58 protein-coding genes, 5 tRNA genes, 1 rRNA gene and 1 other RNA gene (2 of these 65 running past the window's edge) are annotated in these 56,252 nt (G+C 61.3%); 26 read left to right on the forward strand and 39 right to left on the reverse strand.

Annotated elements, in window-relative coordinates:
* On the forward strand, positions 1-2,757 hold the 3' portion of the coding sequence (locus HY247_04675; GenBank protein QQG48064.1) for a DEAD/DEAH box helicase. Its footprint begins 144 nt before the window's first position; only the last 2,757 of its 2,901 coding nucleotides appear in the window; its start codon lies beyond the left edge, outside the window; its stop codon occupies positions 2,755-2,757.
* Here the strand turns inward: HY247_04675 and HY247_04680 are convergent.
* From HY247_04680 to HY247_04690, 3 genes are read right to left on the reverse strand one after another with little or no spacing between them, the layout of a single operon-like run.
* Positions 2,736-3,236, reverse strand: a complete 501-nt coding sequence (locus HY247_04680) for a hypothetical protein (protein ID QQG48065.1) — start codon at positions 3,234-3,236, stop codon at positions 2,736-2,738. The two genes, HY247_04675 and HY247_04680, sit on opposite strands and share 22 nt — an antisense overlap.
* 53 nt (positions 3,237-3,289) lie before the next feature.
* Positions 3,290-3,994, reverse strand: a complete 705-nt coding sequence (locus tag HY247_04685) for a hypothetical protein (GenBank protein ID QQG48066.1) — start codon at positions 3,992-3,994, stop codon at positions 3,290-3,292.
* 55 nt (positions 3,995-4,049) lie between these two features.
* The gene (locus tag HY247_04690; protein ID QQG48067.1) at positions 4,050-6,056 is read right to left on the reverse strand and encodes an AAA family ATPase; all 2,007 of its coding nucleotides are present in this window, start codon (positions 6,054-6,056) and stop codon (positions 4,050-4,052) included.
* 122 nt (positions 6,057-6,178) lie between these two features.
* Here HY247_04690 and HY247_04695 point away from each other — a divergent pair, with 122 nt between their 5' ends.
* Entirely contained in the window at positions 6,179-9,022 is a 2,844-nt protein-coding gene (locus HY247_04695; GenBank protein QQG48068.1) for a DEAD/DEAH box helicase, read from the forward strand.
* Between the two features lie 5 nt (positions 9,023-9,027).
* On the opposite strand, the gene HY247_04700 is transcribed toward HY247_04695, so the two are convergent.
* The gene (locus HY247_04700) at positions 9,028-9,876 is read right to left on the reverse strand and encodes a class I SAM-dependent methyltransferase (GenBank protein QQG48069.1); all 849 of its coding nucleotides are present in this window, start codon (positions 9,874-9,876) and stop codon (positions 9,028-9,030) included.
* 45 nt (positions 9,877-9,921) lie between these two features.
* Between HY247_04700 and HY247_04705 the strand changes: the two genes are divergently transcribed.
* On the forward strand, positions 9,922-10,605 hold the full coding sequence (locus tag HY247_04705) for a hypothetical protein (GenBank protein QQG48070.1): 684 nt from the start codon (positions 9,922-9,924) through the stop codon (positions 10,603-10,605).
* A gap of 1 nt (position 10,606) precedes the next feature.
* Positions 10,607-11,365, forward strand: coding sequence for a hypothetical protein (locus HY247_04710; protein ID QQG48071.1), 759 nt, complete (start codon positions 10,607-10,609; stop codon positions 11,363-11,365).
* Here HY247_04710 and trxA read toward each other — a convergent pair whose 3' ends face one another.
* Positions 11,366-11,698, reverse strand: a complete 333-nt coding sequence (trxA, locus tag HY247_04715) for a thioredoxin (GenBank protein QQG49562.1) — start codon at positions 11,696-11,698, stop codon at positions 11,366-11,368.
* Positions 11,699-11,799: 101 nt separating this feature from the next.
* Between trxA and HY247_04720 the strand changes: the two genes are divergently transcribed.
* Complete coding sequence (locus HY247_04720; protein ID QQG48072.1) at positions 11,800-12,360, forward strand: CoA pyrophosphatase; 561 nt, start codon at positions 11,800-11,802, stop codon at positions 12,358-12,360.
* Between the two features lie 4 nt (positions 12,361-12,364).
* Here the strand turns inward: HY247_04720 and mntR are convergent, their stop codons facing one another.
* Complete coding sequence (mntR, locus tag HY247_04725; GenBank protein QQG48073.1) at positions 12,365-12,808, reverse strand: transcriptional regulator MntR; 444 nt, start codon at positions 12,806-12,808, stop codon at positions 12,365-12,367.
* A gap of 87 nt (positions 12,809-12,895) precedes the next feature.
* Between mntR and HY247_04730 the strand changes: the two genes are divergently transcribed.
* Positions 12,896-14,140, forward strand: coding sequence for an Nramp family divalent metal transporter (locus HY247_04730; GenBank protein QQG48074.1), 1,245 nt, complete (start codon positions 12,896-12,898; stop codon positions 14,138-14,140).
* A 2-nt stretch (positions 14,141-14,142) separates the two neighbouring features.
* Here HY247_04730 and HY247_04735 read toward each other — a convergent pair whose 3' ends face one another.
* On the reverse strand, positions 14,143-14,619 hold the full coding sequence (locus HY247_04735) for a phosphoribosyltransferase (GenBank protein ID QQG48075.1): 477 nt from the start codon (positions 14,617-14,619) through the stop codon (positions 14,143-14,145).
* A 58-nt stretch (positions 14,620-14,677) separates the two neighbouring features.
* Positions 14,678-14,786 (reverse strand) — tRNA-OTHER (locus HY247_04740).
* Between the two features lie 96 nt (positions 14,787-14,882).
* On the opposite strand from HY247_04740, the gene eno reads away from it, so the two are divergent.
* The gene (eno, locus tag HY247_04745) at positions 14,883-16,160 is read left to right on the forward strand and encodes a phosphopyruvate hydratase (protein QQG49563.1); all 1,278 of its coding nucleotides are present in this window, start codon (positions 14,883-14,885) and stop codon (positions 16,158-16,160) included.
* Positions 16,161-16,166: 6 nt separating this feature from the next.
* On the opposite strand, the gene HY247_04750 is transcribed toward eno, so the two are convergent.
* The 3 genes from HY247_04750 to HY247_04760 form a co-directional block, all read right to left on the reverse strand.
* Positions 16,167-16,334, reverse strand: a tRNA-OTHER gene (locus HY247_04750).
* 39 nt (positions 16,335-16,373) lie between these two features.
* Positions 16,374-16,691: signal recognition particle sRNA (gene ffs, locus HY247_04755), an RNA gene on the reverse strand.
* Between the two features lie 15 nt (positions 16,692-16,706).
* Positions 16,707-17,636, reverse strand: a complete 930-nt coding sequence (locus HY247_04760; protein ID QQG48076.1) for a TIGR00269 family protein — start codon at positions 17,634-17,636, stop codon at positions 16,707-16,709.
* Positions 17,637-17,711: 75 nt separating this feature from the next.
* Between HY247_04760 and HY247_04765 the strand changes: the two genes are divergently transcribed.
* The gene (locus HY247_04765; GenBank protein QQG48077.1) at positions 17,712-18,956 is read left to right on the forward strand and encodes a site-2 protease family protein; all 1,245 of its coding nucleotides are present in this window, start codon (positions 17,712-17,714) and stop codon (positions 18,954-18,956) included.
* A 38-nt stretch (positions 18,957-18,994) separates the two neighbouring features.
* Positions 18,995-19,261 carry a hypothetical protein gene (locus tag HY247_04770; protein QQG48078.1) on the forward strand — a complete coding sequence of 89 codons (267 nt, stop codon included), beginning with the start codon at positions 18,995-18,997 and terminating at the stop codon, positions 19,259-19,261.
* Here the strand turns inward: HY247_04770 and HY247_04775 are convergent.
* The 7 genes from HY247_04775 to HY247_04805 all read right to left on the reverse strand — a co-directional run bounded on the left by HY247_04775 (position 19,248) and on the right by HY247_04805 (position 26,976).
* Entirely contained in the window at positions 19,248-20,306 is a 1,059-nt protein-coding gene (locus tag HY247_04775; protein QQG48079.1) for a pelota family protein, read from the reverse strand. The two genes, HY247_04770 and HY247_04775, sit on opposite strands and share 14 nt — an antisense overlap.
* Positions 20,307-20,315: 9 nt before the next feature.
* Positions 20,316-21,488, reverse strand: a complete 1,173-nt coding sequence (locus HY247_04780) for a DNA primase (protein ID QQG48080.1) — start codon at positions 21,486-21,488, stop codon at positions 20,316-20,318.
* Positions 21,489-21,596: 108 nt separating this feature from the next.
* Complete coding sequence (locus HY247_04785; GenBank protein QQG48081.1) at positions 21,597-21,992, reverse strand: hypothetical protein; 396 nt, start codon at positions 21,990-21,992, stop codon at positions 21,597-21,599.
* A gap of 217 nt (positions 21,993-22,209) precedes the next feature.
* Positions 22,210-23,844, reverse strand: coding sequence for a phenylalanine--tRNA ligase subunit beta (locus HY247_04790; protein QQG48082.1), 1,635 nt, complete (start codon positions 23,842-23,844; stop codon positions 22,210-22,212).
* Complete coding sequence (locus tag HY247_04795; protein QQG48083.1) at positions 23,825-25,309, reverse strand: phenylalanine--tRNA ligase subunit alpha; 1,485 nt, start codon at positions 25,307-25,309, stop codon at positions 23,825-23,827. Before HY247_04795 ends, HY247_04790 begins: the two co-directional genes overlap by 20 nt.
* 5 nt (positions 25,310-25,314) lie before the next feature.
* Positions 25,315-26,448, reverse strand: a complete 1,134-nt coding sequence (trpS, locus tag HY247_04800; protein QQG48084.1) for a tryptophan--tRNA ligase — start codon at positions 26,446-26,448, stop codon at positions 25,315-25,317.
* Positions 26,449-26,496: 48 nt separating this feature from the next.
* Positions 26,497-26,976, reverse strand: a complete 480-nt coding sequence (locus HY247_04805) for a pantetheine-phosphate adenylyltransferase (protein ID QQG48085.1) — start codon at positions 26,974-26,976, stop codon at positions 26,497-26,499.
* Positions 26,977-27,063: 87 nt separating this feature from the next.
* Between HY247_04805 and HY247_04810 the strand changes: the two genes are divergently transcribed.
* Complete coding sequence (locus HY247_04810; GenBank protein QQG48086.1) at positions 27,064-27,951, forward strand: type II methionyl aminopeptidase; 888 nt, start codon at positions 27,064-27,066, stop codon at positions 27,949-27,951.
* Here the strand turns inward: HY247_04810 and HY247_04815 are convergent.
* The 3 genes from HY247_04815 to rrf all read right to left on the reverse strand — a co-directional run bounded on the left by HY247_04815 (position 27,943) and on the right by rrf (position 29,472).
* Positions 27,943-28,146 (reverse strand): hypothetical protein, encoded by a 204-nt coding sequence (locus tag HY247_04815; GenBank protein ID QQG48087.1) that lies wholly within the window; start codon positions 28,144-28,146, stop codon positions 27,943-27,945. The two genes, HY247_04810 and HY247_04815, sit on opposite strands and share 9 nt — an antisense overlap.
* The gene (locus HY247_04820) at positions 28,143-29,261 is read right to left on the reverse strand and encodes a DUF1512 domain-containing protein (protein ID QQG48088.1); all 1,119 of its coding nucleotides are present in this window, start codon (positions 29,259-29,261) and stop codon (positions 28,143-28,145) included. The genes HY247_04815 and HY247_04820 overlap by 4 nt, the downstream gene beginning before the upstream one ends.
* A gap of 91 nt (positions 29,262-29,352) precedes the next feature.
* A 5S ribosomal RNA gene (rrf, locus tag HY247_04825) occupies positions 29,353-29,472 on the reverse strand.
* Positions 29,473-29,556: 84 nt separating this feature from the next.
* On the opposite strand from rrf, the gene HY247_04830 reads away from it, so the two are divergent.
* The gene (locus HY247_04830) at positions 29,557-29,826 is read left to right on the forward strand and encodes a Trm112 family protein (GenBank protein ID QQG48089.1); all 270 of its coding nucleotides are present in this window, start codon (positions 29,557-29,559) and stop codon (positions 29,824-29,826) included.
* Positions 29,827-29,925: 99 nt separating this feature from the next.
* Positions 29,926-30,098, forward strand: a tRNA-Trp gene (locus HY247_04835).
* Positions 30,099-30,176: 78 nt separating this feature from the next.
* Here the strand turns inward: HY247_04835 and HY247_04840 are convergent.
* On the reverse strand, positions 30,177-30,830 hold the full coding sequence (locus HY247_04840) for a hypothetical protein (GenBank protein ID QQG48090.1): 654 nt from the start codon (positions 30,828-30,830) through the stop codon (positions 30,177-30,179).
* A 111-nt stretch (positions 30,831-30,941) separates the two neighbouring features.
* Here HY247_04840 and HY247_04845 point away from each other — a divergent pair, with 111 nt between their 5' ends.
* Positions 30,942-31,340, forward strand: coding sequence for a hypothetical protein (locus HY247_04845; GenBank protein ID QQG48091.1), 399 nt, complete (start codon positions 30,942-30,944; stop codon positions 31,338-31,340).
* Here HY247_04845 and HY247_04850 read toward each other — a convergent pair.
* The gene (locus tag HY247_04850; GenBank protein ID QQG48092.1) at positions 31,285-32,502 is read right to left on the reverse strand and encodes a DNA helicase UvrD; all 1,218 of its coding nucleotides are present in this window, start codon (positions 32,500-32,502) and stop codon (positions 31,285-31,287) included. The genes HY247_04845 and HY247_04850 overlap by 56 nt on opposite strands.
* Before the next feature lie 55 nt (positions 32,503-32,557).
* Here HY247_04850 and HY247_04855 point away from each other — a divergent pair, with 55 nt between their 5' ends.
* The 6 genes from HY247_04855 (at position 32,558) to HY247_04880 (ending at position 39,452) form a co-directional block, all read left to right on the forward strand.
* Entirely contained in the window at positions 32,558-33,799 is a 1,242-nt protein-coding gene (locus tag HY247_04855) for an MFS transporter (GenBank protein QQG48093.1), read from the forward strand.
* A gap of 5 nt (positions 33,800-33,804) precedes the next feature.
* Positions 33,805-34,404, forward strand: a complete 600-nt coding sequence (locus HY247_04860; GenBank protein QQG48094.1) for a DNA-3-methyladenine glycosylase — start codon at positions 33,805-33,807, stop codon at positions 34,402-34,404.
* A gap of 28 nt (positions 34,405-34,432) precedes the next feature.
* A tRNA-Pro gene (locus HY247_04865) sits at positions 34,433-34,561 on the forward strand.
* A 64-nt stretch (positions 34,562-34,625) separates the two neighbouring features.
* Positions 34,626-36,713 carry an ArsR family transcriptional regulator gene (locus HY247_04870; protein ID QQG48095.1) on the forward strand — a complete coding sequence of 696 codons (2,088 nt, stop codon included), beginning with the start codon at positions 34,626-34,628 and terminating at the stop codon, positions 36,711-36,713.
* Positions 36,714-36,865: 152 nt separating this feature from the next.
* Entirely contained in the window at positions 36,866-39,169 is a 2,304-nt protein-coding gene (locus HY247_04875) for an adenosylcobalamin-dependent ribonucleoside-diphosphate reductase (protein QQG48096.1), read from the forward strand.
* 40 nt (positions 39,170-39,209) lie between these two features.
* Positions 39,210-39,452 carry a hypothetical protein gene (locus HY247_04880; protein QQG48097.1) on the forward strand — a complete coding sequence of 81 codons (243 nt, stop codon included), beginning with the start codon at positions 39,210-39,212 and terminating at the stop codon, positions 39,450-39,452.
* Between the two features lie 114 nt (positions 39,453-39,566).
* On the opposite strand, the gene HY247_04885 is transcribed toward HY247_04880, so the two are convergent.
* From HY247_04885 to HY247_04925, 9 genes are all read right to left on the reverse strand, one after another.
* Positions 39,567-40,208 carry a V-type ATP synthase subunit D gene (locus HY247_04885; GenBank protein QQG48098.1) on the reverse strand — a complete coding sequence of 214 codons (642 nt, stop codon included), beginning with the start codon at positions 40,206-40,208 and terminating at the stop codon, positions 39,567-39,569.
* Between the two features lie 12 nt (positions 40,209-40,220).
* Entirely contained in the window at positions 40,221-41,624 is a 1,404-nt protein-coding gene (locus tag HY247_04890) for a V-type ATP synthase subunit B (protein ID QQG48099.1), read from the reverse strand.
* Positions 41,621-43,408 carry a V-type ATP synthase subunit A gene (locus HY247_04895; protein QQG48100.1) on the reverse strand — a complete coding sequence of 596 codons (1,788 nt, stop codon included), beginning with the start codon at positions 43,406-43,408 and terminating at the stop codon, positions 41,621-41,623. The genes HY247_04890 and HY247_04895 overlap by 4 nt, the downstream gene beginning before the upstream one ends.
* A 68-nt stretch (positions 43,409-43,476) precedes the next feature.
* Positions 43,477-44,079 carry a hypothetical protein gene (locus HY247_04900; protein QQG49564.1) on the reverse strand — a complete coding sequence of 201 codons (603 nt, stop codon included), beginning with the start codon at positions 44,077-44,079 and terminating at the stop codon, positions 43,477-43,479.
* Positions 44,076-44,372, reverse strand: coding sequence for a V-type ATP synthase subunit F (locus HY247_04905; protein ID QQG48101.1), 297 nt, complete (start codon positions 44,370-44,372; stop codon positions 44,076-44,078). The genes HY247_04900 and HY247_04905 overlap by 4 nt, the downstream gene beginning before the upstream one ends.
* Entirely contained in the window at positions 44,369-44,698 is a 330-nt protein-coding gene (locus HY247_04910) for a hypothetical protein (GenBank protein ID QQG48102.1), read from the reverse strand. The genes HY247_04905 and HY247_04910 overlap by 4 nt, the downstream gene beginning before the upstream one ends.
* Positions 44,699-44,764: 66 nt before the next feature.
* The gene (locus tag HY247_04915) at positions 44,765-45,253 is read right to left on the reverse strand and encodes a zinc-ribbon domain-containing protein (protein QQG48103.1); all 489 of its coding nucleotides are present in this window, start codon (positions 45,251-45,253) and stop codon (positions 44,765-44,767) included.
* Positions 45,254-45,329: 76 nt separating this feature from the next.
* On the reverse strand, positions 45,330-45,662 hold the full coding sequence (locus HY247_04920; GenBank protein QQG48104.1) for a transcription factor: 333 nt from the start codon (positions 45,660-45,662) through the stop codon (positions 45,330-45,332).
* Positions 45,659-46,138: a hypothetical protein gene (locus tag HY247_04925; GenBank protein ID QQG48105.1), complete on the reverse strand. Its 480-nt coding sequence runs from the start codon at positions 46,136-46,138 to the stop codon at positions 45,659-45,661. The genes HY247_04920 and HY247_04925 overlap by 4 nt, the downstream gene beginning before the upstream one ends.
* Before the next feature lie 52 nt (positions 46,139-46,190).
* On the opposite strand from HY247_04925, the gene HY247_04930 reads away from it, so the two are divergent.
* From HY247_04930 to HY247_04955, 6 genes are all read left to right on the forward strand, one after another.
* Positions 46,191-46,688 (forward strand): hypothetical protein, encoded by a 498-nt coding sequence (locus tag HY247_04930; protein ID QQG48106.1) that lies wholly within the window; start codon positions 46,191-46,193, stop codon positions 46,686-46,688.
* 64 nt (positions 46,689-46,752) lie between these two features.
* Entirely contained in the window at positions 46,753-47,289 is a 537-nt protein-coding gene (locus HY247_04935) for a tRNA (cytidine(56)-2'-O)-methyltransferase (protein ID QQG48107.1), read from the forward strand.
* The gene (locus tag HY247_04940) at positions 47,286-47,795 is read left to right on the forward strand and encodes a transcription factor (GenBank protein QQG48108.1); all 510 of its coding nucleotides are present in this window, start codon (positions 47,286-47,288) and stop codon (positions 47,793-47,795) included. The genes HY247_04935 and HY247_04940 overlap by 4 nt, the downstream gene beginning before the upstream one ends.
* Positions 47,792-48,343 carry an HDIG domain-containing protein gene (locus HY247_04945; GenBank protein ID QQG48109.1) on the forward strand — a complete coding sequence of 184 codons (552 nt, stop codon included), beginning with the start codon at positions 47,792-47,794 and terminating at the stop codon, positions 48,341-48,343. The genes HY247_04940 and HY247_04945 overlap by 4 nt, the downstream gene beginning before the upstream one ends.
* 233 nt (positions 48,344-48,576) lie before the next feature.
* Positions 48,577-48,963, forward strand: coding sequence for a hypothetical protein (locus HY247_04950; GenBank protein ID QQG48110.1), 387 nt, complete (start codon positions 48,577-48,579; stop codon positions 48,961-48,963).
* 9 nt (positions 48,964-48,972) lie between these two features.
* Positions 48,973-49,105 (forward strand) — tRNA-Met (locus HY247_04955).
* A 138-nt stretch (positions 49,106-49,243) separates the two neighbouring features.
* Here HY247_04955 and HY247_04960 read toward each other — a convergent pair.
* From HY247_04960 to HY247_04980, 5 genes are all read right to left on the reverse strand, one after another.
* Positions 49,244-49,744, reverse strand: coding sequence for a hypothetical protein (locus HY247_04960; protein QQG48111.1), 501 nt, complete (start codon positions 49,742-49,744; stop codon positions 49,244-49,246).
* A 1-nt stretch (position 49,745) separates the two neighbouring features.
* A complete protein-coding gene (locus HY247_04965; GenBank protein QQG48112.1) occupies positions 49,746-50,315 on the reverse strand; it encodes a signal peptidase I in 570 nt (189 codons plus the stop codon).
* A complete protein-coding gene (locus tag HY247_04970) occupies positions 50,315-52,015 on the reverse strand; it encodes a hypothetical protein (GenBank protein ID QQG48113.1) in 1,701 nt (566 codons plus the stop codon). The genes HY247_04965 and HY247_04970 overlap by 1 nt, the downstream gene beginning before the upstream one ends.
* Positions 52,016-52,022: 7 nt before the next feature.
* The gene (locus HY247_04975; GenBank protein QQG48114.1) at positions 52,023-52,664 is read right to left on the reverse strand and encodes a hypothetical protein; all 642 of its coding nucleotides are present in this window, start codon (positions 52,662-52,664) and stop codon (positions 52,023-52,025) included.
* 156 nt (positions 52,665-52,820) lie between these two features.
* Complete coding sequence (locus HY247_04980; GenBank protein QQG48115.1) at positions 52,821-53,447, reverse strand: hypothetical protein; 627 nt, start codon at positions 53,445-53,447, stop codon at positions 52,821-52,823.
* A gap of 242 nt (positions 53,448-53,689) precedes the next feature.
* Between HY247_04980 and HY247_04985 the strand changes: the two genes are divergently transcribed.
* Positions 53,690-54,832: an aminotransferase class I/II-fold pyridoxal phosphate-dependent enzyme gene (locus HY247_04985; protein ID QQG49565.1), complete on the forward strand. Its 1,143-nt coding sequence runs from the start codon at positions 53,690-53,692 to the stop codon at positions 54,830-54,832.
* Here HY247_04985 and HY247_04990 read toward each other — a convergent pair.
* Together HY247_04990 and HY247_04995 are read right to left on the reverse strand one after the other, a co-directional pair.
* Positions 54,810-56,003 (reverse strand): DUF1743 domain-containing protein, encoded by a 1,194-nt coding sequence (locus tag HY247_04990; protein ID QQG48116.1) that lies wholly within the window; start codon positions 56,001-56,003, stop codon positions 54,810-54,812. The genes HY247_04985 and HY247_04990 overlap by 23 nt on opposite strands.
* Positions 56,004-56,045: 42 nt before the next feature.
* Positions 56,046-56,252: the 3' portion of an Lrp/AsnC ligand binding domain-containing protein gene (locus HY247_04995; protein QQG49566.1), read on the reverse strand. The gene runs 48 nt beyond the window's last position; 207 of the gene's 255 nt are visible here — the last part of the coding sequence; its start codon lies off the right edge, out of view — the gene reads right to left on this strand; its stop codon occupies positions 56,046-56,048.

Here is a 56,252-nt window from a genome sequence, read left to right on the forward strand (position 1 = left end):
TCCGGCAAGAACGCGCTGCTCATGGCGCCGACGGGGACGGGCAAGACGGAGGCGGCACTCCTGCCTATCCTTGACGCGCTGGTAAGGGACCAGGAGTCACGAGGCAAGGGGACCAAACTGCTCTACATCACGCCGCTGAGGGCCCTGAACAGGGACATGCTCGACCGCATGCAGTGGTGGTGCAAGAGGTTCGACATACGCCTGGGTGTCAGGCACGGCGACAGCTCGCAGGCGGAAAGGACCAACCTGAGCCACGCTCCGCCGGAGATCATGATCACCACGCCCGAGACGCTGCAGATACTCCTCGTGGGGAGGAGGATTCGGCAGAACCTGTCCAAGCTGAGATGGGTGGTCGTCGACGAAGTCCACGAGCTGTCAGAGGACAAGAGAGGAAGCCAACTTAGCGTGGGGCTGGAGAGGCTCAGGGACGTCGTCGAAGGAGGCGAGTTCCAGATGATCGGTCTCTCTGCGACCGTCGGGTCGCCGGAGACGGTGGCCAGGTTCCTCGTGGGGAAGGGGAGGGAGTGTGAAGTGGTGAGGGTCCCGGTCGAGAAGAGCCTGGCGTTGAAGGTCGTAACCCCTCATGCAAGTGAGGAGGACAATCGGCTCGCAGAAGCGATCTACTCGTACCCTGACGTTGCTGCGAGGCTCAGGACCATCCGGGAAGTGGTCGAGAGGTACAGGTCAGTCCTGATCTTCACCAACACGAGGACCGAGGCCGAGGCACTGGCGAGCAGGTTCAGGGTCTGGGACCCGGAGCTTCCGGTCGGGATTCACCACAGCTCCCTCTCAAAGGCGACCAGAGAGGCGGTGGAAAGGAACCTCAAGGACGGGAAGCTCCTCGGAGTCATCTGCACGAGCAGCCTCGAGCTGGGAATCGACATCGGATTCCTGGAGTACGTGGTGCAGTACAACTCGCCGAGGCAGGTGACGAGGCTGATCCAGAGGGTAGGCAGGAGCGGGCACAGGGTGGGCCAGGTCTCCAACGGGATGGTCATCACTCAGGACTCGGACGACACGCTGGAGGCGGCGGTCCTGTGCAGGAAGTCGTCGGCGGGCGAGCTCGAGCCCCTCGAGCCGGTCCTCGCACCCTACGACGTGGCGGTCCATCAGGTCGCAGGCCTCTTGATCGAGCAGAGCAGCTGGAACTACGACGACCTGGAGGCCCTGTTCCGCAGGAGCTACGCATACGGCGACATGGACCCGGGGAAGCTCAAGAGGGCCCTGACCTACATGAGGGAGAGGTACCCCCGGCTGGCCTTCTACAGCGAGTCGGACGGGAAGGTCTTCAGGGCCAGGGACACCAAGCCTCTGTTTTCGTATTACTTCGACAACCTCTCGATGATACCCGACGAGAAGCAGTATCTCGTCCTCGAGGGGGACAGCTTCGTAGGGACCCTGGACGAGGCGTTCGTGTCAGAGTACGGAGAGGTAGGGGTCAAGTTCGTCGAGGCGGGCAGGTGCTGGAAGATTGAGCAGATCTATGGGAACAAGGTCTACGTGAAGGCAGAGGACGACCCCACAGGGGCTGTCCCCAACTGGGTCGGAGACGAGATTCCGGTTCCAAGGCCCGTAGCGGCGGAGGTCGGGAGCCTCAGGAGGAGGTACGCCGAGGAGCTTGAGAAGGGGAGGGGGAAGGAGTACCTCCGGGAACTGAGCAGGACGTACCCGATAGAGGAAGAAGCGATTGCTGAGGCGCTCAAAGAGGTCGAGGAGCAGAGGTCGGCAGGCCTCCCGATTCCGTCGGAGCGAGTCGTGACCGTGGAGAGGTGGGACAGATACCTGGTCGTACAGGCCGCGTTCGGGCACAGGGTCAACAGGCTCCTGGCGAGGGTCCTGGGGCACCAGATTTCGGAAAGGATCGGGCAGTCGGTCGCGGTCCACCAGGACCCTTACAGGATCGTGATTGAGGCGGACGTGACGCCCCCTGTCGTGGTCGGCCTCCTAGAGGAGCTCCGAGGGGCGGACCTCCGAGGGGTCTCTCAGAAGGCTGTGGAGAGGAGTGGGATGTTCAAGCGCAGACTGATCCATGCGGGCAAGAAGTGTGGAGCGATCGCGAAGGACGCTGACTACGCGAGCGTCTCGATATCAGGCCTCATCGAGGCCCTCCGGGACACGCCCGTCTACGAAGAGGCGATGGACATGATCTTCCACGACGACTTCGACCTCGAGGGGGCCGGCGAGGTAATCGAGAAGATGGCGGCCGGCGCGATTGAAGTGAAGGTCTTGGAGTACGAAGCTCTCTCCCCGATCGCCAGGATCGGGGTCGAGGAGATCAGCAGGAGGGGGGAGCTCGTCTCGCCGGAGAGGCTGAGGGCGCTCCTCAGGCAGTCCACTAGGGCTAGGGTCAACGACGCCTTCCTGGTGGCGGTCTGCACCCACTGCTGGAACTTCCTGGAGCTCAGGAGGGTGGGCGACCTGGAGGGCCTCGGTAAGTGCCGGGAGTGCGGGAAGGAGGAGATCGGGCTCTCGGCGGACTCGTACGAGAACGTGTTCTCCCTGGCGATGAAGGCCAGGAGCAGGACCGACCTGAGAGGGAAGAGGCTGGCGCAGGTGGAGAGCCTGCGGAAGTCTGCGGTGCTGCGCAAGGAGTACGGGCACCCGATTGACATGCTCATCGCGGGAAGGGGGATCAGGCTGGCGGACGCGGCTGCGCTCGCGGCTAGGATGAAGAAGGAGGGGACCGACCTTGTGGACCTGATCGTAGAGGGGGAGAGGGATGCGATGAGGCGCCGCTACTTCTTCAGCGGTTCCTGAGACCTCGAAAGGATCATAGTCATCAGGGTCTTCTCGTCGACTTCGGCCCGCGTCCTCCAGCCCACGTGGACCATGGACCTGTCGTCCTGCTCGAGGTACCCCCGCTTGACATAGCGGTCGAGGGAGTACTCCACCCGCCACTTTGGGAACTTCTCGCGGAGGAAGTGCTCGACCTCTCTGCGCGCCACGCGGCCCTGCTTGGAGTTGACGAAGGCGATGGTCGCGGCGAGGACCGCGAGGTCGTCGATTCGAATCCCGGAGGTCTCTGCTTCGGTGATCGTCGGCGAGTCCCTGAATCTCAGCAGAAAGCGGGACGAGTCTTCAGTCCCGTCTGGGCCCTTCACTTCGAAGACCTCCAAGCCCAGCGCCGACACGTCCTCGGTGAGGACTTCGAGGATCTTCCGATAGTCCCTTCCGAGGTACCGCTTCATCTCCCAGCCCTTCACGCCGGGGTTGCGACCCCGCTGCAGTATGAGCACCTGGAAGGCCTTGCGGACCTTCCTTTCCAGGAGAGCCCTGTCGGAGGACTCCGTCAGGACTCGCCCCCGATGGATATCGCGACTGACCTTGGCAGGCCCTTGGCCTTCTCGGCGAGGGCAGTTGTCCAGATCTTCCCGGTGAGAGGCTCGGTCTTCAGGGAGGCCCGGCCTTCGCTGATCAAAAAGGCGAGGAGGTAGGCCCTCAGGACCTTGGTCTCGAAGTCGGGCGCCTGAATGAACTCCCGGTAGTCGATCCACTCCCCGCCCGACCGGTCGAGGAGCTCGTCATGGAGGGCCTTCAGCTTCGTCTCGAACTGTTCCTGCGTGAAGACTCCAAGGCTGACCAGCTCGGCGTAGTCGACGGTGCCCGGCCCGACTCCGTAGGTCCCGAACTCGTCCTTGAACCTCTCGGCCATCGAGGAGAGGTCGCGCCAGTAGACGAAGGCCTTCTCGAGGCCCTTGGGTGAGAGCTGGTCGACTTGGGCGACCGGATGCCAGCTTTTGATGAAAGCCTCGGAGAGGGCTTCCTTGGGGAGGAGCTTGACCTTGAGGTGGACCAGGAGCGGGTCGATGTAGAGCGAAGAGGCCCTGTGCTTGAGCCACTCGTCCTGGAGCCTCACTATCTGGGCGAGCTCAAGCATGGCCTCGGAGTCGAGGAGTAGCTCGTCGAGGAACTTCCATTCCGGGAGGCGGGCTCGAAGCACCTTGATCTTTTCCTTAATGTCGACGTCAAAGGGGTTGGCGCTTGATGACTCCACGTCACGGCAGAGCTCGATTACCCTGAGGATCTCTTCGAAGCGCTTTGGTTCCGAGCTACTTCAGCTCCTTGACCTCGGAGGCGCCGTGGACCGCCTGGACTGTGATCACGTGGGCGCTCCTGTCGAAGACCGTCAGGATGGAGGGCGTGATCACGAGGTATTGGGACGCCTCGCGCTGCTTCATTTGAGAGAGTATCATCTTGAACATCGCCTCCCTGTTCTTCGGGTCCATGTGGATGTCGAACTCGTCCATCGCCCTGAGGGGTGAGACGATGCGGCCCTGGAGAGAGAGTATGAAGGCCATGAGGGCGACCGAGCGCTCCCCTCCGCTCTGGGTGAAGGGGTCGAGGGTCGTCGGAGAACCGCCGCGGAATCCGACGTAGAGCGCGATGCCTGCGTCTTCGATGTCGGCCCCCTCCTCGAACTTGACGAACCCGGAGGCGTCCGCGGCGGAGAGGACCCCCTGGTAGGCAGGGTCGACCACTTCGATCAGGTTCTCCATCGCCTCCCTCCAGACCGCCTTCCTCGACCCGAGCTCCGAGAGCATCGCCTTCCTGTTCTCCTGGAGCTGGGCCAGCTTCACCTTGAGCTCCTCGATGTTCCCGCTGTAGTCGTTGTAGATCTTCTCGGCGTCGTCGGGCACGTCCTGCATCTTCTGGAGGTGCGCGGAGACGAGCTTGAGCTCTTCGGAGACCTCGTAGGGCTGCCTCGCAGTCTCGACGCGGGGACCGGCCTTCTCGAGCTCGGGGGCCATCTTCTCGAGCTCCCCTGAGTACTCCTTGGCGCTCCGCTCGAGCTCCCTCAGGTCGGACTCGGTCACCTTGATGCGGTACGAGAGGACCTCGGCCTTGACGCGGAACGAGATGTGGCTCTCCATGGTCCTCGTCACCAGCTCCTCGTTCCTGCTGATCTCGGGCTGGAGCGACGAGACCTCCCTGTCAAGCTCTCCTTTGCGCCTCTGGGCGTCCTCCTCGGCGGCCGCCGCCTTCTGGGTCACGTATTGCAGGAGGTCCTTCACCCTCTTGGCGCTCTTCGCAGGTGCGCCCGTGATGACCTCCTCGATGGTCTGCGAGAGGCTCGAGACGTCCTCCTTGATCGAGCCGTAGGTGGCCCTCGCCGAGTCGTCCTTCGCCTTCTCCGCTTCTGCCCTTACGAGGGCGTAGTACAGCTTCCTGAGCTCGACCTGCTTGTCGAGGAGCGTCTGCTTGGTCTGGGCGGCGTCGGCCGAGACTTCTGACTGCTGAGACCGAAGGTCCTCAAGGGCCCTGGTCTTTGCCTTCACCTTCTCCTCCACGGACTGAAGAGACTTCGTCAGCTTGGTCTGGGTGCTCCAGAGGACCTCCTTCGCGAGCAGGTCCCTGTGTTCGTTGAGCTTCCGCTTCTCCTGATATCTGTTGTAGATCTGCTTCCAGTACTCGAGGGCTTGGTTGGCGTTGTCGATGAGCTGAAGGAGCGAACCCTCTTCTCCTGTCAGCCCGCTTAGCTCTTGTTCGGCCGAGAGGATTCTTTGCCTGTACTCCGCGAAGCCGACGGCCTCCTCGACCATCCTCAGGCGCTCCTGCGGCGTCACCGCTCCGAGCTCCTCGATCATCCCCTGGTGCATTATGATCAGCAGGTTGTCCGGATTGATCCCGAACTCCTTGAGGAGTCGGACGACCTCGCTCTTGTCGATCTCTCTGTAGTCTGCCTCGAACCAGTAGGAGCCGTCCCTCCTCAGGTATCGGCTGAGCATGAATGTGTCGGACTTTGAATACGCTATGGGGCGACGGCCCGCCTTGGCCGAGTTGTCGAAGACCAGGGAGACCCTCGCGATGTCCTTGCCCCTCCTGATCAGGTCCGAGAGCTTTCGTGAGCGCTCGGTGTAGGCCTGGCCGAAGGCGACAGAGATCGCAAGGAGGACTGAGGACTTGCCGGCGCCGTTGGGGCCGACAATCAGGTTGAGCCCGTCCCTCAGCGGAATCCTAGCGTATTCGTAACTCATGAAGTTCTCAAGGATAATCTCCTTTACGGTGGTGAGATGAGAGGGCATCTCCTTGGAGATTTCTTCAGTTCTGCGAGACAAGCTTCGACTCGAAGCGGGCCGGAGGCGCATTTAGATATTGCGCGCTTATTTGGCGCCCGGACACTTTCGGAGCGCTCTCCCCCGCAATGCCTTAAATCGCCGGCCAGGCTTTTCAGCATCTCTTGGCCTCGGAAGCATCCTTTAGCTCCCTAGACCCGAGGGTGAGAAGCCTCCTCGAGGGATCGGGTATCAGAGAGCCGACGCCTCCTCAGGTCCAAGCCTGGCCGATAATCGCGAGGGGCGAGGATGCACTGGTCGTCGCTCCGACCGGGTCGGGCAAGACGGAGGCGGCGCTTCTTCCGCTCCTCAGCAGGCTGGTCTCAGAAGGTGGAAGGGAAGGGATCTCGTTGCTGTACATCACTCCGATGAGGGCCCTCAACAGGGACATGTTCAAGCGGCTGCAGGGTTGGTGCTCGGGCCTCGGCCTTACAGTTGACATCAGGCACGGAGACACGCCTCAGGCCCAGAGGTCCAGGCAGGCCGCTCACCCGCCGGACGTCCTGGTCACGACTCCGGAGACCCTCCAGGCCGTCCTGCCGGGGAGCAGGATGAGGCTGAACCTTTCCCACCTCAAGGCGGTCGTGGTCGACGAGCTCCACAACCTCGTCGAGAGCAAGAGGGGAGTCCAACTGTGTGTGGGCCTCCAGAGGCTCAGGAGGGTCGCGCCGGGTTTCCAGCTGGTCGCTCTTTCGGCTACTGTCGGGACACCCGAGGTCGCGGCCCGCTTCCTGTTCGGAGACGGGAAGAGATCCATCGTGAGGGCAGAGGCGCCCAAGGACTTCACGTACGCGATCGAGTACCCTACGCCCGACCCGGCCGACCAGAGCGCGGCGAGGGAGACCTACTCTGCGCCCGACCTGGCAGCAAGGCTATCCAGGATCAACCAGCTGGTCGAGAGCCATACGTCGACGCTGATCTTCGTGAACAGCAGGACCCTGGCTGAGATGATCGGGGAGAAGCTGTCGAGGCTCAGGAAGGACGTCGGGGTGCATCATGGTTCCCTTCCGAGGGAGGAGAGGGAGCGGACCGAGCAGGCCTTCAAGTCCGGGGAGCTGAAGGCTCTCGTCTGCACGAGCACGCTGGAGCTCGGGATCGACGTGGGTTCGGTGGACCTGGTCGTCCAGTACATGTCGCCCAGGCAGGTCACGAGCCTCGTCCAGAGGGTAGGGAGGAGCGGGCACAGCCTGGGCAAGGTGTCGAAGGGCGTTCTCGTGACAGTCTCCGCGGACGACATCATGGAGTCTTCCTCCAGCATCCAGGCGGCAGCGGCTGGGGAGATCGAGCCTACGAGGCCCTACCGGAACTCTCTGGACGTGCTGGCGCACCAGGTCGCGGGGTACCTGATGGACTACGAGGCGATGGACGCGGACCTGATGCTGAAGGAGGTGCGAAAGGCTGCGCCGTTCGCGGACCTGAGCGAGGAAGCGTTCAAGCGCACTGTCGCATACCTTGCCGAGCTCAGGAAGATCAGGTTCGACGGGAAGACAGTCTCGAGGACCAGGCTCACGAGGGAATACTACTTTGAGAACCTATCGATGATCCCCGACGAGACGAGGTACCTGGTGGTGGACGTCTCCACGAACGAGTCCGTGGGGATCCTCGGAGAGGAGTTCGTCCTGCTAAAGGCGAAGGTAGGGCTTCACTTTGTCTGCAAGGGCAAGATCTGGCAGATAGAGCAGGTCGCGGACGACAGGAAGATCTACGTGACGCCGGTCGAAGACCCGCTCGCGGCCGTCCCAGGGTGGGACGGGGAGATGCTCCCCATCCCATACCAGCTGGCAAAGAGGACTGGAGGACTGAGGAGGGAGATATCGGAGGCGCTGGACAGTGGAGAAGAGGCGGTAGAGAAGGCGATGGCCAGGATCCCCGGAGATTCTGGCGCGAGGTCTCTCGTCGTGGACGAGATCGAGGAGCACAAGAAGATGGGAGCCCCTGTTCCCTCCGACGAACTGGTGCTCTTTGAGGGGTTCGGCAAGTACCTGATCGTCCACCTCTGCTTCGGGGAGAGCGTCAACAGGACCTTCGCCTTGGTATTCGAGGAGATCCTGAGCAGGAGAGGCCTGGTCAGGGTCTGGTGGCTGGACGGGTACAGGCTCCTGATGGAGCTGACTACTGACACCGAAGAGCTGGACCTGGGGGCGATTTCGAGGGAGTTGATGGGGATATCGCCGCAGGAGCTTGAGAGGACCTACGCGGTCGCTGCCCAGCGGAACTTCCCCTTCCCGGCCAGGGTCAAGTATGTGGCGGAGCGGTTCGGGGCGCTCAAGAGGGGGAAGCTGATCGCACATCCGAACCTCTGTTCGCTGCCGACTAGGTTCGAGAAGACGCCGATCTTCGAGGAGGCCCTCCAGGAGACTGGGAGGGATCTGATCGACATGTCTAGGGCGCAGGAGATCCTCACCTTGGTCGCTTCAGGTTCCATCCAGGTTCAGACGTTTCAGGCCTCGGATAGGCCGACGCCGATCGCCTTCAGCCTGCTCTACAGGTACCTCGAGGTCCCGGAGGCCGTCGCACCCGACTCGCTCGGCAAGTCGTCCTACCAGCGCATGAAGGCGAGCATCTTCGGTACCGACGTGAGCCTGCTCTGCATGAAGTGCGGGGCCGACCAGGGCCTTACGACCGTAGGGGAGCTTCCTGACGAGCCGAAGTGCTCGGCGTGCCAATCAGGCCTGCTAGCTCCCTGTTACTGGGGGACGTGGAAGGTCTCCGACCTTGCAAAGAAGAGAGATGGGAAGGGTCCCCTCACGGATGAAGAGAGAGCGGAGCTCTCGAAGGCGAGGAGGGCGGCAGACCTGGTGCTCTCCTATGGGAAGAAGGCGGTCGTGGCTCAGACTGTCTACGGGATAGGGCCGCAGACCGCGTCGCGGATCTTGGCCGAGCTCCACGACGACGAGGAGGCTTTCTACAGGGACCTCTTGGAAGCGAAGATCAGGTTCGTGACGACAAGGCAGTACTGGTCAAACTAGGACGGTCAAGGGGGCGGGGATACGAGGCGGAGCCGGGGGGCTCGGCCAGGGGTTCTAGCAACCCTTCCTAGGTAGATTCGGGTCGTGTAGGCCAGGGTCACCTTCCCGCGGACCGAGTGCTTCCGCATCATCTCCTTCAGGTCCGCCTTGAGGGCCCTGGCGCCCTCCTTGTCGTCGGAAGAGGGCGAGTAGGAGGCGGAGAACGCCCTACCGACGAGCCCCTTGTAGTCGAGCACCTGCTCGTTCGGGATCCCGAAGACCTTCATGCCGGCAATGAGCCCGGCGAGGTAGGCCCTTTTGATCTCGGGGACCTTTGCCATGTTGCGCGCATGGGCCTTTGTGATCCGCCTGTACTCCTTTCCTGCAGGGCTCTTCTTGTCCAGCTCATTGTAGAGGACGCATACAAATCCCCCGGGCTTCAGCACCCTCCGGAACTCAGTCCGGGCCCTCTCCAGGTTGAGCCAGTGCAGGGCCTGCCCTACGGTCACCAGGTCGATGCTCGAGGGCGCCAGGGTAGTGCGCTCGGCGGTGCCTCTGACGCTCCTGAATCTTCCGCGGTAGGCGGGAGCTAGCTTCTCTTCCGCGAGGGCTCTCATCTCCTTGTTTGGCTCAACGCAGTAGGTGACGTTTCCGTTCCTCAGGAAGAGCTCTGAGAGGATTCCCGTCCCGGACGCAACGTCGGCGACGACGCTTGAGGAGCCCAGGCGGGCATTAGACTCCAGGACCTCGAGGACCCCCGAAGGATAGCGTGGCCTGTACTTCGAGTAGTCTTCGGCTCGTCCGGTGAACCGGTGCGTGTGGTCCCGGCGACCATCTTCGTTCTTGGAGGCGCCAGGGCTTCTATTGGGCTTCATTCAGACTCCCCAGTTTATTAGCGCCTAAGGAGCGGGCCTAAAGGTTTGGTTCTAGCGGGGAAAGTCTTTCTGGTCAGGGAGAGCTACGACATGGACGTCCTGGCGGAGAAGCTGAAGGCGTTCAGGATAGAGACAGAGAACACGGTCGAGGACCAGGACTTCAAGCTGGTGAGCGAGATCACCGGCCTCTCCGCCGGGAAGGGGTCTCTGGAGGGCACGTTTTCCTTCGACTCGGTCTTTGTGGTGAGGCACAGGGGCAAGGCCCTGCCGGTCCCCAGGACCTACGAGGCGCAGTTCTCCTTCAACGTCTTCAAGGACAGGCTCTTCCTGCAGGTCTTCGACAAGAAGAACAGGGCCAACAACATAGCGAACGAGATCAGCAAGGCGGTCTTCATGAGCCTGGGCCAGGTCGTGGAGGCGAGGATCGAGCCTGAGACGATGAGGAAGTTCCACGAGAAGAACTTCGACGATACCAAAATTGTATTCTTCGATCAGATAGACATACCCAGCATCGACAAGCTGTCGCTCTACGGGGCGAGCCTCGGCAACACTACGCTGTACTCCGACTACCTGACCCACGGGCAGCTCTGGTACATCGTCCTCAAGAGCACGAAGACGGGGTACGTGTTCGGAGTGACCAGGAACTGCGTGGTCACGGGGTTCAGCAAGATGGAGATGTCAGAGTTCGGCTCCTTCGTGAGGGGAGAGATCCTCCCGCTCATCGCCTAGCTTGCTCAAGATCGTCCCGGGGGACGCGGCGCTGGTCTTCTCCGAGGAGGGTGAGAAGACCCTCTTGATCTCAGACCTCCACCTCGGCCTCGAGAAGGAGATGGCTAGGAAGGGCTTCAGTCTGCCAGGGTATTCTGTCAAGATGGCGGGGAGGGTCAGGGACCTCGCCGAGAGGTATAGTACAACTAGGCTTGCAGTCCTCGGGGACGTCAAGCACTCGGTGGGCAAGGTGGAGGACATTGACTGGGGCGTCGTCCCCTGGTTCTTCGACACGATGCTTGACCTATTCGGGTCCGTTGACGTCGTCCCAGGGAACCACGACGGGAGCCTCAAGACCGTCCTTCCGCAGAGGGTCAGGCTCCACCCTTCGCACGGGACCGTCATTGGAACGGGGCGGGGGCGGGTCGGGCTCGCGCACGGGCACGCCTGGCCGTCGGAGGAGGCGATCCTGGCAAGGAACCTGGTGATCGGCCACTCGCACTTCACCTTCGAGATGAGGGACTCCCTCGGGTCGAGGTCGAGGGAGTCGGTCTGGGTCACCTCGAAGTACGACGTGGCTGAGCTGATGAAGGGAGCGGGCTACAAGTCCAAGGCGAGGGGGTCGGGGAAACTGACGGTGATGCCGTCCTTCAACAGGATGGTCGGCGGACAGCCGATAAACCGGAGCAGGTCGTTCCAGTTCGGCCCGGTGCTATCATCGAAGTCCATGAGCCTCGAGGACTCGGACATCTTCCTGCTCGACGGGACCAGAGTGAACTAGCTAGCCCTGAGACCTTCCGTTCAGAGAGCCCTGGACGAGCCTCTCGAGGGAAGACTCCCCCACAGCGCCGATCACGGCATCCATCGGCTGCCCTCCCTTGAAGACCATGAAGGTCGGGATGGAGAAGACCTGGTAGCGCGACGAGATGTTCATCTCTTCGTCGACGTTTACCTTGCCGAAGGTCATCCTGTCCGCGTACTTCGCGGCCAGCTTCTCTACGACTGGGTCCATGACCATGCACGGGCCGCACCAGGAGGCCCAGAAATCGACGAACAGTGGCTTTTCGCCGGAGCTCAGCTCGTCGAAATTGGACTCGGTGAGCTTGATTGTCAGTTCGGGGTGACCGGTTGTTGTTGACACTTGATACGAAACCTATGGGGCATTCTTCGACAATGTGTATTTAAGATTGGGGGGTTGAATTTTCCCAGACCGTCTTGGACCGAGACATTCTCGCCCCTCTGAAGGCAAAGCTAGTCAAGGACGAGCCGAAGGGGTCAGGCCTCCGGTTCGCTGCTGTCTCGGTGATAGTAAGAGACCCGGAGACGCCCAGCGTCCTGTTGATCAAGAGGGCGGAGCACGCAGCCGACCCCTGGTCCGGGCAAGTCGCCTTCCCCGGGGGAAAGGTGCAGGAGGGGGACAGGACTGTGAAGGACACGGCGATCAGGGAGACTTACGAAGAGGTGGGAATCGACCTCGCAGCGTCGGCCGAGTTCATGGGTTACTCCGGGCTCTTCAGGACGCACAACGGAACCATGGACGTCGTGCCGACCGCGTTCTCGCTGACCGGGGACGTCGAGGTCAGGCTCAACCGAGAGGCGTCCTCCTACAAGTGGGTCGGGCTGGAGGACCTGGCCTCACCCAAGAACAGGTCGACTTACACGATCGACTCCTCTTCGGGGACGGCCAACCTGCCGGCGGTAGTCGTGGATGACTACGTGGTGTGGGGACTGACTCACAGGATTCTCACGTCTCTTCTCGGCCTCGGCCCTCCTTGAGCGGTCAGCCGGACTCGAGGTGTTTGCGTATGGCCTTGAGGGTCTCAGGGTTCTCCCGCAGGTAGTCGGCGAACTTCTCCAGCCTGCGGAGGGTCGTCGGGTGAACATGGTGCTCGATCCCTTCGGTGTCCTCGAAAGCGGTCTGGTCGTCTACCCCGATCATGGACATGAACTCGGAGATGACTGTGTGCCTCTTGATGACTGACTTTGCGAGCCTCTCCCCGGAAGCCGTCAGCTTCATCCCGCGATAGCGCTCGTACTGGAGGTAGCCCTTCGCTGAGAGCTTGCCTATCATGTTCGATACGGTGGGGGGCTTGACCTTCAACGCGGTGGAGATGTCAGAGGTCGTCGCGTAGCCCTTGTCAGAAATCAGGTGGTAGACGACCTCGAGATAGTCCTCCGAGCGGGGAGTCTCTTCTGCGGCGTCTTTGGTGCGTGTCCTGGGCATCCTCGACCTCGGACACCTCATCCATTCGAAAGGTTATAAATTAGACTAATCTAATGATTTTTGTCGTTTCTAACTTTGGTGCCATGATTGAGGTCCCTACCTTTCCGCCAGTTCTTCACGTATCTCGGCCCGGCCCTCATAGTCAGCATGGCCTACATGGACCCTGGCAACTACGGCACGGACATACTCGGAGGAGCCGTCTCGAACTACGACCTCGTATGGTCTGTCTGGCTCGCCAGCCTCATGGCCATGCTCCTCCAATACCTCTCAGGGAAGCTCGGGATCTCGACCGGGAAGAGCCTTCCAGAGCTTGTGAGGGGCTCCTTAAGGACGAGGCCAAGGATAGTCACCTACTGGCTTGCCGCCGAGTCCGCAGCAGCGGCCACGGACCTCGCTGAGTACCTCGGCACGGTCATCGCGCTCAACCTCCTCTTCGGCATCCCTCTGATCTATGCGGCGGTCCTCGGTGCCCTGGACGTCCTGATCCTGCTTGCCTTCGCCTCGAGGCGTTTCAGGCTCATCGAGTATACGTTCATGCTCTTCGTGTCGATAATCAGCATAGGGTTCCTCTATGAGATAATCGCGGTGGGGCCTGACTATTCGCAGATTGCAGTCCACAGCGTGTCAGGAACACTGCCCGCAAGCAGCCTGCTCCTGGTCGTGGGGATCGTGGGGGCGACCGTGATGCCTCACGCCCTCTTCGTGCACTCGTGGCTGACGAAGAACAAGCTGAAGGAGAACACGATAGAAGAGAAGAGGCGCCTCAGAAAGCTCCACGTCGTCGAGAGCGTCCTGACGCTGACCATCGCAGCGCTCGCGAACGCAGCCATACTCGTCGTGGCTGCCGTGGTCCTCTTCCCCAGTTTCGGAGCGCACTGCAGCGGAGCGACGTGTCCCAGCCCGACAGTCGACGATGCATATCAGATCATGATTCCACTTTATGGCGCGGCCGCCGCCGCCGTCTTCGCAATCACGCTTCTCGCTTCTGGGCTGGCGTCCTCGACGACGGGAACGCTTGCGGGCCAGTCGATCATGGACGGGCTCCTAGGCACCAAGATCAACATCTTCGTCCGAAGGCTTGTCACGAGGTTCATCAACGTCTTTCCGACCACTATTGCCATCTTACTGGGCCTGGACCCCCTGTCTCTTCTGGTCTACAGCCAAGTGATTCTCAGCCTGATGATACCCCTTCCGATGATACCGCTGATCTACTACACCAGCAAGCGGGCCGTCATGGGTGAATTCGTCAACAGACGGGTCACGACCGCCCTTGCTTTGGCAGTCGCAGCCGTCATCATCAGCCTGAACGCGTATCTGTTGAGCACCATCTAGCGTTAGGTGAGGTCCTTGCGGAGCCTGTCGACTTCGCTGAGCTCGAAGGGGAAGACGACCCACTTGTCGACCACTTCGAGGTAGTAGTCGGGCTCCGCCTTGCTCCAGGGCTTCTTGAAGAGGACCGCAGTCTGAATGACCTTAGGCTTCTGACCCGCGAGGAATTCCTTGACGAGGATCAGGGTGTCCCCGTGGTCGACGAGGTCGTCGACGAGGAGAATTGACTTTCCCGCCACCCGCTCGGTGAGCGTCGAGAGGATTGTCGGCGAGCCCCTGCTTTGGATTCCGGTGTAGGACTTCACGTTGATGATGTCTATCTTGACGCCGAGGCGGTCGGAGGCGACCATGGCGACCGGGATCCCTCCTCTGGCTATGCCGACCACCAGGTCGAATGGAGTCCCCCCTGCTCTGATCTTCTCGGCGAGGGCCTCTGCGAGGTTGCCGTACTCAGACCAGGAGATGTACCGGAACTCGGGCATGTCTCACATGGAGGGAGGAGATTAGATAACTCTAGGGGCGAAGGACGACGGGACAGGATGGGCCGGGGCGGATTTGAACCGCCGACCTTGGCGCGCGCTGGCGCTTCGCCGTGTAAGGGCCTGACGGGTGTTACCCTGACATCCTAACCGAGCTAGACAACCGGCCCGATTTTTTTGTGAGTGAGAGCGCTAATAAGCGTTGGATGAGCGACAACGAATCGATTTAACCTGCCCTCGGCGGACTTTGTAGAGGTGGAAGATCCCTGTCGAAGATAGTCGCTGTCAGTGCACGCGAGGTGCTGGACTCGCGCGGCAACCCTACCGTCGAGGCGGAGGTGTCGACTTCCGAGTCAGTCGGTCGCGCAAGCGTGCCCTCGGGGGCGTCCACCGGCACTCACGAAGCGGTTGAGCTGCGCGACGGAGACAAGCGAAGGTTCGGAGGGAAGGGCGTCACGAAGGCGGTAGCCAACGTGAACAGGGTCATCGGGCCGAAACTGAAGGGTATGGACGCGGACGACCAGAAGAGGGTCGACGCCGCGATGATAAGGATCGACGGGACGCCTAACAAGGGCAGGCTGGGAGCCAACGCAATCCTGGCTGTGTCGATGGCAGTCTCCAGGGCTGCCGCGAATGAAAGACTGGTCGGGGTCTATGCGCAGCTCGGCGGGGCAAGGGCCGTGACCCTTCCGGTACCTATGATGAATGTGATCAACGGAGGAGTGCATGCGGGGAACGACCTCGCGATTCAGGAGTTCCATGTAGAGCCGGTAGGCGCGGGTTCGTGCGCCGAGGCGATTCGCATTGGGTCGGAGGTCTATCACAGTCTGAAGGCGGTCCTAATGGACAAGTACGGAAGGAGCGCAATCAATGTGGGCGACGAAGGAGGCTTCGCCCCTCCACTAAGGAGGACCAGGGACGCGCTGTCGTCGATGCGGGTCGCCATCGGGAAGGCGGGGTACGATGAGGGGGAGGTGAAGATGGGCGTCGATGCGGCCTCCTCTGAATTCTATGACGCGGGCAGTGAGACTTACCAAATCGACGGAAGGAAGCTGTCTACGGAGGCCCTAGAGGACTACTACGCTGAACTGAGGGACGAGTTCGGGCTCCTGACAATCGAAGACCCGTTCGCCGAGGAGGCCTTCCTCCCCTTCGCGTCGATGACTAGGAGGCTGGGGAAGAAGACGGCCATCATCGGGGACGACATCTTTGTGACAAACGTCAAGAGAATCAGGAGAGGCATCAGGTCCAAGTCGGGCAATTCTGTACTGATCAAGCTCAACCAGATCGGGACAGTTACGGAGACGTTGGACGCGATAACCCTTGCCAAGAGAGCAGGGTGGAAGGTGGTCGTCTCTCACAGGTCAGGAGAGACCGAAGACCCGTTCATCGCGCACTTGGCGACCGCGGTCGGTGCAGCGTTCATCAAGACCGGGGCGCCTGCGAGGGGAGAGAGGGTAGCGAAGTACAACGAGCTCATGAGGATCGAGGAGCGGCTGGGCGGCAGGGCAAGGTACGCGGGCAAGAGTCTCAGGCTGGGGTAAGCAGAGCGCAGGGGGTGGGACTTTCGCCCCGAGGAACCCCCCCGAATTACCGGCGGAGACTTTCCCCTGGGATTCGAACCCACGAGTCCCGTTAGAGACACAGGCTTAGCAAGCATGCGCCAACTTGGCTGCGCCTTACCAGGCTCCCCGTCGAGGACTCTAGGCTACCCCTGCTCGATATCGAGCCGACCTGCCGGCGTTAAAAAGTGTGAGCGGCGGTGGCTCCCCCGGAGTTCGCCGTCACTCTCCGCCCCCATCTCGTCAGAAGGGGAATCCCCCACGTAGACGAGGCAGCGTGGACACGTCGCCTTAGGGCTGCTCCCTCCCGGACCTCGCCCGTTTCGGCAATCAAGAGTCAGGACCTCTCCTTCGAGAGGACTGCTCCTCATGACCGCCCGCCTCGGCGTGAGTTCGTCTCCCCCGACCGGCGCGGGTCGCGAAGAAGACGGGTTTACCCGTGGGTTGCTGGCCGCTGCATGAAGCCGGTTTCAGCATTCTGGAAGACGGCTACCCTTCCTGCCCTCCCCACCGCCGGAGACGAGGAGTCTAGGCCACGTAATTAACGTGCTGTCTGATCTCCGCACTCATCCGGCAGACGTTGCACAGCTCGGACGAGGAGGGCTTTCCGCAGTTGGAGCAGGCCCTCGTCCTGGACTCCGGGTCGCGCGGGTACCGGGAGATGACGTCGAGGGTCGACCTAAGGAGCACGTTCTTGATTCCCGGGTGTTTGGATTCCATCACGTTCAGGTCCTCGCGCACCTCGCTGCGGAGACCCTCGTGCATGTAGGGGCAGCTGACGCTCTGGAATTCGATCCCGGATGCGAAGGCGAAGAGGGCGATTTCTTCTTCGTAGATCTCCAGGAACGGCTTGACCCTCCGCACGGGGAACCCAGAGCCGGAGTACCTGGGGTCGAGCCATCCCATCCTCTGGAGGTCTCCGTGCATCAAGTTCATCATGAATGTCTGGACGTAGTCGTCCAGGTTGTGGGCTGTGGCCACCACCGAGACACCGGCCCTAGCGGCCGCCTCATCGATGGCCCGGCGCCTGAAGACTCCGCAGAAGCTGCAGGAAGAGGTCTTCCTCTCGTCCTTCCAGTCCAGGGCCTCATCCAAGGAGAACCCGAAGAGCTCCTTGTAGGAGAGGGTGAGGTGCTCTAGTCCGAGCTCCCGGGCAGCGTCGTTCGCGTGCTCGAGAGCCTCGTCCCTGTATCCAGCGACACCTTCGTCGACCGAGAGGACCACGAGCTCGTACCCTCTCGGGCCCTGCAGCTCGTGAAGTATTTTCAGGAGGGAAAGGCTGTCCTTGCCGCCCGAGACAGCGACGCCGACCTTCTCGCCGCGCCTGATCATTGAGTACTTCGAGATGGTCTTCCTTGTCTTTTCGATGATCGAGGTCTTGAAGCAGTCCCGGCAGAGCGACTCTCCCGAGTAGCGCCGCGTGAAGAAAGCCCTGCCGCCGCACCGCGAGCACGTCAACGGGGGCGACGCTCCGAGTTGTTCTATTAAGCGTGAATCCTTAAAGCGCTTGTTCCTTCGGCGGGTCTCAGGTTTTTGGAAGAATTCAAGAGGTTTGAGTTCCAGTATGGGTTGGTACTCGTCAGGACGCGCAGGTTTCAGTCGCTGATGGACCGGCTGGGGGCGAACCGGCTTTCCAGGCCCGCTGGGTGGTTCCTGCTCTACTTCATGCCGGTGGCTGCGGGGATCGGCTTCTTTCTGTTCTTGAGCCAGCTCGGGATCCTCCTCTCCCCTCGGGGTGCTGCGGTGGCCAGCTACATCAGGACACTGAGCCCACTGGCCAACCTCGGCCTGCCTGGGATCAACCCCTACCTGCCGGTTGTCGACGGCTGGATCGCCCTGATAGTCGCGATGATCATCCACGAGGGCGCGCACGGGGTGGTGGCGAGGAGCCTCGGTCTCCCCGTCAAGGCATCTGGGCTTCTGTTCTTCTTGTTCGTTCCCATCGGGGCCTTTGTGGACGTGGACGAGGACGCCCTTAAGGAAGCGAAGGCGTCGCACTCGGGCAGGGTCCTGGCGGCCGGGGCGGGAATCAACTTGGTGGTTGGGATCCTCTGCCTGATTATCTTGTTCGGCCTGGTGTCGAGCATGAAGCCGGCGACCGACGGCATCGGGGTGGAAGGAGTCTACCCCAATTATCCGGCGGCAAAGGCAGGGATCATGGCGGGCGACTTCGTGACCGCGATCAACGGCGTGCAGATCGACGATCCGGCAACGGTCGCGAACAGTTCATGGTATAGGATCAACAACACGGTGACGCTCACCGTGTGGAGGGGGGGCCAGGTCAGGGACTACAACGTGACGATAGGGTCGCTCAAGTACAACGACACAAGGACCGGGCAGGTCTCGGAGAGGCCTTTCCTGGGCCTTGAGAACATAGGGTACGCTGGGCTCCAGGGTCTGGTCTCGGCCTACAGCGGCTCGTTCCTTACGAGGCCCGGCCTGTACATCTGCATACCTACCTTCCCCGCGTGCCAAGGAATCGTTCCCTTCTCGGACAAGCTTTCGGTCTTCTACACCTCGTCGTACGGGCCCAACCTTGTCCCGGCGGCTACCCTGCTCTACTGGCTCTTCTTCATCAACTTCAACCTGGCGATCTTCAACGCGCTCCCGATCTATCCGCTGGACGGAGGGCAGGCCTTCAGGGTCGCGGTCAAGGCGGCAGCGAAGGGGAGGCTCACCGAAGATGGCGTCATGAGGGTCACGAAGGGAGTGACCTTAGCCGTCGTAGCCCTTCTGCTGAGCGTGATCGCAGGGCCGTACCTCTTCTACTTCGCCTAGCCGGGGTTCGTTAAATAGGAACAGCGGTTCCCTTTCGGATGGTCGACGTCCAGCCGCCGCCCGACTTCGGGGCACTGGTCCAGCAGCTTGCAGCCCAGTTCGTCGCGACGATGTCCGTGGTACTCAGCACCGTCGACTCGACCGTGGTCGAAGTCGCCAGGCTAGCCTACGTCACGGTCTTGTTGCTGGGGGTCCTGCTGTACTTCACCCATCTCGAGAAGAGGCTCGGGAAGGACCTGATCAAGGGAGGGGTGGTGCTCGCGGTCCTGTCGGAGTTCGTCTTCCCGGCGATCAGTAGGGTCTGACTGCGTAGCGAAGCAGCGCGACGATTCCTCCGAACGAGGAGACCTGCTTTCCGAACTCCATGGAGGAGTCGGCGAGGTAGACCTCCCCTCCTGCGCCTTCCACTTCGTTGAGGATGCCCACGACCTGGTCCTCGTCCGCGCCGGAGGCGAAGACATCGTCTGAGACCACGAGGGCCTCGACAGCCCCGGCCTCCGCAGCCTGAGAGACTCTGGCGACCGAGAAGGCCACCTTGGGGTCCAGGGAGGAGATCCTCTTGACGACTTCTGAGACTATCTCCTGCATCCGGACGACCACAGAGCCCTTGGCGACCGACTGGAACGAGGGGGCCTTGACGAGGGCCCTGACCCCGTCGGAGCCGGTGAGGTCGAACCCTTCGAGGACAGTCAGAGAGGCTGGCTTGAGGCGCTCCCTGATCGCGTTCGCAATGGAGTTCTTGAAGTTGCCCGGGCCCGCGACGATCACGCTGTCGCCCTCAACGGTCGTCTGCGCGACGAGGTCCGCGACCTTTGAAAGGTAAGGACGCGCGCTCTGCTCCTCGGATTGCTTCCCTCCGAGGCCCGACTCGACGGTGGCTACCAGCTTCAGGTGGGAGCCGCTGAGGGACCCGACCCCCGCCTCCCTTCTGTCTGCAGCCACGATTACGAAACGCGTCGTCCTCTCCCCCGAGGGCGTGACGAGGCCGGTGTCGAATGGAGTCCACTTCTCCTTGCGGAGAGTGATCGGGTGGCCAGGAGATATCGTGATGGCGTGGGACCCGACCTTTGTCACGCTCTCCTCGCTCGCTTCCAGGATGGTGCCCTTTACCCTGATCCTCTCGAGGCTGCGGTCGAGGCGAACCTCCTCGACGGAGAGCGCGATCGTGACCTTGACCCGCTCGCCCTTGTCAGGTCTGGCAAACTCTTCCTCCCTCTTTACGACCCGCGAGCTCCTGGTGACCACGACGTCCCCCTTCTTGATGAGGCGCCTGAGAGCCCAGAGGTCCTCAGTCGACTCGGGGGTAATAGAACAGGTACCGTGCTTCGTGTCCAGGTCTGTGACTATCAATAGCCCAGGCTACTCGAGCCCGAGGTCCCGGAAGGTGCCTATCCTGACGTCCTCTGGGATCTCGCCCAGCTCTCCTGTCCTGTGGCCGATTATCCCTTTCACGCCGACCTTGGCTGCGGACTCCACGAGCCTCTGCGTGACGATCCCGTCGAAGATTAGGAAGTGCGCCCCGTTGGCCCCCTCCATCTTCTGGACGAGCTCGCTGATGGGGAACCTGCCGATCTCTTGGAGGCTCTGGTCCAAGAGGACGGCCTCGAGGGTCCCGTTCAAGTTCGAGTAGAGCTCGCGCGTCTTGGCAACCACAGGTTCGTCGGCCTCTTCCTGGGCCGGCTTGGGAGCCCGTTCCTGTGGCCTCTCTCTCCGCTGTCCGGCTTGGGGAGCTTCAACCCGTTCGGACTTTAGCATGTTGATGACGTCGATCGGGGTCAGGTCCTCGACCTCCTTCCCTGGCGGGGCCCTCAGGACCTTTTCGACCCTGACGACCTGCGCGAGTTCCTTCTCGATAAGATCGCCGCCCCTGTCCCCGTCCAGTACGGCGATGAGCCGTCGCTTCTTGCCCAGCTCGATTATGGATTCCGGCACGCTTGTCCCTTCGAGCGCCACTACGTTTTCTATCCCGGCGCGGAGGAAGAGCACGACATCAGCCCTGCCTTCGACAAGGTAAACGAGCTCAGACGAGAAGACGCCCGGCCCTGCGGGCAGGTTCTCCATGCCGTAGTTGACCACTCGTGCCCTCTTCGTTGAATCGGTCACGTCCTTGAGGACGTTTTCCCCTTCGCTGGAGGTCTTGGAACTCCACTCGCGGACTATGAGCTTGGCCCTGTCCACGATCTGCTTCCTCTTCGTGGCCCTCACATCGTCAATCGAGCCGACGGTGAACCGGGCGCTGCACGGCCCCACCTTGTCCACGCTCTCGACCGCGGCCGCTATGAGCGCGGCCGTGCCGATGTCAGTCGACATCGGGACGATCACCTCTCCCCTGGTCCTGTCGTTCTTGGACTCGAGGTTGATTTCTATCCTGCCGACCTTCCAGCTCTTCTGAAGCTCGTTCAGGTTCATTTCAGGGCCGAAGAGGCCCTCTGTCTGGCCGAAGATTGCGCCGATTACGTCCGCCCGTTCGACGACTCCGTCTACCTCAAACTTCAGTTTGACTAGATACTTTACTATACCTGAATCTGGCAATTCCTTTCTCTCCTATCACTTCTGTTTCAACTCGTTCTTAACGGGTTAAGCGTTAATCGGGTTTCGGGAAAATTGGCGGGGATATAAACTTCTTGCTTTTTTGGCCGGTCAGGCCTCCGATTCTGCGAATCTTGAGAGGTTCTCGATGTGCAGGAAGACCCCGCGCGTGGCCACCTGGAGCCTCCTCCTCTCTGCCAGGGAGGTCTTGACGCCCTCCTGGGCGAGCTTCTTGATGAACTTGGAGGCGAGAACCCCTCCCTCCCTGTCCAGGTCGGTCAGGATTGCCACCTTCTTCGAGCCGCTAAGCGCTTCGGCAGCCCCTCTTCCGAAGGATGAGACGGTGAGGAGCCTTCCCTTGAACCCCAGCTCCCTGAGCGCCGATTCGTCGCGCTTTCCCTCGACGAGTACCGCCCACCCGTCCTCGGAAAGGTGGTTGAGGTCCCTGACATAGTCCGAGAGGAAGGAGCTGAAGGCCTGGAGGATGCGCCTGCGCTTGTCGATCAACAAGTGTCAGCTCTTGGGATTGTTGCCCGTCTCTGACGAGCCGGGATCATGTCCCAGCTTAGAGCGGGGAGCATCACCTGGCCTCTTCAACGGGCAAACGGCACCGTCTGTCGCGCGACTGGGTAAACCATCTGCTCATCAAAGCGTTTCCGCCTTCGCAGGTGGCCGTTTGGCGCGCTTTAGAACGGATGCCGTCTGGTCGGGATGACCATGCGTTCTATTTTAGCTGTTCGTAAATGGATGAGAGGTCCAGCTCGAACCCTGAGACTGGCACCCGGAGCCCGAAGGACTCGAGGACCTCCGGCCTTACTTCGCCCACGACCCCAAGGCGCTTGCCCCCGAGGGCGAGGGACGCCGTCCTGCCAGGAGAGAAGGCCCAGTGTTCGGCCCCTATGGAGGTGGCCTCCTTGCCGGCCAGGATCCGGCAGAGGGCTTCGGCGTGCATCTTGGCCTCGGAGAAGTTGGACCCGCTGTGGGCCAGCAGGCAGCCGAGGCGCCACCCCTCTCCGACTCTGGCGCCCGACCTGAAGAAGACCCTCCCCACCTCGAAGACCCGCTGGGGATAGTCGGACTTCACGTTGGAGGTCAGGGCCGCCATCAAGGTGGGGATGAGCGAGTCTCTGAGGACCGAGTGGTCGAGCGACTTCGGGTCCATGACTGCCACCCTGGACTGGGAGGGCCTGCCGAAGCGTTCGTAGAGCGAGGCGTTGTCTGCGAGCTCGAAGGTCATCATCTCCACCATTCCGGACCCGGCCATGACCGTGGCGGTGGAGTCGAGGAACTCCTGGAAGGGATTGAACGCGCCTGCCCTCTTGCTCGGAGGATACTCTGGGGGTATCTTGTCGACGCCGTAGCCGAGGGCGACCTCCTCTGCTATGTCCACGGGGTGGAGGATGTCGACCCTGTAAGCTGGGACAAGGACATTTGAGCCGGAGACCGAGAGGCGGCTCCTGGCCAGGCACTCCGCGATTTCCTGGCGGGACAGGTCGAGCCCGAGCGTCGAGCGGACCAGTTCCAGGTCGAGGGGGGTCTCGGTGGGCGAGAGGTTCGGGGTGGTCCTCGTCGCGGAAGGAAGCTTGACCTTGACCGTCCCTATCGAGGCCCCCATCTGAGCCAGGGTAGTCGCCATGATTGAGAGGACGGCGTCCCCGAGCCTCCGGTCAGTGCTCGTCACGTCGACGAGGAGATTGCGCGTCCTCTCGGTGACCTTGGTCTTCGACCCGTTGATGACTGGCGGGAAGGAGAGGACGGCGCCTTCCGCGTCCGTGATCATAGGATATGGGCCACCGGTGGGGAGCGCGCTGCCGTAGGAGCGCCCCTCGGTCGTGCTTCGGAGGATCCGTCCGACTGTCGCCTTTGAGGAGGCCCCCAGGGGAACGAAGGCGAACGAATCTCTGACCGCGCCGTAGTTCAGGGGAGCCTTGATTCGGTCGAGGTCGTGGAGGCCGATCGCCACGACCTTCCGCTTCCGGCCGAGGCCGTTGTGGAGGTCTTCCTGGAGTGAAATCATCTGTCGCACGTCCTCCTCGTCGAGCTTCATGCCCATGGCCGTGGCGAGCGCGATGTGGGGCCTGACCTTCGAGAGTCGCGGGTCGACGGTGACCGTCACGCCGGACGGAGCCGTGCCGAACCTTGGAAGGCCCTTCTCCTTGCCCAGGAGCCCCCTTAGCGACCTCGCTATTCCGTAGTCGGTCCCAAAGTCTGGCCTGTTCGGGCTGTACTCCAGTCTGACAGTGTCGCCCTCGACGCTTTCGATGTCAAGGCCGGCGTATGGGACCCTCTCCAGGATCGTCTTCCTGTCCGCCCCCACCATCCTGGTGAAGCGAGGCAGGCTAATGCGTACTACCGGCAAACTCCATCCTGTTCCTTAGCCAAGAGAGATCGGACCCATAGAGGTCGCGGAGGTCGTCGAGGCCGTAGCGCATGAGCATGAGGCGCTCGATGCCCGGTCCCCAGGCGAGGACAGGCACCTTCACTCCGAGCGGGAAGGTGACCTCTGGTCGGAAGACCCCGGAGCCACTGAGCTCGATCCATGACTTTGAGATCGGGGAGAACCCGACCACCTCCAAAGAAGGTTCGGTGTACGGGAAGTACGTGGGCCAGAGCTTCACATCCTTCATCCCCAGCTTCTTGTAGAACTCGGTCAGGAAGCCCATAAGGTGGCGGACGTTGAGGCCCTGGCCCACGATGATTCCGTCCATCTGGTAAAACTCGGCGAGGTGTTTGTAATCGAGGTTTTCATTTCTGTAAACTTTGGAGACTGCGAAGACCCGGGTCTCGCGCTCCTTGGACTCTGAGAGGGCCTTGACAGTCAGGACTGTGTTGTGGGTCCTCAGGACCAGCCGGCGAGCCTCTTCGATGCGCCACAGGTACTCCCAGCCCCTGCTGCCCGTCTTCCATCCGTCTTCGTGGGTGGACGCTACGTTGGCCACTACTCCGGTCCGCTTCAGCGAAGAGTCGGAGAGGCCCTCGAGGTAGAAAGTATCCTGCATCTCCCTGCCCGGGTGGTCCTGAGGTACGAAGAGCGCGTCGAAGTTCCAGAACGCGGTGTGCACGCTCTCCCCGTCCACCTCGGTGAATCCCATGGAGACGTATGCTTCCTTGACTTCCCTGATGAAGTCGCGAACCGGGTGCCTGCGGCCTGGGTAGAAGACTGGGGGCTTCGCTACCACGTCGATGGGCCTCAGCGTCTTGCCCCGCCAGGACCTGGAGGCGAGGACCTCGGGGGTGACCTTGTCGAGGAGCCCGGCCTCCCCTTCCTGTTCAGAGGCGCCCTTGCCCCTGGCCGTCAGGGAAATGCTCGTCTGCTTCCTTTCAAGCCGCCTGACGGCCCCCCTCTTCAGGAGGTCGTCGAGGACGCGACGCTGGTCGCCTGAAACCGATGCGTAGGAAAGACCCTTCTGAATCGACTCCATGAGGCGCGCGAGCGAGTCGGGGCCCTTCGAGTCGGAGAGGGACACCGTCGGAGCGGCTCCCTGAGTCATCTGCACCCATCCCGAGGCCCGAGCCCTTCCCAACGCGGCGCTGAACTCCTCTTGGGAGAGGCTCTTCCGAAGAGAGTCCATGCTGGCAGAACCTCCTGACTCCCTGATCTTGGCGACAAGGCTGAGTTCAGGAGGGCGCCTGACGACCTCGAGTGTGGACTCCGCGCTCTCGGAGACGATGACGAGCCCTTTCGACTCAAGCCACTGGAGAGCGCGCCGGATCTGGTCAGGGCCCAAGCCAGACCGATCGACTAGGGTGTCGAAGTCGAGGGGCCGCCCTGTCTCCAGTGAGGCCAGTATCTTCCGCTCCAGCGGATGGAGTGACTCGGACACTTCGCCTAGCGCTTCCCCGAAGTGGCTATGGCCTTCTTGCCTGCGCGGAGCAGCTCCTTAGCCTGAGGGATGAAAGCTTCGCGCTTCTTCTGGTGGTCCTCGAGGAAGCCCTTGACGAGGCCGGCGGCCTCCTGCTTGCATTCGCCGCAGAGGCGGATACCTTTCACGCACTCGTGATAGACCCTCTCCACGTGCTCGTCGTCTGTCGCAAAGTGGAACCTGTAGAGGTCGTAGACGGGGCAGATGTCTGCCCTGCCCCCGAGGCGCCTCTGTTCCTCGACCGTGTCCCGCCCCCCCGTGAAGGCGCTCAGGACCTTCTTTGACGCCGCGGTCGGCTTGTCGTCGAGGGTCAGGAGAGATGCCTCGGCCCTCTTCGACATCTTCTGGTCGCCCGAGAGGCCGAGCATCAGCCTATGGTATAGCGCCGAGGGTGGGAGGAAGCCGAAGTCGTCGTGATACTTCGCGGCGAGGTCGCGCGCCAGCCTGAGGTGCGGGTCTTGGTCCGCACCGACGGGGACGAGGACCGGCTTTGGTCCGCCGAAGTCTTCGAGCTGAGGCATGAGGATGTCGCCCGCCTGCACGAGGGCTGCCATGTACAGGCCGATCTGCCGCTCGCCATAGATCGCCTTGAGCATGTTGTTCGTGACCCCCCTCGAGAAGATCGTGGCGAGCCGCGAGACCCTGATCTCTTCGCTCTGGAGATAGACTACGGCCCTCTCAGGGTCGAGCCCGAGTGCGAGGATGTCTGCGATGTTCTTCACGGCTATCTTCGACGTCTCTGCGAAGGAGAGGCCGTTGTCGGCGTACGCCTCCACGTCTGCGATGGCGTAGAAGACCGTCGCCTTCTTCGAAACTGACTGGAAGTAGACCATGTCGTCGGCAGTCATCTTGGTCCCCAGGTGGAAGTCGCCTGTCGGCTTGATCCCGCTCATCACCGCGTAGGGCTTGTTGTTGTCGATCGCGTCGAGGATCCTCCCCAAGTCCCTGTGCCCGAAGTCGATCCCCCTCCTGAGGTGGACGCTCGGGTTCTTGAATCGTGGAACCAAGGGTGCCACTGGCTCGATGCCGAACTCGGCCTGGAGGCGGGCGTAATCCTTGACGCCGGACGTTCCCCAGGGGTCGAGAGAGGCTCCCTCCACATTGCTCCTGCCGTGAGGTTCTGATATTATCTCTTCGGTCGATGAGGCTCAGCCTTTCGTGGACTTGCGGGCGATTCGGCCCTCCGTGTCGATCTCGCCCCTCCGAATGCGAGTCGAGGAGATGGGCTTCGAGTCCTCGGCGAGGACGTGCTCGATCGTGACCACCTCCAGGGGAGGGAACCCGCGTTGAGCCCTCAGCGAGTTGGCCAGGGGGACCCGCGCGGCTGTCTCCCCTGTGACCACGATCGCCTCGACGTCGGGAGAGGCGATGCCCGGGCCGAAGTAATCGTCCAGCTTTGCGATGATGTACTTCCTCCGCGGAAACTTCTGCCCGATGAGCCTCTCGAGCCCCTGGATTCTCTCTTCGTAGCTCTGGTCGGGGGTCTTCCCTTCCTTGGCGGCGAATGGGTCCGACGTGACCCCTATCACGACCGTCTCCCCCACCTCGAAACTCTTGGAGAGGAGGGCCAGATGCCCCTTGTGGATGTGGTCGAAGGTCCCGCCGGTCGCGACCTTCCGGTACTTCATCTGAGGTCGGCCTCAGTCCGAATCAATTGAAATACTGCACTCCTGCCGGCGGACTTACGCAATAAGGATTCGTGAGAGGAGAAGCCAATGATTCCCGGAGAGTATGCGAGGTCAGGCCGGATCACCAGCGAGGTACGCGCGAGGGTGAAGGAGTTTGTCAAGCCCGGGACTGGATATCTGGAGGCCTGCAGGTTCGTAGAAGAGGAGATCTCCTCTAGGAAGGGGGCCCCGGCCTTTCCCGTCGGGATAGGAGTCAACCATGTGACTGCGCACTACTCTCCGCAGGAGAAGGAGGCCTCTGTCTTCAAGGAGAGCGACCTGGTTAAGGTGGACTTCGGAGTCCACGTCGACGGGTACGTCACAGACACAGCGGTCAGCGTCACTTTCAACCCTTCGTACGAGCCGATGCTTGAGGCATCAGAGAGGGCCCTCGGCGTGGCGATAGCGGCCCTGCGCAAGGAGCAGAGGGCGGGGGAGATAGGCAGAGAGATCAGGAAGGAGGTGGCCCGCCTGGGCTTCAAGACGATTGAGAACCTCACCGGGCACACGGTTGACAGGTACCAGGTCCATGCAGGCAAGAGCATCCCGAACCTCTACGTGCCGGGCATGCAGGCCCTGCGCAAGGGCGACGTCTTCGCGATCGAGCCTTTCGTCACGCCTGCGGGAGCAGCAGGGTACGTGGTTGACGCCCCCCTGACGACGATCTTCTCAGTCGTGGCAAGGAAGAGGATAGGAACTAAGGAACTGGACGCGTTCGTCGACAAGGTCTGGGAGGAGAGAAAGACCCTACCCTTCACCCCTAGGTGGTACCCAGACGACCTAGGAGGAGGGAAGCTGGACTCGGTCCTTGGAAAGCTGGTTGCCAAGAAGGTAGTGAGGTCGTACCCTACCTTGGTAGAGGCCTCGGGGAACCCCGTGGCGCAATTCGAGCACACAGTGGCGCTGACGGAAGGAGGGCCAGTCGTCCTAACTTGAGGGCTTCGAGCTCTCGGCGTAGACCAGGCTGACCCGGGTCTGGTTTCCGCACTTCGTGCACTTCGCCCCGTCCTTTGTGACGTAGTCGCCCACTGCGAAGGCGCGCTTCGTCTTCTGTCCGCAGACAGGGCACTCCTCGATGGAGTAGACGAGCAGCTTGTACTTCTTGTCGCTCGAAGGGACTGAACTCATCATTGCGCTACGCCAAGCGTGTTGCCGATTCCAGCTACCAAGACCTCGTCCCCTTCCTTCGTCTTCTCTTCGATGAGCCTGTTCAGGACCTGCGAGACCTTGTCGGAGGCCTCTGCGATGTCCTTCCTCATCACTGTAATCGCTTCCAATATGCTCTGCTTGACGAGTATAGCGTAGAGCGGAATCTTGTTGAGGGTCGCGACCTCCTCAATCTGGTACTTCTCGACCCCGATCCCGCCGATTGCAGCGCCCACGCCCTCTGCGATCTCTCCCGTCTTCTCCCCTTCTAGCTTGAGGGCGGCGTCGATCATCACTATCGCGCTCGGCTTGATTCCCATCTCCTCGATGATCTTCTTGATGGCTACGCCTGGCTGCCCCACGTACGCCATGGGTCCGTCAGCCTTCACAACGTAGAGCTTGCGTCCCTTGTACTCTGTGACCGCCATGACCGTGTCCTTCGCGACCACACGCTTCTCCTTTCCGATCATGAACTTCGAGACGACGACCGGGCCGATCCCGTCACCCACAGGCTGCCCGACCTTGAACGAGTCGACAGCGTTGAGGAGGGCGTCGGCCTCCTGTATGATCATCGGCATCAGCATCTGAAGCTGGATGAGGGTGAAGTAGGAGTTGGTCTTCTTGCCGAGCAGGTAGAAGTGGCGGACGATCTTGTGGATCATGTTCAGGGATGTGGCAACCTCGAGGAGGTTCTCGGAGATCGAAACAGTGACGGCGTTGTCCTGTCCGACCAGGTGCGCGACCTCGGTCCGGACCCTGTTGTTGTTCGTAGTGACAACGTGGTCGATCTTTCCTACAAGCCCTTGAGGGTCGATGTCGACCGGCATTATCGTGACGTAGTCGAGGAACTGGTCCACGCGCTGCGTTGGGTCGCTCGGGGACTTTCCTACGTTGACCAGGTAGTCGATGGCTTCCTTCCTCGACTTCTCCTTCATCACCCTGAGCTTGTTCAGGCCGCGCCCTATCTCGTTGAGAGCAAAGTAGGACTGGATGCGCGTGCCATACAAGAAACTCACGAAGAAGAAGCCGACCCAAACAAGAGTAATCAAAGAAGACGGATCAAAGGGAACTTGCAGCGCGATGCTCGAGATGAGAGGCAAGCGATTCTGAAAAGTCTTGACCTGCGCCCGGACTTAAATGTTCTGTATGGAAATCACGTCCAAATTTCTTGGACGCGTCTTTTTGAGAAAAGGGTGCCGGCACCTGGGCTTCGCGAAGGCTCTCGCACTTCACTAACACCAAGGCGACGCGCGGTTTTACTTCCAGGATCGGAACGAGTCTGGGTAGGACCCGCGCGCTATGGCCGGCTGAAGGACGCGGGTCTCGGCAGAGTAGATTAACGTTTCTGGGCACGACGCGACCGTTTTATACCTCTGAAAGGACGTCTCAAGGGTCTTGCAGCGAAGACTCTTGGACATTCTCGCATGCCCGATAGACAAGCACTATCCCCTCGAGCTGCTCGAGTTCGAGCTGAAGGGAGACGTGATCGCCGAGGGAGTTCTTCTCTGTTCGGAGTGCGGGAGGTACTATCCCATAACGGACGAGATCCCGGTCATGCTGCCGGACAACCTTAGGACGAAGAAGGACGACCTCGTCTTTCTAGAGAAGTGGAAGGAAAAGCTCCCGGACAAGGTTGTCCACGGCGGAAAGCCTTGGAGCCTCTGACCCGCTAGGCGTCTCCTTTCCGCAGTCAATCTTTAGATATTGAGCCCGGGAGAGTTTGAGACGGAGGTCCTGGGCGGAGCAGCAAGAGGCATAGCTCGTGGGGGCGTAGCCCAGCTTGGCGATAGGTCGTCCGACGACTTTCCCCTGGAAAGGCAGGGCGACAGGCTCCAGTGGTCAAACAACCTAGTTTGATGACACGGCAGCGTGGATGATTATGCATTGGAGCTGCAAGAGAAACCTGTAGACCGTCGGTTCAAATCCGACCGCCCCCACTGAACTTTGTGCGACTCTGAAGCTGAGATGGATGAGAGATGGGGCTGCGCTGTGGAGACGTGTGTACGTGCAGGGTTCTACGCTGTCGCAGTTGTGAAGTACGTGTACGTGTAGGTCTCGGTGGTAGCGGGCTCGGTAGTAGTGAAGAATGTGAGCGTGTACGCTTGGCGGGTCGTGGTGTAAGCCGACTGCGTGTATGTGAAGGTCGTCTGTTGGGTCTGGGTGTAGCTGTATCCCCCGTAGGAGTAGCAATACTGGGTCGTGGGAGCATAGGTGACCGTCGTTGCCGTCTGGGTGTAGGTCTGAGTTGTGCCAGAGTGAGTAATGGTGGTGGAGGACTGCGTGAGTATCGCGGTCGAGGTAGTCACGGCTTGGGTGGTGGTGCCCGTCGTCGTGACGCAGGAGTACGTCTCCGACGTCTGGGCAGTGGTGGCGGGGCTCGTCTGAGTCGTCGTGCTCGACTGGAGGGTGGTCGAGGTCGTCACCGTGCTGGTGCCCGTATTGCTCGACGCAGAGGTCGCAGACGAAGTCGTGTGCGCGCTCGAAGTGCTAGTGGTGCCGGCCGAGCTGGTCGTCGAGTGTGACGATGTGGTGGGCCCTGTCGTGACAGGCGTAGTGGACGTGTAGACGTAGATCCCGACCCCGATGATTACTATTACCAGAACTACCACGACCCCGATGACGGTCGTCGATATCGCGGACCTCCTACCCGCGGATAAGTCTAAGCGCAATCGCTTCGTGGGTCGGTGGGTAGCGCATTAAGCGTTTCGCATTCGGCCTCGCCCCCCCGGACCCATCCGGCCAATCCCTTATACCACCCAAGGACGCCTCCATCTCAGCAGATGCTTTCTCCAAAAGAGCTGGCGAAGAGGGTCCTGAAGGCTGACGGTGCCTTCCAGTGGGTGGTCGTCCTCAGCTCCCGGGGAGAGACCCTTGCCCACGAGTACTCCGAGGGGTACGCTGAGAGGATCCCTGTCGCGAAGGACACGCGCGAAAGGCTTGGAGTTGTAGACGCCGTTTTCCTCGAGGCCGCGATGAACGCTGAGAAGTGGTACGGGAAGATGGAGTTCATCCTCTTGGCCTATCGCAAGGCGAAGGTGATGCTCACCTATGTTCAGGAGTCAGAGGCCTACATCGCAGTGAAGATCCCGCGCTCCGCGATGGCAGAGCACCTGTTTCCGAAGCTCAAGAGCGCTCTGGGAAAGAAGGCACCCCGTAGACTCCGTCGTAGCCAGGTGTAAAGACGACCCTTCCCTCCCTGACGGAGACGATCGCGTCGGCGACCTTCGGAGAGGCCGCTCTTTCCAGCTCTGAAGCGCCCACCTCGAGTAGGACGGAGAGCTCCGTCCCGAAGGTGCGGATGAGGCGGTCCTGTTCCTCAAGTACGCGCTTGACGTAGAGCCGGTTCACTCCTGTCGCGGCAGAGATCACTTCGTAGAGGGGGATGAGCTTCCTGAAGGGGACCGCCCCGGGGGCCTCCTCCCCCTCGGGCCTGTCTGCGAGCTCCTCCACCCTCTGGAGGACTCCGACCGTCATCTTCTTGCCGCACGTCGGACACTTGTTCCCCAGGCGATTGGCATCCTTGGGCAGGAATGAAGTCCCGCACTTCTTGTGGCCGGTGAAGTGATACTTCCCATAGGCTGGGTCCACTTCAATCGTGTAGAGGAACCTGGACCTGTCCTTGAGCCTGACCGAGCTGAAGACCTCGTCGTAGGTAAGTCTGGGCAGGTCGAAGACGTTCGCTTCCCTCCCCAGGCGCCAGGGGTTGGGGGAGTGCGCGTCCGAGTTGGACATCAGGGCGACCTTGTCCAGCGACCTTAGCATCCAATTCATCGGCGGGTCCGAGCTTAAGCCGGTCTCGACGGCGAAGATCCTGGCGGCCTGGTCCTGGTAGCACTCCTCGAGGCTGTCAAAGCCGGACTTGCTCCCGAAGGCGCCGAACCAGGGGGTCCAGATGTGGGCGGGGACGACCACGATGGAACTGGAAATGGAGTGCAGCCTCTCGACAAGCTCCGGCGACCCAAGCCCTTTGAGCACCGGCCTGCCGTCCGAAGCCAGCCGCCCGTACTTCCCGAGCTCTTGGTTGATCTGAGAGACAGTCTCGAGGTCGGGCGAGTAGATCAGGTGGTGGACCTTGCGGACCCGGCCTCCGGCCTCGTAGACTGTGCTCACCTCCCCGGCGAGCATCCATGTCATCCCCGAGTAAGAGAAGAGGCCTGTCCCTGAGATGGGCTGGAGCTTGGACTGAAGCTCGGCGAACCAGGCTGGGTGCGTAAAGTCGCCGGTCCCGAGGAGGTTGAGCCCCTTGACCTTGGCCCCCTCCGCGAGGTGCTCAAGGTCCATGAACTTGGAGGTCGCCAGCGCGTACTTCGAGTGGAGCTGAAGGTCCGCAGTCACGCGCACGGGGGGCGAGGGATTCTCGCGTGATTAATTAACAGCCGTCTGGGCGAGGTCCTCGTTGTCCGGAGGCGTCTCCATCCCGGGTCTGGCCACCCTGCGCTCGATTCCAATCAAGGTCCGGCTCCTCGTCCTTTCTCAGATCGTAAACACGCTGGCGTTCGGGTACTTCCTCATCTACGTCAGCGGCTACCTTGTGGACATCAAGGTGCTGGACGGAGGGAGCGTGGGCCTGATCTTCGGGATCGAAGGGCTCGTACTCATCGCGGCAGGAATACCGCTGGGGCTCCTCTCGGACAAGAAGGGGAGGAAGTGGTTCTTGATCCTTGGGAACGTCCTTCTCCCCCCGACCGTGATAATCTTCGCCATAACCCACGACTTTAGCCTCTACTTGGTCGCGGCCGTCACGGCGGGGGTCGCAGAGGCGGCTTCTCTGTCCTCATGGAACGCAATCATCGCCGACCAGACGGAACCAGGGGCCCGGGACGCGGCCTTCTCGCTCTCGTTTATCGTCGGCAACGTCGGAATCTCTGCGGGCCTTGCTTTGCCTCTCGCACTGCCAGTACTCGGCAATGCCTTCGGGGTCTCCCTGGAAGTCGCGCACTCCCAGGCGCTGCTGTACATAGGAATCGCCAGCTTCTTCGTGCCGGTCCTACTCTTCCTGCTGCTCAGGGGCTACCGCGAGAAGCCCAAGCAGGCCGAGACGAGCGAGAACTCGGGGGACCTCAGGCTCCTGCTCAAGTTCTCAGGGATGAGCGGGATCATCGGGCTGGGGGCGGGCTTGATCATCCCTCTGATGGGCACCTGGTTCCTCTACAAGTTCGCCGTCCCCGACATCTTCAGCGGTCCCTTCCTCGCTCTCTCGGGGATGACGATCGCCTTCGCTGCGCTGGGAAGCGCGTGGCTATCGAAGCGTTTCGGTCTGTTCAGGTCTATCGTGATGACGGCGGGAAGCTCCACCGCCTTCATGGCCAGCATGGCTTTCATACCAAACCTCTTCCTGGCAGGAGGGGTCTACCTGGTCAGGGCCTCGCTGATGAACATGGCCGCACCTCTGATGGACTCCTACCTCATGGGGATAATTCATCCTGGAAGGCGGGGACTGGCGAGCGCGATCTCGGCCATAGTATGGAGGCTGCCAAACAGCATCAGCACGATCGTAGGAGGGTACATCCTCCTCCTGGGGTTCACTTCCGGGAACCACCTCCTGTACGACGCCCCATGGCTGGGGGCCGCCGGCCTGTACGTGCTGGGGATATCGCTGCTCTACACCAACTTTAGGAATGTAAAGACCAAGGGCTGAGCTCTGTGGCGCGCCTGCGGAGGTCCTTCTACGAGGGGCGGGCAGATAGAGTCGCCAGGGCACTCCTAGGCAAGAGGCTCGTGAGAGTCAGGGAGGGTCGGAGGCTGGCGGGAGTGATAGTCGAGACCGAGGCATACAGAGGGACAAGGGACCCGGGGAGCCATGCCTACAGGGGAAGGAAGCCGAGGAACGCGGTAATGTTCGGAGACCCGGGCCATGCCTATCTCTACTTCACGTACGGCAACCACTGGATGCTCAACTTGACGTGCGAGCCTTCACAGAGGCCAGCCGCGGTCCTGATCAGGGCCCTTGAGCCCTCTGAGGGGGTCGCCCTGATGAAGCGGAACCGTCGGGTGGAAGAGGAGGTCGAGATTGCCAGCGGCCCCGGGAAGCTTGCGAAGGCCCTTGGACTGGACGGGGCCTTGAACGGGGAGGATGTCGTGACCTCTCGGAGGCTCTTCGTCGAAGACGGGCTTTCCGCGGGACGGATCGGAGTGAGTTCCAGGGTGGGCCTGAGCGAAGGGTGGGAGAGGAAGTGGAGGTTCTACATCGCCGGGAACAGGTTCGTTTCGAGGGGAAAACCGTCGCTTCCGCGGAAGCCATAACTAATCCGCCAGGCGGGTCGAATCGAGCGGGGTCGTCGGCTAGGCCTTTGGTCTAATCATGTGGACCAAGGGGGCTAGTCTGGTCTAGGCTTTCAGCCTTGGGACACGCGCGCAAGAACGCTGAAGACCCCCGGTTCAAATCCGGGCGACCCCACCATCGCTTTACTGAATTCGGACTATCATACCGTTAAATACAATTGACAATGACGCGGAGAGACAGTTTGCAGGCGGCTCCTCGAAGGGTAAAGACGATCTACAGCGTAATCGCGTCCCCCCAGAGGCTCGAGATCCTCAGGATTCTCAACATCAAGGGCCCCCTGACCTACAGCGCGCTCAAGACTCTCGCAGGCTTCAAGTCCAAGAAGGAATCCGGGAAGTTCGCGTACCACCTCCGGAAGCTCGTCAAGCAGCTCCTGATTCAGCTCAACAGGCAGGAGAGGAAATACACCGTGACCAACCTCGGGAGGCTGGTGCTCAACCTGACCCGCCAGATCGAGGAGCAGTCCCTCGTCGAGAGCGGGAAGCTGTACGTGAGGACCTCTCACCAGACGATGGAGGAATTCAACGCCAACAAGATCTTGCAGTCCCTCGTAAAGGAGGCTGGGATGCCGGTAGAGCTGGCCCAGAAGATCACCAGCGAGACAGAGTCGAGGCTCTACAAGTTCCAGACCCAATACCTGACGGCCCCTCTCATACGCGAGATAGTCAACGCGCTCCTAGTGGAGCACAGCATGGAAGAGTACAGGCACAAGCTCACGCGGCTCGGGATGCCGATCTACGACGTGACCCAGCTACTGGGGAAGGCTGGCGACGACGGAGGGAACGTGGAATCGCTGGTCCACCAGACCGGCAAGCAGGTCTTCTCCGAGTACCTGCTCCTCGAACAGCTCCCAAGGGACGTCGCCGACGCCCACCTGTCGGGAGACATCCACATCGCAAACGCAGGCTCTTGGGGCCTGACCCCTGACACGGTCTTCGTCGACCTGCTCTCCGTCAGGAGCGCGGGCCTCAACCCTCGCGGAAGGATAGCGAACACTTCGATGATACCCAGCCCCGAGAACTCAGAGAGAGCCCTGGGGATAGTGCTCAACATGTCGTCGATGCTTACGAGGGAGGTCTCGGACGAGGTGACCTTCAGGAACTTCCTGCAGTTCGTCGCGCCTTTCTGCAAGTCAAGGGGCAAGAGGGAGCTGGAGTCGCTCTTCCTGAGGTTCTTCGAAATGCTCAGCTCGCCGATGGCCGGCACTGAGGCGCCCGCGGTCAGCCTCGAGCTGAACCCGTACAAGCACGATGACATCGGAAGGGAGGTGATGGACAGGACGCTCGACGCCGCCCTCGGAGCCTACAGGAGCTTCGTAGAGGAGACGCCGAGGCCTGACGTCAGGCTCCTCCTGGCTAAGCCAGGCAGGGTCGACGAGACCAAGACGCTCAAAGACGCGGCCGCGATCATCTTCAACGGTGGGAGGATCGCCTTCTTCTCCTCGGACCAGAGGAGGAGCTTTCTCGGGCTCAACGCCAACATCCTCGGTCAGGACTCCCAGGCGGACAACATCAGCGTGCTGCACGGGCTGAGCCTGAACCTCCCTCGGCTCGCCTACGACTCCAACCAGGACGAGACGTACTTCAGAGCCAAGCTGGCGCTTCTCATCAGCGTGGCGGCAGACGCCCTTTCGACCAGGAGGAGGCTGATCGAGAGGACGCTGAAGCGGGGCCTTCTTCCATCTCTGGCTGCGGGGTCGGACGCAGTGACATCAGAGACGATGCCGCTGATAATGAACCTGGTCGGGATGGATGAGACGCTGGCCAGCCTGATAAGAGACCCGACAGTGTCGTCGAGGTACGAGCTCGCTGACAAGATCGTGGGCACCGCCGGGCAGGTGGCGGACGAGAAGTCGACCAAGATCGACAGGCTGGGAGTCGGGATGCTGGACTTGGACGGTGCGCAAAGGCTCGCCTCCCTGGACGCGGAGAAGTACGGCAAGGCCAACCTTCAGCCGCTGCTCAAGGGAGCGTACTCGCAGGCCCCCAAGCTCGTCCTTGCGGACCTCGAGAACCCGGAGAAGACGGCCTACATCACGAAGCTCTCTTCGGGGCTCAACGGGGGGCTCTCGGTGATGCTCGACGGCTCCTCGGAGGACGTGCGCGGAGTCTACAACACGATCCTCAACGCGACGCCGAAGCTTCCGTACTTCAAAGTGGACAGGACGATCTCGGCCTGCAGGAATTGCGGGTCGAAGCTCGGGCAGGGGGATGCTCGCTGCCGGAGGTGCAAGTCGGTCGCGACTTTCCAGTATTCGACAGCGGCGTGACCGGGCGGATTTCTTCTGTTTGTGTCAAAAAGAGTTCACAGTTCTGCGCTTCATGTCATCGAGCGGCGTAGTCTAGCTCGCGGGTGGTTGTCAAATCGGAACAAGCCAAGAGTAAGATATATGGAGCGAGGGATGGGGTCAAGGTTAACGTTATGACGTCAATCGTTGAACAACCACGGGACTCTCCGAATGCCGGGGAACAGGGCAAGGTGGAGGTCCACATCCCGGCTGAGACGCTCGCGGCGTTCGGAGGAGACGAACTGCGCTCGAGGGTCTTCTACGAAAAGTACGCACTTAGGGACCTGAACGGGGTTCAGGTCGAGAAGGTCCCCGGGGACCTGTGGCGGAGGGTCGCGAAGGAGCTCGCCTCGCCTGAAAGGGACGAGGAGAGGAAGAAGGAGTGGGCGTCGAAGTTCTACTGGCTGCTGGAGGACTACCGCTTCGTGCCCGGAGGTAGGATACTCTTCGGCGCCGGGCAGCCCAGGAAGTCCACGCTTCTCAACTGCTACTTCTTCAGGATAAAGGAAGACTCCATCGAGTCGATCTTCGATTGGTGCAAGGAGGCTGCCAGGACCTACAGCTTCGGGGGCGGGGTGGGGACGGACATCTCAGTCCTGAGGCCCAGGGGAGCCCCGGTAAACAACTCTGCAATCTACAGCTCGGGGTCGGTTTCCTTCATGGAGCTGCTCTCGACGACCACCGGCACAATCGGCCAGGCGGGGAGGAGGGGGGCGCTCATGATTACGATCAGGGTCGACCACCCGGACGTGATGGACTTCATCGGCGTGAAGAAGGACCTCAAGAAGGTCAACTATGCCAACATCTCCATCAAGATTTCGGACGACTTCATGAAGGCGGTCGAGGCAGACACCGACTTCAGGCTTCACTTCAAGAACGAGAAGGTGGAGATGAACAGGACAGTTAGAGCCAGGGACGTCTGGAAGTCGCTGATCAAGGGCGCCTGGCAGTCCGCGGAGCCAGGGGTCCTCTTCTGGGACACGATCAAGCGCGAGTCGACAACGGAATACAACGGGATGGAGGTCCAGGGGGTCAACCCGTGCAGCGAGCAGACCCTGGAGAGCTATGGGTGCTGCTGCCTGGGGTCGGTCAACCTCAGCGCCTTCGTGAAGGAGCCCTTCACTGAGAGGGCGAGCATCGACTGGGAGTCGCTGACGAGGGCGACCCAGTACGGGGTCAGGTTCCTGGACAACGTCCTGGACTACAACGCCGAGAAGCACCCGCTGAAGCAGCAGGGAGAGGCGTCCCTGCACAGCAGGAGGATCGGGGTCGGGATCACGGGCCTGGGCGACATGCTGATTAAGCTGGGGCTGAAGTACGACGAGGACTCTACGATAGGGTTCGTGGACCACCTCTTCGAGAGGATCAAGAACGTGATCTACGACTACTCGACGGAGCTGGCGAAGGAGAAGGGTAGCTTCCCCGCCTTCGACGCGGAGAAGCACCTCGCGCAGCCCTTCGTCTCGAGGCTCGAAGAGAAGGTCAAGGAGAAGATCCGCTCTCAGGGGATAAGGAACGCGGCGATAACCACAATACCTCCGGTCGGCTCCGGCTCCATACTCGCTGGGTGCTCGAGCGGGGTCGAGCCGGTCTTCGCGCTCTCCTACACGAGGAGGAGCAAGTCGCTTAGCGAGGGCGAGTTCAAGGTCTTCCACCCGCTCGTCAAGGAGTTCATGAAGGCTACAACGACGAGGGACGAGGCTCAGCTCCCCAACTACTTCGTCACGGCCCACGACATCAAGCCCGAGATGAGGGTCAAGATGCAGGCGACCATCCAGAAGCACATCGACACTGCGATCTCGAGCACAGTCAACCTCCCGGAGGAGATCACTCCTGAAGAGGTAGAGAGGATCTACATGCTCGCCTGGAGGATGGGGTGCAAGGGCATCACAGTCTACAGGGAGGGGAGCAGGGAAGGGATCCTCGAGACCGACAAGGTCGCCAAGAAGGCGGAGCAGAAGGCGTCCTTCGCGCGCCCCAGGATGATGGAGGGGAGGACGCTCAAACTGAAGCTCCCGCAGGGCGGGCTCTACCTGACGGGGAACCTGGCCGATGGCGAGCTCAAGGAGGTCTTCGTGACCCTCGGAAAGTCTGGAGGGGACGAGAAGGCCGACGCGGAGGCCCTGGGGAGGCTCATCAGCCTCTACCTGCAGCACGGAGGGGATACCAAGAGCATCATCTCGACCCTGAAGGGCATAAAGGGCAAGTACGTTTCATGGGACGAGGGGACCCAGCTCCTCTCGATACCGGACGCCATCGCGAAGGCCCTGGAGATAATGACCCTGAACCGCGTGGTCAAGGAGTCCTCGATGGGCCCGCAGGTAAACGCGAAGCAGTCTCACCAGGGCGGGACGTGCCCCGACTGCCACGAGAGCAGCCTCGTGTTTGAGAATGGGTGCTACAGCTGCAAGAATTGTGGCTACAGCAAGTGCGAGTAGGCGCCAACGATTTTTTAGGGTCGTCTCAGGGCGGGCAACCGTGGTCACGAAAGGGACCAAGGGCCTCCTCGTGGTCATGGCGGCGACGGCCCTGGTCATCACGCCTCTGGTGCTCCTCGGGGTCTTCGTGGGGCTCTACGTAGGGGAGCAGACGGGCTACTCAGGTAGCGTCCTTGCGATAGGGTTCTCAACTGCGGGTTTCGTGGCAGGCGTCGCGATAATCTTCAGGGTGATCAGGGCCGTCGTCGGGAGAACGGACGGGCCCGTTACCCCATCTTCTTGAGAGCCGCGGACCTCGCTTTCGCGACCCTCTCCTTCAGCTCGAAAGAAGAAGCTTCGTGCGCTTCACTCACTTTCTTGGCCGCCGCCTCGAAGGGCTCGTCTGCGGTCTCGTTGGTCATGCCGCTGCCTTCCTCTCCAGGACCTTCTTAACATGCTTTAGCCTGGTGAACTCCTCTCTCTCCCTCTCTTCGAGTGTCTGCTGGATGTACCTGATGGAGCCCTCGTACCTCGGGATGATCATGTACTCCAGGGCGTTGAGGAGGCGCTGGGTCTTCTCAAGCTCCTTGGCCAGCCTGAAGATCGCGTTCTCGTACTCGGCGGCCCTGAAGATCGAGGGGAGGACCTTGCGCATCTGCCTAGAGGCCCGGTCGACGGCCACGTTGCTGTCGGCGAACCCGTAGGTCATCCCGACCTCCTTCTCCGAGAGCTTTACCGTGGGGACGTCCACGTCGACTATCCTCCTCACGGTCACGTCGGCCTCGACCATTGGGGGGGTGTTGGCCGCTATCCCTTCGAGCCTGAGGGGGCCCAGCTTGAGGTAGGCGTCGTAGAGGGCGAGGTACGCGTCCGAGAGGGGCTGGGAGATCTCGTCCCGGGCCGCCGTCGCCTGCTGGATCATCTCGTCGAGGCGCTTGAGGAGGACGTCGCGCTTGTCGTCGAGGACCTTCTTGACCCTGACGGCGGTCTGGAGCCGCTTGCGGGTCCCGATGAGCTCGATCTTGGTCGGGAGGACGCTTCCGCCTGAGGCTACCGACATCGGGCCTTCAGCCTATTTGCCTTGGACGTAGTGCTCTTTGATGAACTCTTCCTTGATGTTGGTAAGCTCGCTCTCAGGGAGAATCGAGAGGGTCTCCCACGCGATCCTCAGCGTGTCCTCGAAGGTCCTGTTCTCGTCGTAGCCCTGGTTGAGGTACTTCTGCTCGAACTCGTCCCCGAAGGTCAGGTACTTCAGGTCCGAGCCGGTGAGGCCGGACTTGCCCACGATCTCCGCGAGCGCCCGGAGCTCCACAGCCCTCGCGTATGCGTTGTAGAGCTGGTTACCGACCTGCTGGTGGTCGGGCCTTGCGCGCCCTGCCTTGATCACGTAGCCCAGAGCCGGTCCCATCAGCCTGCTCAGGCTCGAGAGGACGTAGACCGGGGGGAAGATCCCCTTCCTGAAGAGCTCCCTGCCGAGAAATATCTGTCCCTCGGTGATGTATCCCGTAAGGTCCGGGATGGGATGGGTGACGTCGTCGGAGGGCATCGAGAGTATCGGCATCTGGGTGATGCTCCCCTTCTTCCCCTTGATCCTGCCCGCCCGCTCGTAGTTGGTAGCAAGGTCGGTGTAGAGGTAGCCGGGGAAGCCCTTGCGCCCGGGAACCTCCTCACGGGCAGCCGAGATCTCGCGCAGCGCCTCCGCGTAGTTGGTGATGTCTGTGATGATTACAAGGACGTGCATGCCGAGCTCGTAGGCCAGATACTCTGCGGCCGTGAGAGCGACCCTCGGGGTGATGATCCTCTCGATGGCCGGGTCGTCCGCGAGGTTGAGGTAGAGTATGCTCCTGCGGATGGCGCCAGACTCGGCGAGCGTCCTCTGGAAGAAGGTCGCCTCGCTGTGCGAGACCCCGACCGCCGCGAAGACCACTGCGAACTCCTCGCCCTCGCCGACCACCGTGGCCTGGCGGGCGATCTGGGCCGCGAGCTTGTTGTGGGGCATCCCGGCCCCCGAGAAGATTGGGAGCTTCTGGCCCCTGACGAGGGTTAGCATGCCGTCGATGACCGAGACCCCGGTCTGAATGAGGTCGGTTGGGTACTCGCGCTGCTCGGGGTTGATGGGGGCTCCGTTGACGTCGAGGAACTCCTTCGCGACAGGCTCAGGGAGGCCGTCGAGGGGGCGGCCGAGCCCGTCGAAGACCCTGCCCAGGAGCTGGTCGGAGACTGGGAGCTGCATGGTCTTGCCCAGGAAGCGGGCCTTGGTCCCGCTCACCGAGAGACCCGAAGTACCTTCGAAGACCTGCACGACTGCCTTGCCGAAGCCGGTCTCGAGGACGCGCGCGAGCCTCTTCTTGCCCGACCCGTCGTCGATCTCGACCAGTTCGTCGAAGGCTGCCCTTTCGACGCCGTCGACCACGAGCAGGGGGCCCCTGATCTCAGCGACCTTGCTGTATTCTAGACCCGAAGAAGACTTGGTCATGCGGCCCTGACCTCCGGGACGGTCGAGAGGGAGCTGAACTCAGAGAACATCTGGTTTCTAATGGCTTCAAGCTTGTCCATCTCCTCGTTCTTGATGGCGAACTTCGCTCTGAGCATGGGAGCTATCACCTGCATGGCCCTGATCTTGCTGAGAGGCACGCCGTTCCCGAGGACCTTGAGGGCCTCCTGGTGGAACTGGACGAAGGTCTTCATCATCACGAACTGTTTCTGGGGGCTGCAGTAGGCGTCCGTGTCGTCGTAAGCGTTCTGCTGCAGGAAGCCGATCTGGATCATCCTGGCGACGTCGAGGATCAGCTTCTCTTCGTCGGGGAGGGCCTCGGGGCCAAGGAGGCGTACGATCTCTTTCAGAGCGTCCTCCCTCTGGAGGATGCTGTAGGCCTCGGCTCTGATGGCGAACCAGTCCTTGTCTACCCTCTCCTTCCACCACTTGCTGACCGACTCGGTGTACCCAGAATAGGAGCTCATCCAGTTGATCGAGGGGTAATGCCTCGAGTATGCGAGACGGGCGTCGAGGGCCCAGAAGTTCCTGACGAACCTGATCGTCTGCGAGGTCACGGGCTCGGTGAAGTCGCCCCCTGCAGGCGATACCGCGCCTATCAGCGTGATGGAGCCTGTCCTGGTGGGGGTCCCCAAGAGGTCGACCCTGCCCGCTCTTTCGTAGAATTCAGCGAGCCTCGATGCGAGGTAGGACGGGTAGCCCTCCTCGGCCGGCATCTCCTCGAGCCTTCCGCTGATTTCACGGAGGGCCTCGGCCCAGCGGCTGGTGGAGTCTGCTACCAGCACTGTGTCGTACCCCATGTCCCTGTAGTATTCGGCCATCGTGACGCCGGTGTAGATGCTCGCCTCTCTGGCGGCGACCGGCATGTTGCTGACGTTCGCGACGAGGATCGTCCTCTCCATCAGCGGCCTGCCGCTCTGGGGGTCGATCAGCTCGGGGAATTCGACGAGCACCTCGGTCATCTCGTTGCCCCTCTCACCGCATCCTATGTGGAAGACGACCTTGGCGTCTGCCCACTTCGCGACCGAGTGCAGCGTGACGGTCTTGCCGGTCCCGAAGGCTCCCGGGATCGCCCCGGTCCCTCCCTTCGCCATCGGGAAAATCGAGTCGAGGACCCGCTGCCCGGTCATCAGCGGGATCTCCGGGTCGAGCCTCTCGCGGATGGGCCGTGGGGTCCTGACCGGCCACTTGTGATACATCATCAACTCAAGCTTCTTTCCAGACTTGTCCTCGGCGGTCACGACCGTCTCGTCGACCTTGTACTTCCCTGCCTTGACTATGTCCTTCACCTTGACCTTGGGGCTCGTCGGAGGCGCCAAGATTCTGTGCTCGAGAAGGGGCGTCTCCTGGACCGTGCCCAGGATGCTCCCTCCCTCAATCTCGTCGCCCTTCTTGATGGAGGGGACGAACTCCCATTCCTTGTCGAAGGGGATCGAGTTGGCAGTGACTCCCCTCGTGATGAAAGCACCTGCCTTCTTGGCGATAACGTCGAGGGGCCTCTGAAGGCCGTCGTAGATCGTGCCGACCATCCCGGGGCCCAGGGTCGTCGAGAGAGGCTGCCCTGTCCCGAGGACTGGCTCGCCCGGGCGGAGGCCGCTGGTGGATTCGTAGACCTGGACGAAGGCGATGTCGCCAGTGAGTTTGATTACCTCTCCGACTAGCTTCTCCTCGCCGACCTGCGTGACCTCGTACATCTTGGAGGCCGCCATGCCCGAGGCCTTGACAGCTGGCCCGGAGATCCACACGATCTTTCCTTTAACCGGCAAGACGAAAACCTGTTCGGCGTCGAAGTTGTCGGCCTTATAATGTTTAGAACGTTTCTCGCGTTTTCTGGCTAACCGGCCGTCAGGTGGCCCGCGACTTCTCGCCTTAGCTCAGGCCGCATTCTCTCGAGCCTTGCCTCGAAGGTATTGTCGAACTTCACGGAGCCGTCGGGGGTCGTGAGGACGACGCCACCGATGGTGGGGACCGCCCCTTCCTCGAGGGTCAGCTTCGCCTGCCCGCCCAGCTTCTTCAGCGCTGAAGCCACGGCCTTCCTGTCCTTGGAGTTGCAGTGGACCCTTGCCTTGGGTCCTATGACCTCGACCCCCTCTGAAATCAGCATTGTGAGCGACTTCTCGTAGGCTGTTCCCGAGGAGCCGGAGATCTCCTTCACGGCCGCGTCAAAGACCTCGCCGACCGCCCTGTCCAGGGACCTGAGCTGGGCGTTCCTGGTCTCGAGCTCCGCAGCGCCGACTATCTGTCTCTTGAGCGCCTCAGACTGCTTGACGCTCGTCTCGAGGACCTTCGCGACCGACTCGGCCGTCTCTTTCTTGGCCCTCTCGACCCTTGCCAGGGCCTGGCTCCTGGCAGCCTCCAGCTCGGCAAGCGCCTCGGCTTCGAACTCGGCCGAGACTTTCTCGAGCGTGTCGTTGGCGGCCTTGCTCAGCTTTCTCAGACTCCCAGTATCGCCCTGAGCATCGCCCGGTACTCGACCTTCTCCTTCCTGCTCCCGGGCCCGGGGACTTCGTAGATCAACGGAATCGCGCGCTTCGAGCGGACCGCAGTCAGGTCGTCCCTTATGGGCCCGGCGACCTCGTCGCTGACCATTATCAGACCGACCTTCGAGTCGGTGACCAGCTTTCTGATTTTGTCGAGGGCCGCAGCTGGCGAGGAGACGTACTCCCCCGTGACGCCCGAAAGGACGAACCCGGTCACGAAGGCCTTGCCCCCGACAGCGACTACCTTCACTTCGAGCTCCCCATCAAGCGGCTCACTACGTGGTCTGCCGCCTTGGACTTCCTCCTTGAGATCGAACCTTCGAAGGCCTTCAGGTCCTCTGCTCCCTTCGCCCTGATTCGGTCGGCGTCCTTCTCGGCCTCGGCCCTCGCCTTCGCGAGGCGCCCTGAAGCCTTCTCCTGCGCGTTAGACAGTGAAGAGGACTTCGCCGACGTTGCCCATTCCTCCGCGTCCTTCAGGAGCCTCCTGCTCGCCTCGGTGGCCGCGGACTTTGCTCCGTCCAGCTCGGCCTCAAATTCGACGAGGGCCTTGATCGTGTCCTGGACGGCGGAACTCATGGAACAGCTTTTCGTCAGCCTCGGGTTTGCGTAATTAAACGTTAGCGGGTTGGAGGCCGAGTTCGGCTACTGGCGCGTCCCGCACTTCGGACAGAAGGCCGCGGACTTTGGAATCTTCGTGCCGCACGAGGGGCAGAACTTCATCTCTCCCGTTCCCTGACTCTGGACCCAGCTCTGGTCGGGAGCCGCGGCCGGACCCCTTCCCTGCAGCTCGTTGATGGAACCGTTGGCAAGGAGGAGCATTATCCCCGTGATTATCCCGGCGAAGAGGAGCCCGATCACCGCCCATCCGACAGAGTTGAGCGCTTTGAGGGCGGCTATGTCCCCTCTCTCGGCGGCGCCCCGCATCTGGTTTACCCTGTTCAAGACCGAGAGCGACAGGACCAAGAGGACGATTGGGATGACGGCGATGAATCCGAGGACTGGGATTATGAGGAACAGGAGGAAGATTAGCGACGCGATTGCGAGCCCTACCACCGAGAGTATGTTGAAGATCAGAGCGACCAGGAGGTACGTCTTGATGCTCGAGAGCCGACCTGAGTCAGGGTCAGACAAGGCCTGCGAAAGAATTGCCTGACAAACTCGATTTAAGCGTTGGCGGGCAGCACCTGGACTTGACAGGGCTTTCTGGTCATGAGGTGAGCTTGAGTATCGCCCGCGCGACCTCGCCGTCTGATTGCTCGAGAGCCGCGACGGCCCTCTCCCTCGTGACGCCGGCCTGCTGCTGGACCAGGAGGACGTCCTCGTCGTTGAAGGCCTCCCTCTCTATCTCGACCTCCTCGACCTCGCCGACTACCTGGAAGACCTTGTTCCCCTGGGCGTTGACCTCCGAGACGGTCGCGTTCTTTATGTGCATCTCCTTGTCCTTGGTCTTGATCACTACCTCCTCGACGTCGGGTATCTCACGCATGTTGATCCCCATCTTGTCCATCATCCTTCTCGCGTTCCTGTTGTCCATCTTCATCTTTCGAGGCCTGCTCTGACCTTCACCGCCACCCCGGACTTAAACAATGCCATGTGTTTCCCATTCATCACAGAGATCCCGACTCCGAGGACTTTCCTGCCCCTGCCCACGACCACGACCTCGCTCCTCGGGTAGACGTTCTTGCCCGCGGACCTCACGAACTTGCTGAAGACCGACTTCCCCCCTCTGACGAACTCCTCCGCGTCGGGTTCGACTTCGACGAAGTTGTCCCTGAACCTCGGGCTCTTGGAGAGCACCCTTGCCCCGTACATGGTGAGGGCGAAGGCCCCGTTGGGCTTGACGGTAGCGATCAGGTCCTCCCCGTGGAAGGCGAGCTTGACCCTCCCGGAGCGTCGGGAGTAGGCGAGCCTGACCCCCTCCTTGGGGAGGGCCCTGCTCACCCCGCGGCCGAAGAGGTAGTCGACCATGATGGAGAGCCTTCGGAGCTCGCCGCTCTGCGCAGCAGCCTTTCTCAATGCAGAAGGCGCCCCTCAACAGCTTAAGTAATTATCCTGAGGGCGGGTACCTGTGGCTCCAGCGGTCTTCGTAGTCCTCCTCTATGGTCACGTCGTGTCCGCGATCGCATGGCTGGGCGGCGGGATACTCATCACCTTCGTCGTGGGGCCTGGGGTCCGGGGACTGAGCCCTATGGCCAACCTGGAGTTCACCGCGAAAGTTTTGCCGAAGATCTTGCGATTCATCCAGGCATCCATAGGGACGACCTTCCTATTCGGCCTCCTGCTCTTCTACTACCTCGGTGTCGACGCGACGTCCTCGGCGTCGCTGTGGATCGACGCGGGGATCGGGGTCGCGCTCATAGCGGCGGCAGTCGTCTTCGGAGTGACAGTCCCGTCGTTCAAGAAGGTCATCAAGATGGCACAGGAGAAGATCGCGAGCGGCGCGCAGGGGCCTCCTCCGCCTGAGATGATGAAGTTTGGGACGAGGGCAAGGATGGGCTCGATAGCGGGCGTCTCGCTGCTCCTGGTAGTCGTCCTCCTGATGATCTCGGCCGCAGTCGGTCTCTAGGCCGCGCGCTGGTCCTGGCCGTCGCTGGAAACGATGATTAGTCTGAGTTGTCCCAGAGCCCAGCATGAGCCCTGACCCGAAGAGCATCCAAGTCCTCCGCGTGGGCCAGAGGTACTACAGGGACGAAAGGACCCTCACCCACCTCTGCCTGGTCTCAAGGGCCCTCGGCGCGGAGTCGATCTTCCTCGAGGACGCGGAGAAGGACGTGACCAGGACCCTGGCCGAGGTCAACGAAGCTTGGGGGGGCGACTTCCAGGCCTTCCTCGGGGCCCCATGGAGGAGGGTGATCCAGGACGCGAAGAAGGAGGGGAGGAAGGTGGTCCACCTGACTATGTACGGGCTCCCGATCCAGGACGTGGCGACGGAGCTGCGGAAGCTCGAGAAGGTCCTGCTGGTCGTTGGGGGGCCCAAGGTCCCGGGGAGGGTCTACCACGAGGCGGACTACAACGTGGCAGTGACGTCTCAGCCCCACTCCGAGGTGGCCGCGCTCGCGATTGCGCTTCATGAGCTGCAGGGCGGAGAAGAACTTAAGAGAACGTTTCAAAAAAGCAAGCTCCGGATCCAGCCCTCGGCCCGGGGCAAGAGGGTCGTCAAATCTTGAAAATAGAATACGAAGACACGTTTGTGAAGGTAGCCGGCCTCATAGGCGGCCCCGACTACGTCAGGGTGGCGAGGGCGCTCCTCAACAACGAGAACGCGACCGACGAGGAGATCGCGTCTGCGACAGGGCTAAAGATTAAGACCGTGAGGAAGTCTCTCTACGACCTCTTCGGACGGAGTCTGATCACCGGCGTGAGGGTCAGGGACCCGAAGAGGGGATGGTTCGTGTACAGATGGAAGGCGCAGAGGGACCAGACCGACGGGTTCATCCAGACCCAGAGGAAGAAGGTCCTGAACAGGCTCAAGCAGAGGCTCGACTACGAGGAGACCCACGAGTTCTACTTCTGCGGGACGCCGACGTGTCTGACCAGGACCTTCGAGGACGCGATGGAGAACTTCTTCAAGTGCCCGACTTGCGGGAAGGCCCTCAACAGGCTGGACAACGCCGAGCTGAAGAACTCGCTGCTCTGGAAGATCAAACAGCTGGAAGAGGAACTGGTGAAGTGAGGCCCTCTGAGGAGGGGGCCCTCAAGCTTCACAGGAAGCACGGCAGCAACGACGCGATCGTCAGGCACTGCAAGACCGTCGCGAGGGTCTCGATGATACTCGCTACAGAGCTCCAGAGTCAGGGCAAGGCAGTCGACAAAGAAGCGGTCCTCGCAGGGGCCCTGCTCCACGACATAGGGAGGAACAGGGCCCAGACGGTGAGGCACGGGCTGGAGGGGTCGCTGCTGCTCAAGGAGGAAGGAGTGGACGAGAAGGTGGTGGAGATAGTAAGACGCCACGTCGGGGCCGGACTCTCGGCCGAGGAGGCGAAGGCGCTGGGGTTCCCGAACCTGGACTACATCCCCAGGAGCGTGGAGGAGGTCGTCGTCTGCTTCGCCGATAAGATGGTCGACGGGGTCAAGGTCAGGCCCTTTGAGGAGGAAGTGAAGAGGTTCGTCCGGAAGGGGCACGACGTCCCCAGGCTGATGGCCCTCAGGGAGCGCGTGAGGTCCGAGCTTGGGAAGGACCCGGAAGGCCTGATCTTCGAGAAGATTAAAGAAAGTGACTAGGGGACGCCGCCTTCGTGGCTGCGTGCATCTGCAGGTCCTGCAAACACAAAGACTACGAGAGCTGCGGCAAGTGCTCCTGCTGTTCCTACCACAGGTGCGCGTGCATGCCCATCGTCGTCTCGGTCGGGTACGCGTAGCCCAAGTGGCCGCTAACTAGTCTCGAAAGCTATGGGTTTACGTTAGAGTTTCCACTTGTAAACAGGAATCCGCTCGAGGTTGGGTGGCTGGCGGGCTTGATTGATGGAGAAGGTTTCGTACACATCCGCTTCAGGAGCGACAGGTTCACGATGTACCCTAGGCTCCGAATCTATGGCACTTCAAGGCCCATCATTGCAGAGGCAGCCAGGATCATGGGAGTGAACCCCTTTCCAAGGAGAGACAATGGTATCCTCGTTGGATGGTATGCGTCAGTCTCGCACCTGAAGGCCTTGAGGGTCTTGCGAATCGTCCAACCCTACCTCCGTGACCCTTCCAAGAGCTGTCGTGCCAAGAAAATCTTGGGCACCTTCGGTGACGTCGGGACTGTCAGAGGCTATCTGAGAACGCCGGAGTTCTTCAAAGACTGTCCGCCCCCAACTCGAATCCGAAAGCCGAGAAGCATAATAAACCACGTCCAATGAGACCATTTCAGCGAGGTGGGGAAGCCAGTCCCTCATGGGGGCCAGGTACATCCCGGCGGGCTCATAACGGAAACTCCGCGAGAGACCCGCAGAGCGGAGGTTCAAATGGGGGTCAGACCCCCTGAAAGTCCTCCCCTCGCTACTCATCATCTGAAGGCACGTCCCTGCGTCCTTCCGCGCGAGGTGTCAGGCCTCTCGGAATCCCAACCTGAGCACGATTCGACAAAAGGCTCATCTGAACAATACTGCGACCAGCTGACCCCCTCCATCGTCTAGGATCCTATCGGACTCTTCTTGAGACTGCTGGGTATGCGACTGCCGCCAGCAAGATCACAATGCCAAGCACTGAGAGGGCAGGGACCCACTCGACGTCGACGACCGGGAGCCATGGGAGCGGGACCTGGACGCTGTTCACGAAATAACTTGCAAGCGAAAGGGACACGAAGACCGAGGGGATGGTGGCGAACGCCGCCGTCAGGAGGCCAGGCAGTATGCTCCCCCTCACGAGCAGCAGATAGACGTTCACCGCTATGACTGAGAGAACGGAAATCATGCAATAGACGAATGAATAGTAGAACTGGAGTTCGGGAGGGATTCCTCCGATGATGGTCGGCCCTACCCAGAGCTCTGCGAACCCAATGAAACTGGCAATCTCCAAGACGTATGGCACAGCGTCGGGCAACCGCTTGTCTAACATGACGGTGAGGACGCTGTTGCCGAGGAAAAAGTCGATCCCGAGAAGTAAGAAGAACTGGGGAGCGAAGGGCGGCGAGAAGACCATCTCAACGGCCTCCAGCGGTGTCCATGGCAGAGGCCCCCCCGGAGGCTTTGGAGGTTTCTTTCCCTGAGTTCTTGGACTTGATGCCGAGCAGGACCGCGATTCCCCCGATCGATCCGAGAAGCACGTAAAGTGAGACGCCGGTGAACCCCCACAGTGCGGGAGACAGGTAGCCGGCGTATGGAAGGACAGCGAGCACCCTGCCTTCATAGAAACTCTCGGTGACGCTCCAAGGGTCGGCGGAAGGGTTGGTGGCCATGTTGTCGCCTTTGGTCGTGTAGCAGACCTGGCCCTGGCAGTCGCCGACCGAGAAGATCCGATGTATGACAACCCCTGGGTTGCCCCTGGGGTCGTGGAAGACGATAACGTCCCCGACGCGAAGCGAGGAGTAGGGAGCCCCGTAGACGGCGACGACGTCGCCGTAGTTGATCGCGTTGGACATGCTGCTCGGACTGTCCGTCACGACCCGATACGGTTGGACGCCGAGCAGGTACTCGACGCCTCCATAGGCAGCGAAGCCCACGAGGACGAGGGTTGCAGCGTACTCAGCGTACTTCAGGAGTCTCATCTTCATCAGTCCACCTCCACGTCGATGGTGTACTGGCTGTAGGGGGTGGCAGTGGAAGACAGGACCTTCAGTGACAGGACGAGGGTCGAAGTCCCGATCGATGAGGCGAAAGCTCCGACCTTTATGTTGACATCGCCCGAAGAGGCGAGCGTGATGGTCGAGCCCGAGCTACCCGTCATCGTCCCGCTGGCGACGATTATCTGCTGGGAGTAAGGGCTCGCGAAGGAAATCGTCAGGTTCGTCAGCCTCCCGATGTTCACGTTCGAGCCCGTTATCGCCCTGAGGTTGATCGTCCACGACGAGGCGACTGCGTTGTGTATCTTCAGCACGTAGTTGAAGAGACTGGGGGTCTGGAAGTTCGTCAACTGGCCGGAGCCCCAGAAGATCGTGACTGACTGGCTAGCTGTTACCGTCGTTTCGATGTAGCCGCCCGCGGGCACCGTGCCGGCACTCGAAGAGAAGGAGGACGAGACTTCGGTCTTGGTCGAAGTGATGGTCCCCGTGGTCACGGACGAGATCAGCGTGTCCTGGTGGGCGCCTGCGGAGTTGGTGGTGTACTCGCTGACGGAGAGTGTTGTGGTCGCTGGCTTGAAGACGGCCACGACCTCGGCCCAGCCCCACGTCCCAGTGTTGATGTTCGTCCCGTATCCCAAAGAGAATGTCGAAGTCTGCGAAGCGCTTGAAGAAGGAAGTTTGTACTCGTCTGCTGCGTTGAAGCGATACGCTGTCCCTCCCCCTGTCGTCCTGCAGTTCGTCGCGCCGGTGAAGTCGCCTCCCCGAGCTGACATGGAAGTAAAAGCGGGGTCGTAGGTAGGGGCACTAGAAGCTCCGCACGGCTGGTAGCCCGTGAAAGCGTAGCAGAAGTCGTTTCCAGTGCAGGTATAGCTGCCCACGGAAGCGGAAAACGAGGTGCCGGAGGTCGCAGTCCCCGCCCCCGAGGTCGTGGTATCAGTACTCTTCAAGGCGCCCAGGACCTCGAAGCACGTCACGTAGGAGTCGGTCACAGTCCCTGTAAAGTGAAGCGTGATTGTGTCTGCGGCAGAAGACCCCGCCACCGCCGCATAGATGTAGGTCGCGAAAGTGATTGTGGACCCTCCTGACTTCGTCACGACTTGGGACCAAGTGTCGCTCTGGGAGTCGGTTGGCGAACTCACGGTGATTGAGGAGGGAGAGACGAGGAATGCAACGACGAGAAGAGCCCCTGCGGCGACGTTGCTTCCGTAGGCGCATGTGGGAGTCGTTGTAGTCCCTCCGGAGGCCCCGGTGGTCTGGTCCATGGGTGCGCTGATGCCTGAGCTAGCCCACGCGTCGAGCACAGTCGTGCCCGAAGGGATGGATGCGCTGCTGCTGTACGCGGGAGTCCAGAGGCACGCGGTCTGTCCGTTGGTGATTGTGAAGGACCCGGTCCCTCCCGGCGCAGTGAGGCTCGTGTCCACGGTTGGGCTGCCGCAACTGACTGGCATGTTAGCGGTCTCATAGTAGGTGAGGCCGGCGGTGACCTTCGCGGTCCCCGCGTCCGCTTCGACCGAGGAGATGGTGGATGTGCCGGCTGTCCCTCCTTGCAGACTGACGGACGGTGACCGGACGGTGCCGGTCGAACTCGAAGCTCTAAAGTTGGTCGAAGAGGCTTCTGAAGCGACTGTGGAAGCCAGTAGCACCATGACGAAGGCGACGGAGGCAGAAAGCCATGCGGGTCCTTCTCTCATCCCGAGGTCACGTCCACTGGACTGCGACCTTGAAGCTTATCGTGTCTCCGGTAACGACCGTGCCGCCGCTTCCTGCGTAGGCTACCACTTCGACGTACTGAGTGGACCCTGCCGTGATGCTCACTGGGAAGGTCCCCGATACGGAGCCACCGGTCGTCGAGGTGAACGTGAGGGATCCGACGCAGTTGGCCGGCGTGACCAGGGTTCCGTCTGCGTTGAAGTCCGTCTGCACAGTGCAGTAGTAGACTGTGACGCTCCCGAAGTCGGCGGCCCGCGTGTCTGAGATCCCAAGGATTGTGACCCCCTTGATTGAATGCGTGTTCGTAGCGTCCTTGACCTGCACGAGGTTGGAGTAGTAGGTGGCTGGAGGCGGGCTGAAGGTCGCGTCTGCTTTGAACAAGCTCATGGTCACGGTCGCGGTGTCCGAGGTTCCTGAGACTGTGACTGTGGCACATGGATAGACTGTACAGGATCCGCTCGAGTCTGAACCAGCCGCGATGGTGACGTCAGCCGCCCTGACCGTGGACGTGAAGCTGGCATAGTCGTATACGTACACCGACGCGGTCGCAGTGCCGACCATGGACAGGATGAACAACCCAGCGAGGACCTTCGCGCGCCGCGAAGAGAACAGGGTCTTTAGACGCTCCATCGTCCTAATGTCCGGGCGCCTCCATTGCAGGAGCCGATGAGCCTCTTAGACGGGATGGAATCAAAAAGGAGACCGGATGCGATTCGGTTTTCGGACCTTTCGCCTTCGGCCTCAAGTGAGAACTTGTCTGCATTTTGCACTTACCTTGGAGCGAGCTTACGCCCACTGGACCTGGATGTTGAAGACGACGGTGTCGCCGTTGGTAGCGCCCGACCCTGCGAAGGCCACGACTTCGATGAATCGGTTGTTGCCCGCGCTTAGGGCGTCTGTGCCTGGGTAGATTGTGCCTGTGCTGCCTGTCGATGTGATGTCCAGCTTGTTCGCGCAGTCGGTGGCTGGGTCGTTTGTTTGCGCTGTGCAATAGTAGACGGTGATCTTGCCGAAGTCGCTACCGCTTGTAGCGGTGATGGTGGGGATGACCTTGACGGACAAGACGCTGTGGGCGTTTGTTGCGTCATGGATGACTGTCAGGTTCGTGTAGTAGGTTGCGGGTTGGGGAGTCTTGACGACAGACTTCGCGAAGCTAAGTGACACCGTAGCGTAGTCAGATGTTGCGCTGATGGCTACCGTGGCGCACGGGTAGATTGAGCAGGAAACGCTCGCGTCAGAGCCGGCGACCAACGTAAGGTCATTCGCTCTAACCGTGGCGGTGGAGTTGGAGTAGAAGTTGATGAAGACGGTCGCGCTGGCGGTGGAGACCAGTCCTGCGATTGCGAGAATCGGGATGATCTTGCCAAGCCTTGATCCAGTAAGTGTTCTGAGTCCTTCAGTTATTTTCAACATGAAGAGATTGCAATCGGCCGGATTAATCGCCGAAGTGGAGAATCTTACACGAAATCGTGAGATTTTGCATCTATTTTACCATTTCATAAAAATTCATTGCCTTTTTCATGTGAAATATCAAAGTCTCGGGAGACTCTTGGCAGGTGCATCCCGCCATCGCAGCGCTGGAAAATGCTCCAGAGTTGCTTATCTAAGCCCACGACCGAGCGGCTCGCAACTTGGCAAGAGACTCCACCCGCTCCGTGCACGAGGCAGAGCCCGTGGACGAGGGGTCCGGCTCAATCACGACCCCGATCTACCAGACCTCGACCTTCGCCTTCACAAAGGCCGAGGACGCGAGGAGGGCGGTCCTGGGGGAGACCAAGAAGTACGTTTACTCTCGCTGGGACAACCCAACGACTGTCAGGCTCGAGAAGAAGCTGGCCTTCTTTGAGGGTGCTGAGGACGCGGCCTTCTTCTCCTCAGGCATGGCCGCGATCTCAACTTCGGTCCTCTCCGCCCTGAAGGCCGGGGACCACGCCGTCGCGATAAGCGACCTCTACGGTGGCGCGTTCCAGCTCATGACCAAGATTCTGCCTAGGTTCGGCGTGAGGACGACCCTGGTCGAGACCGGGAACCACGCCGCGATGAAGAAGGTCGTAGGGCCTTCTACTAAGCTCGTCTACATCGAGAGCCCCACGAATCCAACCCTGAAGCTAGTTGACATCGCCGGGGCGGCGCGCATAGCGCACGGGGTCGGGGCGGCTCTGATGGTCGACAACACCTTCGCCTCGCCGATCAACCAGAACCCGGTCAAGCTTGGGGCCGACGTCGTCCTCCACAGTGCCACGAAGTACATCAACGGTCACGCGGACGTCACTGCAGGAGTGGCGGCCGGAGACGCAGAGACCGTCGACCGGATCAAGCACCTGAGGAGGGACCTGGGCGGGACCCTGGACCCCCACGCCGCCTGGCTGATACTCAGAGGGATGAAGACCATGGCCCTCAGGGTCAGGGCCCAGAACGAGAACGCGATGGCTGTCGCAGAGTTCCTTTCTAAGCACAAGAGGGTCAGGGCGGTCCACTACCCGGGGCTCGCGAGCCATCCGCAGCACGCGCTCGCCTCCAAGCAGATGAAAGGGTACGGGGGGATGATGAGCTTCGAGCTGAAGGGGACACAAAAGGACGCTGAGAGGCTCACCGAGCGGCTGAAGGTCGTACTGCTCGCTGCGAGCCTCGGAGGGGTGGAGTCGCTGGTTTCTCAGCCGTCGATCATGACCCACACTCAGATGACCAAGGAGGAGAGGTCGGGCACCGGCATCCCTGAGACCCTGATCAGGCTCTCGGTGGGGATCGAGGACAAGGAGGACCTGGTCGAAGACTTCAGGCAGGCACTGGGGCCATGACCGGTCTCGAGAGCCAGCCCTCCGGAACATTGGGCAGGTAGCTCGGCGCCTCTCGGCCGTACCTGGAAAGAGGCTTGGTCAGGTGCCTGTTGGCCCTCGGGGAGGAGATGTAGGTCCCTCTGGGGAGCCCTCCCTTGGCGGAGGCCAGTACTTCGAAAGTCTCCAGGTTGAGAGTCTTGGAGTGCAGCTTTGTGGCCCTCCTGACCCCTCCGTAGACCCTCAGCCTGTCGCCCGGCTTTAGGAGCTTCGCGGCCCTTCGGAGGTCGCCGGTCGGCTCGTAGGCGGAGCAGAGCCTGCGCGTCCCAGCGCAGTTGATGCTGACGTACGTGTGGCCGCCCTGGCCCACATCGACCCCGACCACCTCGCCCTCGTCCCAACCCGATGAGTAGGCCTTCCAGTCGAGCTTCCTCTCGAGGTGCGCGTCCGTGTGCTGGTTCGAGACGTAGACCATGTGCCCCTGCGGGTCCTCGTCGAGGACAAGGCTTCGGAACGCCCCCAGGACGGTGTCGGGCGAGTCGCCCCTGACGCCGGCGAGGACCGGGTCGGGCCCGTGCGGAGAGATGAGGACCTTGCGCTTCTGGTGGTCGACGTTGTTCAGGGTGCGGGGGAAGGTCTCAGAGTCCATGCGGAAGACCGAGTCAGGGTCCAACTTCCTCATGGTTCCGAAGCGCTCGGGGAGCCTGTAGGAGATCAGCTCGTAGGTATGGTCGTACCGCTCGTCGAAGGCCAAGGCGCTCGCCGCCCCGACCAGGCCCATCCCGTTGCCCAGCTCGAACGACCTGGCCCCCGCCTCTGCGATGGTCCGCCGTGCGCGGTGGGGATTGACCACTCCGCAGAGCGCGTCGGAGTAGAGCCGGTCGAACGAACGGGCCACCCCTGGGTCGTCGAGGAAGACCATGCCGGTGTTCGCGCCTCCCTCCACATCGGAGAGCTCGGAGACCTTTGCGGACAGGCGCGCGAACGCTCTGTCAGGGTCGGGGGCGTCGATGAGCAGGCAGACGGCGGCGTTCCCGCGGGTCTTGAAGGGGATGTTGGGGTTGAGCCGGACGAGGCGGGGGAAGGGCAGGACCTCGAGGACGTCGGAGAGGTCGGCGGCGATCCTGTACCCCAGGTAGGTGGTGCAGAATCCCCTCGAGGAGTCGGTGTCGTCGATGCCGACGAGGCAGTGCATGAGCTCGCGGAGCGCCGGAGATATTTTAGTCTGAGATGAAGCCTAGGCTTCGACTACGATCATGGTGAGCGTGCTCCTCACCTTGTCGAGCCTGCGGATGTTCCAGGTGATCGTCTCCTTGACCTTCTCCATCGTGTCGGCCTCGACCCTTGCGACGATGTCGTAGACCCCGTACACGACGTAGACGTCCCTGACGTTCTGGATCTCGCGGAGCTTCTTGAGAAGATCCTCTTCAGCGCCTAAATCTGC

It is taken from the genome of archaeon (genome assembly GCA_016432545.1).
Classification (GTDB): domain Archaea; phylum Thermoproteota; class Nitrososphaeria; order Nitrososphaerales; family Gagatemarchaeaceae; genus UBA183.

Excerpts from the sequence above, each read along its gene's own strand:
- HY247_04965 (QQG48112.1), bottom strand. The coding sequence starts at position 50,315 with ATGAAGATGAGACTCCTGAAGTACGCTGAGTACGCTGCAACCCTCGTC.
- HY247_04935 (QQG48107.1), top strand. The coding sequence starts at position 46,753 with ATGAGCCCTGACCCGAAGAGCATCCAAGTCCTCCGCGTGGGCCAGAGG.
- HY247_04970 (QQG48113.1), bottom strand. The coding sequence starts at position 52,015 with ATGAGAGAAGGACCCGCATGGCTTTCTGCCTCCGTCGCCTTCGTCATG.
- HY247_04980 (QQG48115.1), bottom strand. The coding sequence starts at position 53,447 with ATGTTGAAAATAACTGAAGGACTCAGAACACTTACTGGATCAAGGCTT.
- HY247_04890 (QQG48099.1), bottom strand. The coding sequence starts at position 41,624 with ATGACCAAGTCTTCTTCGGGTCTAGAATACAGCAAGGTCGCTGAGATC.
- HY247_04810 (QQG48086.1), top strand. The coding sequence starts at position 27,064 with ATGATTCCCGGAGAGTATGCGAGGTCAGGCCGGATCACCAGCGAGGTA.
- HY247_04845 (QQG48091.1), top strand. The coding sequence starts at position 30,942 with ATGCTTTCTCCAAAAGAGCTGGCGAAGAGGGTCCTGAAGGCTGACGGT.
- HY247_04805 (QQG48085.1), bottom strand. The coding sequence starts at position 26,976 with ATGAAGTACCGGAAGGTCGCGACCGGCGGGACCTTCGACCACATCCAC.
- HY247_04910 (QQG48102.1), bottom strand. The coding sequence starts at position 44,698 with ATGAGTTCCGCCGTCCAGGACACGATCAAGGCCCTCGTCGAATTTGAG.
- HY247_04875 (QQG48096.1), top strand. The coding sequence starts at position 36,866 with ATGACGTCAATCGTTGAACAACCACGGGACTCTCCGAATGCCGGGGAA.
- HY247_04885 (QQG48098.1), bottom strand. The coding sequence starts at position 40,208 with ATGTCGGTAGCCTCAGGCGGAAGCGTCCTCCCGACCAAGATCGAGCTC.
- HY247_04960 (QQG48111.1), bottom strand. The coding sequence starts at position 49,744 with ATGGTCTTCTCGCCGCCCTTCGCTCCCCAGTTCTTCTTACTTCTCGGG.
- HY247_04700 (QQG48069.1), bottom strand. The coding sequence starts at position 9,876 with ATGAAGCCCAATAGAAGCCCTGGCGCCTCCAAGAACGAAGATGGTCGC.
- HY247_04735 (QQG48075.1), bottom strand. The coding sequence starts at position 14,619 with ATGCCCGAGTTCCGGTACATCTCCTGGTCTGAGTACGGCAACCTCGCA.
- HY247_04920 (QQG48104.1), bottom strand. The coding sequence starts at position 45,662 with ATGAAGATGGACAACAGGAACGCGAGAAGGATGATGGACAAGATGGGG.
- HY247_04815 (QQG48087.1), bottom strand. The coding sequence starts at position 28,146 with ATGATGAGTTCAGTCCCTTCGAGCGACAAGAAGTACAAGCTGCTCGTC.
- HY247_04990 (QQG48116.1), bottom strand. The coding sequence starts at position 56,003 with ATGCACTGCCTCGTCGGCATCGACGACACCGACTCCTCGAGGGGATTC.
- HY247_04770 (QQG48078.1), top strand. The coding sequence starts at position 18,995 with ATGGTCGACGTCCAGCCGCCGCCCGACTTCGGGGCACTGGTCCAGCAG.
- HY247_04975 (QQG48114.1), bottom strand. The coding sequence starts at position 52,664 with ATGGAGCGTCTAAAGACCCTGTTCTCTTCGCGGCGCGCGAAGGTCCTC.
- mntR (QQG48073.1), bottom strand. The coding sequence starts at position 12,808 with ATGCCCAGGACACGCACCAAAGACGCCGCAGAAGAGACTCCCCGCTCG.